The sequence below is a fragment of the Roseateles sp. FW305-36 genome (genome assembly GCF_058787015.1).
The window spans coordinates 1-57,671 of record NZ_JBYSZK010000023.1 but is presented as its reverse complement, the minus strand read 5'-3'; the positions used below and the strand labels follow the sequence as shown (position 1 = coordinate 57,671).

General features: G+C 67.7%; 43 protein-coding genes (1 of these 43 running past the window's edge). 24 read left to right on the top strand and 19 right to left on the bottom strand.

What is annotated here, in order from left to right; translation table 11 throughout:
* Positions 1 to 431: the 5' portion of an oxygen-dependent tRNA uridine(34) hydroxylase TrhO gene (trhO, locus tag AC3WOE_RS28890; RefSeq protein WP_492695668.1), read on the bottom strand. It extends 364 nt beyond the left edge of the window; 431 of the gene's 795 nt are visible here — the first part of the coding sequence; the start codon lies at positions 429 to 431; the stop codon falls past the left edge of the window.
* A gap of 32 nt (positions 432 to 463) precedes the next feature.
* On the opposite strand from trhO, the gene asd reads away from it, so the two are divergent.
* A complete protein-coding gene (asd, locus tag AC3WOE_RS28885) occupies positions 464 to 1,300 on the top strand; it encodes an archaetidylserine decarboxylase (protein ID WP_492695666.1) in 837 nt (278 codons plus the stop codon).
* Here asd and AC3WOE_RS28880 read toward each other — a convergent pair.
* The 10 genes from AC3WOE_RS28880 to AC3WOE_RS28835 form a co-directional block, all read right to left on the bottom strand.
* Positions 1,242 to 3,539 (bottom strand): putative bifunctional diguanylate cyclase/phosphodiesterase, encoded by a 2,298-nt coding sequence (locus tag AC3WOE_RS28880; protein WP_492695662.1) that lies wholly within the window; start codon positions 3,537 to 3,539, stop codon positions 1,242 to 1,244. The two genes, asd and AC3WOE_RS28880, sit on opposite strands and share 59 nt — an antisense overlap.
* Before the next feature lie 56 nt (positions 3,540 to 3,595).
* The gene (locus tag AC3WOE_RS28875) at positions 3,596 to 5,551 is read right to left on the bottom strand and encodes a sialate O-acetylesterase (RefSeq protein WP_492695659.1); all 1,956 of its coding nucleotides are present in this window, start codon (positions 5,549 to 5,551) and stop codon (positions 3,596 to 3,598) included.
* A 4-nt stretch (positions 5,552 to 5,555) separates the two neighbouring features.
* Positions 5,556 to 6,938 (bottom strand): glycoside hydrolase family 30 protein, encoded by a 1,383-nt coding sequence (locus AC3WOE_RS28870; RefSeq protein ID WP_492695657.1) that lies wholly within the window; start codon positions 6,936 to 6,938, stop codon positions 5,556 to 5,558.
* Positions 6,939 to 6,948: 10 nt separating this feature from the next.
* Positions 6,949 to 8,448 (bottom strand): tryptophan halogenase family protein, encoded by a 1,500-nt coding sequence (locus AC3WOE_RS28865; protein WP_492695655.1) that lies wholly within the window; start codon positions 8,446 to 8,448, stop codon positions 6,949 to 6,951.
* Positions 8,448 to 9,503, bottom strand: a complete 1,056-nt coding sequence (locus tag AC3WOE_RS28860) for an ABC transporter ATP-binding protein (RefSeq protein WP_492695653.1) — start codon at positions 9,501 to 9,503, stop codon at positions 8,448 to 8,450. The genes AC3WOE_RS28865 and AC3WOE_RS28860 overlap by 1 nt, the downstream gene beginning before the upstream one ends.
* Positions 9,500 to 10,366, bottom strand: a complete 867-nt coding sequence (locus AC3WOE_RS28855; RefSeq protein WP_492695650.1) for a carbohydrate ABC transporter permease — start codon at positions 10,364 to 10,366, stop codon at positions 9,500 to 9,502. Before AC3WOE_RS28855 ends, AC3WOE_RS28860 begins: the two co-directional genes overlap by 4 nt.
* 167 nt (positions 10,367 to 10,533) lie before the next feature.
* Entirely contained in the window at positions 10,534 to 11,409 is an 876-nt protein-coding gene (locus tag AC3WOE_RS28850) for a carbohydrate ABC transporter permease (protein WP_492695649.1), read from the bottom strand.
* Positions 11,409 to 12,641: an ABC transporter substrate-binding protein gene (locus tag AC3WOE_RS28845; protein WP_492695647.1), complete on the bottom strand. Its 1,233-nt coding sequence runs from the start codon at positions 12,639 to 12,641 to the stop codon at positions 11,409 to 11,411. The genes AC3WOE_RS28850 and AC3WOE_RS28845 overlap by 1 nt, the downstream gene beginning before the upstream one ends.
* Before the next feature lie 132 nt (positions 12,642 to 12,773).
* Positions 12,774 to 14,120, bottom strand: a complete 1,347-nt coding sequence (locus tag AC3WOE_RS28840) for a GH1 family beta-glucosidase (protein ID WP_492695645.1) — start codon at positions 14,118 to 14,120, stop codon at positions 12,774 to 12,776.
* Positions 14,121 to 14,180: 60 nt separating this feature from the next.
* Positions 14,181 to 16,916, bottom strand: coding sequence for a TonB-dependent receptor (locus tag AC3WOE_RS28835; RefSeq protein WP_492695643.1), 2,736 nt, complete (start codon positions 16,914 to 16,916; stop codon positions 14,181 to 14,183).
* Between the two features lie 214 nt (positions 16,917 to 17,130).
* Here AC3WOE_RS28835 and AC3WOE_RS28830 point away from each other — a divergent pair, with 214 nt between their 5' ends.
* From AC3WOE_RS28830 to AC3WOE_RS28795, 8 genes are all read left to right on the top strand, one after another.
* The gene (locus tag AC3WOE_RS28830) at positions 17,131 to 19,077 is read left to right on the top strand and encodes a glycoside hydrolase family 3 protein (protein WP_492695641.1); all 1,947 of its coding nucleotides are present in this window, start codon (positions 17,131 to 17,133) and stop codon (positions 19,075 to 19,077) included.
* 31 nt (positions 19,078 to 19,108) lie between these two features.
* The gene (locus tag AC3WOE_RS28825) at positions 19,109 to 20,131 is read left to right on the top strand and encodes a LacI family DNA-binding transcriptional regulator (RefSeq protein WP_492695639.1); all 1,023 of its coding nucleotides are present in this window, start codon (positions 19,109 to 19,111) and stop codon (positions 20,129 to 20,131) included.
* Between the two features lie 34 nt (positions 20,132 to 20,165).
* Positions 20,166 to 21,449, top strand: coding sequence for a tryptophan--tRNA ligase (locus AC3WOE_RS28820; protein WP_492695637.1), 1,284 nt, complete (start codon positions 20,166 to 20,168; stop codon positions 21,447 to 21,449).
* Between the two features lies 1 nt (position 21,450).
* Positions 21,451 to 22,035, top strand: a complete 585-nt coding sequence (locus AC3WOE_RS28815) for an ECF-type sigma factor (RefSeq protein WP_492695635.1) — start codon at positions 21,451 to 21,453, stop codon at positions 22,033 to 22,035.
* The gene (locus AC3WOE_RS28810) at positions 22,035 to 24,806 is read left to right on the top strand and encodes a serine/threonine-protein kinase (RefSeq protein WP_492695633.1); all 2,772 of its coding nucleotides are present in this window, start codon (positions 22,035 to 22,037) and stop codon (positions 24,804 to 24,806) included. The genes AC3WOE_RS28815 and AC3WOE_RS28810 overlap by 1 nt, the downstream gene beginning before the upstream one ends.
* 2 nt (positions 24,807 to 24,808) lie before the next feature.
* A complete protein-coding gene (locus AC3WOE_RS28805; protein ID WP_492695631.1) occupies positions 24,809 to 27,583 on the top strand; it encodes a serine/threonine-protein kinase in 2,775 nt (924 codons plus the stop codon).
* A gap of 122 nt (positions 27,584 to 27,705) precedes the next feature.
* The gene (locus AC3WOE_RS28800) at positions 27,706 to 29,406 is read left to right on the top strand and encodes an AMP-binding protein (protein WP_492695629.1); all 1,701 of its coding nucleotides are present in this window, start codon (positions 27,706 to 27,708) and stop codon (positions 29,404 to 29,406) included.
* An 18-nt stretch (positions 29,407 to 29,424) separates the two neighbouring features.
* Positions 29,425 to 29,913: a P-loop nucleotide/nucleoside kinase family protein gene (locus AC3WOE_RS28795; protein ID WP_492695627.1), complete on the top strand. Its 489-nt coding sequence runs from the start codon at positions 29,425 to 29,427 to the stop codon at positions 29,911 to 29,913.
* 2 nt (positions 29,914 to 29,915) lie between these two features.
* Here AC3WOE_RS28795 and AC3WOE_RS28790 read toward each other — a convergent pair whose 3' ends face one another.
* Both AC3WOE_RS28790 and AC3WOE_RS28785 read right to left on the bottom strand, forming a co-directional pair.
* Positions 29,916 to 31,529, bottom strand: a complete 1,614-nt coding sequence (locus tag AC3WOE_RS28790) for an outer membrane protein assembly factor BamB family protein (RefSeq protein WP_492695625.1) — start codon at positions 31,527 to 31,529, stop codon at positions 29,916 to 29,918.
* A 188-nt stretch (positions 31,530 to 31,717) separates the two neighbouring features.
* Positions 31,718 to 32,623, bottom strand: coding sequence for a LysR family transcriptional regulator (locus AC3WOE_RS28785; protein ID WP_492695623.1), 906 nt, complete (start codon positions 32,621 to 32,623; stop codon positions 31,718 to 31,720).
* Positions 32,624 to 32,781: 158 nt separating this feature from the next.
* Here AC3WOE_RS28785 and AC3WOE_RS28780 point away from each other — a divergent pair, with 158 nt between their 5' ends.
* The 6 genes from AC3WOE_RS28780 (at position 32,782) to AC3WOE_RS28755 (ending at position 44,406) form a co-directional block, all read left to right on the top strand.
* The gene (locus AC3WOE_RS28780) at positions 32,782 to 34,953 is read left to right on the top strand and encodes a malate synthase G (RefSeq protein WP_492695621.1); all 2,172 of its coding nucleotides are present in this window, start codon (positions 32,782 to 32,784) and stop codon (positions 34,951 to 34,953) included.
* 169 nt (positions 34,954 to 35,122) lie between these two features.
* Positions 35,123 to 38,125 (top strand): TonB-dependent receptor, encoded by a 3,003-nt coding sequence (locus AC3WOE_RS28775; protein WP_492695619.1) that lies wholly within the window; start codon positions 35,123 to 35,125, stop codon positions 38,123 to 38,125.
* Positions 38,126 to 38,473: 348 nt separating this feature from the next.
* Positions 38,474 to 41,155: a TonB-dependent receptor gene (locus tag AC3WOE_RS28770; protein WP_492695617.1), complete on the top strand. Its 2,682-nt coding sequence runs from the start codon at positions 38,474 to 38,476 to the stop codon at positions 41,153 to 41,155.
* Between the two features lie 368 nt (positions 41,156 to 41,523).
* The gene (locus tag AC3WOE_RS28765) at positions 41,524 to 42,264 is read left to right on the top strand and encodes a hypothetical protein (RefSeq protein ID WP_492695615.1); all 741 of its coding nucleotides are present in this window, start codon (positions 41,524 to 41,526) and stop codon (positions 42,262 to 42,264) included.
* A gap of 16 nt (positions 42,265 to 42,280) precedes the next feature.
* On the top strand, positions 42,281 to 43,159 hold the full coding sequence (locus AC3WOE_RS28760; protein ID WP_492695612.1) for a hypothetical protein: 879 nt from the start codon (positions 42,281 to 42,283) through the stop codon (positions 43,157 to 43,159).
* Positions 43,160 to 43,206: 47 nt separating this feature from the next.
* Complete coding sequence (locus AC3WOE_RS28755) at positions 43,207 to 44,406, top strand: NAD(P)/FAD-dependent oxidoreductase (RefSeq protein WP_492695610.1); 1,200 nt, start codon at positions 43,207 to 43,209, stop codon at positions 44,404 to 44,406.
* Positions 44,407 to 44,465: 59 nt separating this feature from the next.
* Here the strand turns inward: AC3WOE_RS28755 and pcaF are convergent, their stop codons facing one another.
* Genes pcaF through AC3WOE_RS28740 form a run of 3 tightly spaced genes read right to left on the bottom strand, consistent with a single transcriptional unit; the run spans position 44,466 to position 47,874 of the window.
* Positions 44,466 to 45,671, bottom strand: a complete 1,206-nt coding sequence (gene pcaF / locus AC3WOE_RS28750) for a 3-oxoadipyl-CoA thiolase (RefSeq protein ID WP_492695608.1) — start codon at positions 45,669 to 45,671, stop codon at positions 44,466 to 44,468.
* Entirely contained in the window at positions 45,668 to 47,080 is a 1,413-nt protein-coding gene (locus AC3WOE_RS28745; RefSeq protein WP_492695606.1) for a 3-hydroxyacyl-CoA dehydrogenase, read from the bottom strand. The genes pcaF and AC3WOE_RS28745 overlap by 4 nt, the downstream gene beginning before the upstream one ends.
* Positions 47,077 to 47,874 carry an enoyl-CoA hydratase-related protein gene (locus AC3WOE_RS28740; protein ID WP_492695604.1) on the bottom strand — a complete coding sequence of 266 codons (798 nt, stop codon included), beginning with the start codon at positions 47,872 to 47,874 and terminating at the stop codon, positions 47,077 to 47,079. Before AC3WOE_RS28740 ends, AC3WOE_RS28745 begins: the two co-directional genes overlap by 4 nt.
* A gap of 117 nt (positions 47,875 to 47,991) precedes the next feature.
* Here AC3WOE_RS28740 and AC3WOE_RS28735 point away from each other — a divergent pair, with 117 nt between their 5' ends.
* The 3 genes from AC3WOE_RS28735 (at position 47,992) to AC3WOE_RS28725 (ending at position 51,625) form a co-directional block, all read left to right on the top strand.
* Positions 47,992 to 49,053 (top strand): sensor histidine kinase, encoded by a 1,062-nt coding sequence (locus AC3WOE_RS28735; RefSeq protein ID WP_492695602.1) that lies wholly within the window; start codon positions 47,992 to 47,994, stop codon positions 49,051 to 49,053.
* Positions 49,050 to 49,808 carry a LytR/AlgR family response regulator transcription factor gene (locus AC3WOE_RS28730; protein WP_492695600.1) on the top strand — a complete coding sequence of 253 codons (759 nt, stop codon included), beginning with the start codon at positions 49,050 to 49,052 and terminating at the stop codon, positions 49,806 to 49,808. The genes AC3WOE_RS28735 and AC3WOE_RS28730 overlap by 4 nt, the downstream gene beginning before the upstream one ends.
* Positions 49,809 to 49,906: 98 nt before the next feature.
* Positions 49,907 to 51,625 (top strand): M14 family metallopeptidase, encoded by a 1,719-nt coding sequence (locus tag AC3WOE_RS28725; protein WP_492695598.1) that lies wholly within the window; start codon positions 49,907 to 49,909, stop codon positions 51,623 to 51,625.
* 322 nt (positions 51,626 to 51,947) lie between these two features.
* On the opposite strand, the gene AC3WOE_RS28720 is transcribed toward AC3WOE_RS28725, so the two are convergent.
* A complete protein-coding gene (locus AC3WOE_RS28720; RefSeq protein WP_492695596.1) occupies positions 51,948 to 52,127 on the bottom strand; it encodes a YjiS-like domain-containing protein in 180 nt (59 codons plus the stop codon).
* A 71-nt stretch (positions 52,128 to 52,198) separates the two neighbouring features.
* Between AC3WOE_RS28720 and AC3WOE_RS28715 the strand changes: the two genes are divergently transcribed.
* Positions 52,199 to 53,086, top strand: a complete 888-nt coding sequence (locus AC3WOE_RS28715; protein ID WP_492695594.1) for a LysR family transcriptional regulator — start codon at positions 52,199 to 52,201, stop codon at positions 53,084 to 53,086.
* Here AC3WOE_RS28715 and pdxR read toward each other — a convergent pair.
* Entirely contained in the window at positions 53,077 to 54,582 is a 1,506-nt protein-coding gene (pdxR, locus tag AC3WOE_RS28710; protein ID WP_492695592.1) for a MocR-like pyridoxine biosynthesis transcription factor PdxR, read from the bottom strand. The genes AC3WOE_RS28715 and pdxR overlap by 10 nt on opposite strands.
* A gap of 110 nt (positions 54,583 to 54,692) precedes the next feature.
* On the opposite strand from pdxR, the gene AC3WOE_RS28705 reads away from it, so the two are divergent.
* The 5 genes from AC3WOE_RS28705 (at position 54,693) to sugE (ending at position 57,364) form a co-directional block, all read left to right on the top strand.
* Positions 54,693 to 55,331 (top strand): FMN-binding negative transcriptional regulator, encoded by a 639-nt coding sequence (locus AC3WOE_RS28705; RefSeq protein WP_492695590.1) that lies wholly within the window; start codon positions 54,693 to 54,695, stop codon positions 55,329 to 55,331.
* Positions 55,328 to 55,948, top strand: coding sequence for a glutathione S-transferase family protein (locus tag AC3WOE_RS28700; RefSeq protein ID WP_492695588.1), 621 nt, complete (start codon positions 55,328 to 55,330; stop codon positions 55,946 to 55,948). Before AC3WOE_RS28705 ends, AC3WOE_RS28700 begins: the two co-directional genes overlap by 4 nt.
* Before the next feature lie 7 nt (positions 55,949 to 55,955).
* Complete coding sequence (locus AC3WOE_RS28695) at positions 55,956 to 56,303, top strand: antibiotic biosynthesis monooxygenase family protein (protein ID WP_492695586.1); 348 nt, start codon at positions 55,956 to 55,958, stop codon at positions 56,301 to 56,303.
* A gap of 10 nt (positions 56,304 to 56,313) precedes the next feature.
* On the top strand, positions 56,314 to 56,931 hold the full coding sequence (locus tag AC3WOE_RS28690) for a LysE family translocator (protein ID WP_492695584.1): 618 nt from the start codon (positions 56,314 to 56,316) through the stop codon (positions 56,929 to 56,931).
* 112 nt (positions 56,932 to 57,043) lie between these two features.
* Positions 57,044 to 57,364, top strand: a complete 321-nt coding sequence (gene sugE, locus AC3WOE_RS28685) for a quaternary ammonium compound efflux SMR transporter SugE (RefSeq protein ID WP_492695582.1) — start codon at positions 57,044 to 57,046, stop codon at positions 57,362 to 57,364.
* Positions 57,365 to 57,402: 38 nt separating this feature from the next.
* Here sugE and AC3WOE_RS28680 read toward each other — a convergent pair.
* Positions 57,403 to 57,671, bottom strand: a 269-nt coding sequence (locus AC3WOE_RS28680) for a hypothetical protein (RefSeq protein WP_492695580.1), incomplete at its 5' end; no start/stop codon positions are given.

Here is a 57,671-nt window from a genome sequence, read left to right as displayed (position 1 = left end):
GCGCCGCGAAAGCGCCCGAGCTTGAACTCGAAGCTGTTGCGGTTGTCCAGCACGACGGTGTCGGGCTCGGCCAGCAGCTCGCGCCAGCGCTGCGGGCTGACGTGGGTGTCGGTGGCATCGCCGCTGACGCCGGCCACGCCGAAGGCGACGATCTCGCGCTTGACCGACACCTTGAAGCGGCTGAAGGGTCGGCGCTCGCAGGCGTTGTGCTTGAAGTGCAGGCCGGCCAGGCCGGGCTGGGTCTGCAGTTCGGACTCGAAGGCCTGCACGGCCCGGGCCTCGCCGGCAATGGCCGCGCTGATGCCCTCTTCGGCCACCAGCACGACGCCGCCCAGGGCCAGTTCCGCGCCGCGCACGCGCAGGCTTTCGGCGAAGCCGCTGGGGTCCGGCATCGGGGTAAAACGGTAGAAGGAGCTGTGGACGACGGACATCGAGGCGAATTGTCGACTCTTACACTGAAGCCATGTCCGATCGCCTCAAAGTCCTGCCCCAATACCTGATGCCCAAGCTGGCCCTGACACGCCTGGCCGGGCATTACGCGTCCAAGCCCATGGGCAGCTTCACGACGTCCACCATCCGCCGCTTCGTCGCGCGCTATGGCGTCAACATGGCCGAGGCGGCCGACCCGGACATCACGGTCTACAAGACCTTCAACGACTTCTTCACCCGGGCGCTGAAGCCCGGCGCGCGCCCTCTCGCCCAGGCCCCGCTGATCTGCCCGGTGGACGGCGCCATCAGCCAGGTCGGCCGCATCCAGGGCGACCAGGTCTACCAGGCCAAGGGCCAGAACTTCTCGACGACGGCCCTGGTGGGGGGTGATGCCCAGCTGGCGGCGCGCTTCCAGGACGGCCTGTTCGCCAACCTCTATCTCAGCCCCAAGGACTACCACCGCATCCACATGCCGGCCGCCGGCCGCCTGGTGCGCATGGTGCATGTGCCGGGCGAGCTGTTCTCGGTGAACCCGACGACGGCGCGCGGCGTGCCGGGGCTGTTCGCGCGCAACGAGCGCGTCGTCTGCGTCTTCGACGACGACGCCCTGGGCCGCTGGGTGCTGGTGCTGGTCGGTGCCACCATCGTCGGCAGCATGGCCACCGTCTGGCAGGGCCAGATCAAGCGCGAAGGCCCGGTGCAGGAATGGGACTACGCCCCCGGCCAGGTCACCCTCGCCCAAGGCGACGAGATGGGCCGCTTCCTGCTCGGCTCCACCGTCGTCATGCTGTTCGAGAAGAGCGGCCTGCAGTTCAACCCGGCGTGGCAGCCGGGGGGCTCGATCCGCATGGGTGAGCTGATGGCGAGCTGAGCAAGGCGGCAGCTGCTTCGGCCGCCAGCGGCCTGGACAGCAGCCAGCCCTGCAGATGCGTGCAGCCCAGGCGCTCGACCTCCGCAGCCTGGGCCTCGGTCTCGACCCCTTCGGCGACGATGGCCAGGCCCAGGGCTTCGGCCACGACGCAGGCGGCCCGCACCACGGCACCGGCTGACGGTTCGGGCAGGGGATCGACCATGCTGCGGTCCAGTTTCAGCGTCGTGATGGGCAGGCGGCGCAGCAGGGTCAGCGAGCTCTGGCCGGTGCCGAAGTCGTCGAAGGCCACGCCGACGCCCGCCTCGCGCAGCCGGGCCAGTTGGGGCAGCACGCGGTCCATATGCGTCATGGCCGCCGTCTCGGTGATCTCGACCTCGATCAGCGCGGGGTCCACGCCATGGGCGCGCACCAGATCCAGCACCCAGTCGGCAAAGCCACTGTCCTCGAACTGCAGCGGCGAGACATTCACCGCGACGGGCATGGGCTTCAGGCCCTGCTGCTGCCAGGACCGCAGCTGCTGGGCAGCTTGGCGAAGGATCAGCGCGCCCAGGGGCACGATCTGGCCCGTGCGTTCGGCGGCCGGAATGAAGTCGGCCGGGCTGACACGCCCCCGGCCCGGCCGCTGCCAGCGCACCAGGGCCTCGAAGCCGGCCAGACGCCGAGTGCCGGCCTCGAACTTGGGCTGATAGTCGAGCTGGAATTCCTCGCGCTCGATGGCCGCGGCCAGGGCCTGTTCGATCTCCAGCAGACCGCCCGCGGCCGCCGCCATGCCGGGCCGGAAGGCGACGACGGCGGCGCCGGCCTGCTGCTTGGCCTGGTGCATGGCGACGTCGGCCGCGCGCAGCAGGGCCGCGCCGTTCTGGCCATGCGCCGGAAAGCGTGCGATGCCGACCGACAGATGCACATACAGCGCCCGGTGCGCGACGGCGAACGGCAGGTTCATCAGCGCCAGCAGGCGCTGGCCGACCAACTGGGCGGCGGCATCGTCTTCCACGCCCGGGTGGAGCAGCAGGAACTGGTCTTCCCCCAGGCGCGCGACCAGGGCCTCGGGCGGCAGGGCCTCACGCAGCCTGGCGGCGATGGCCTGCAGCAGCGCGTCGCCGGTCTCGTGCCCCAGGCTTTCGTTGACGAGCTGGAAGCGATCCAGGTCGGCCGACAGCAGGGCGAAACCCGGGCTGCCGGGCGCCGTCAGCTCGGCCAGGCGGGCCAGGGCGGCATGGCGGTTGGGCAGGTCGGTCAGCTCGTCGTGCAGGGCCTGGCGGCGCAGGGCCTCGGTGGCGCGCTGTCTTTCGGTGTCGTCCAGCATCAGCACCAGCAGGGCCGGGCCGCCCTCCCATTCGATGTAGCTGGAGCTGCCGCGCAGATAGATGGCGCTGCCGTCGCGGCGAAAGCGCTCGCCCTCCCAGGCGACCTGGCCCGAGCGCCGCTGGATCAGTTGCGCGTAGCGGGCGCGCGAGGCCTCGAGATCGCCCGGCGCGATCAGGAACTCGACCGGCAGCGTGCCTTCGATGCGATCGAAGCCGAACATGGCCAGCGCCGCGGGGTTGGCGAAGACCGCCCGGCCATCGCGCAGCACGACGAGCCCCTGCATAGACTGCTCGTAAAGCTGGCGCAGCCGCTCGCCCATCCGCTTGGCCTCGCCGTGGGCGCGCCGCACAGACAGCAGCACGAGCGCCATGGCCAAGGTGCCCTGCACATAGGTGCCGACGATGTGGGTCGCGGCAGACCGCGCCAGCGGGTCGAGCATGGGACCACTCAGGTGCACCAGGCCCAGGGCGACGAAACAGCCCGAAACGACCCGCTCGGCCGTCTCGCCACCACGCCACAGCCACCAGGCGGCGAGCCAGGCCCCACCGGTCAGCAGCAGGGCCGAAGCGACGATGGCCAGGCGCAACTGCACCAGCGCCAGGGCGAGCACGAAGCCCAGCATCGCGACGAACAGCGGCAGGGTGCGCCGCCAGTTCCAGGGCCGGCCCCGGTAGTGGCTGGCACCGGCCAGCTGCCAGGCCAGCGAAGCAATGATGCAGGCGGTGGCGAAGGGGGCCTGCAGCTTGTACTGCAGGGAGGTGGTGTCCGCCGGCACCAGGGCCACGCCCAGGGCGAGGCCGAAGGCGAGAAAGATATGACTCCAGCCCCAGTCACGGATATGGCGGTGGTCCGGCTCCAACCGGGACAGCACCATCATCGCCACGCCCACCATCAGCAGCAGGCTGGAGCTGATCAACAGCAGCCATGTCATCGGCCCATCCTAGCCATGAAGGCGCGGTGGGCGCGATCCATGCACGCCTGACGTCGTTAGAACTCAGGACGAATATCACGTGTGGCCAGCGGCCAACGGTCACTGCGCCAGGGCGTCGCGGGCAGCCCGGCACCGTCGACCAGATTGGCTTCGAGGGGCGTGTCGCCCCAGGCATAGCGCAGCGCCGCGGGTTTGGCGACGGCTTCGCTCCAGACGCGCACCCGATGGGGGCCGGTGATCTCGGCGCGGGCGGGCAAGAAGCGCTGGTCCGCGCCGGCCACGGCAAATCCCAGCAAGGCCCCCCCGCCCCGCGTGGCCAGGCCGCCGGCGACGTCGTTGAAGGTCAGCTCGAAACTGCCGTCGGGCCGGGCGCGGCTGGCGCGCAGCGTCGGACCCTTGAAGGGCATGGGCTCGCCATAGGTCTGGGCCAGCGCGATACGAGCCAGGCGCTCACCCACCGTCTGCTTGTCGCGCGGATGGATGTCGTTGGCGTCGCCGACGTCGATGCTGACGGCCATGCCGGTGGCAGGCAGCTTTTCCACCGTCTGGCGCTGGGCGTCGCGCAGCTCGGCGAAGGCGCTGCCCTCGGGCAGGGGCGGGCGGGGGCCGAAGGACGAGAGCTGCACGAAGTAGAAGGGCAGCGTGCCTTGCTGGCCCTGCTCGCGCCACTGTGCGCGCCAGTCGTTGATCAGACGCGGGAAGGCCTGGGCATAGCGGGCCGCGCGCGGTGCGTTGGTCTCGCCCTGGTACCAGATGACGCCACGCGCCGCGAAGGGCGTGAAGGCCTGGACCATGCCGTTGAAGAGCAGGCTGGGCAGGTCGTTGGGGCCGGGCTCGGTGACGGGCTGCAGGGCCTCGACACGGGCCTGCCAGCGGCCGGCGAGGCGTTGGGGGCCCGCGCTGGTTTCAAGGCGAAGCTGGGCCGCCTGGCCGTGAATGCCACCATCGCCGCCGGTGTCGGTCACGCGAACGGCGATGAGGTTGTCGCCCTCGTGCAGCAGGCCGGCCGGCACGGCGTAGGTGCGCGGCGTCTCCCAGCCGCAGGTCTTGCCGACCGGCTGGCCGTTGACGAAGGTCTCGTCGCAGTCGTCGACGGGGCCGAGGTGAAGCGTCGCGGCGCCCGTGGCTTCGGCCGTGGTCAAGGTGAAGTGGCGGCGCAGCCAGACCTGGCCGTCGAGGCCCGGCAGGCCTTGCGTCTCCCACACCTGGGGCGTGTTCAGCGTGGGCCAGGCCTGGTCGTCCAGGGCGGGGTCGGCGCCGGCGACGGCTTGCGGTGCCGTGCCCTGGAAATGCCTCACGCGCTCGAGCATCTGGTCCTGGCGGCCCTGCACAAAGGCGGCCGCATCAGTGGGCATGGCGCGCATCGTGGCGGCCAGGTCGGGATCGGTGGCCGCGGCCCGCGGGCTGGTCCAGGTCTCGACATGGGTGCCGCCCCAGCTCAGGTTGAGGATGCCGATGGGCACCTTCACATCGGCCTGCACGCGGCGCGCGAAATGCCAGGCCACGGCGCTGAACTCGCCGGCCGTGGCCGGGCTGGCGACGTCCCAGCGCAGCGGCGGCGCCTCCTTCAGCGGCTGCAGGCTGACGCGATGCGGCATCTTGGCGTGGCGGATCTGCGGGTGCTCGCCGGCCGCAGCGATCTCGGTCGCCGCGGTATTCGCATCGGCCAGGCGCCATTCCATATTCGACTGGCCGGCGGCGATCCAGACGTCGCCAATCAGCACATCGTCCAGGCGGCGTTGCTCGACTCCGGCGCTGACCCGCAGCTGATACGGCCCGCCGGCCTTCAACGGCGCGAGGCTGGCTCGCCAGCGGCCGTCTTGTCCCGCCACGACGTCGGCATGCCGATCAGCGAGCTGCACATGCACCTTCTGGCCCGGCTCAGCCTGGCCCCAGACGCGCAGCGGCGTCTCGCGCTGCAGCACCATGTGATCGGCAAAGACGCCGGCCAGCTCGAGGGCCTGGGCATTGGATGCGGCCAGCAAGGCCGCGAACAGGGCCATCAATCGCATGGCATCACCAGACAAAAGTCACGACACCGCTGGCCGGCAGCTCGTAGCTGAAGCGCTGGCCCGGCGCCTGCACCGTGAAGCGGCGCGCCTCGGCGGCGGAGTTGCTGACAATGAGGGCCGTGCTGCCGTCGGGGTTGGTGAAGGCGACATGGTCCAGGCCCTTGGCCCCGCCCTCCGAGTCGACACGCCGCGCGCCCTGCTTGACGAAGCGGCTGGCGTGGCCGAAGGCGTAGTACTCGATATTGCGCGTGACCTTGCCGGTCTTGGGGTCGATGGTGACGACACCGCGGCAGTCCCTGCAGCCGCCCAGATGCGGACCGTACTGCGGGTCCAGGGCCAGGTTCCACATCAGCACGCCGCGCGCGCCGTGGCGGGTGCTGCCGATGATGAGGTTGCGCGTGATCCAGGGCAGGGTCTCGGCCCATTGCGGCTTCCATTCGCCGCCGGAGCACTCGGTGAACCAGACGTCGAGCTCCGGGAAATGCTGGGCCACCTGGGACTGGGCCGACACGTCACCGGCATAGCAATGCCAGGCCACGCCCGACACGTATTGACGCGCCGTCTTGTCGGACAGCATGGACAGCGGGCTCCAGGGCTCGTCCCAGTTGTGGTCCCACTCCAGCAGCTGGGTCTTCATGCCCTTGGCCTTCAGCAGCGGGCCGAGGTGCTGGCCGACCACGGCGGCACGCGTGGCCGGCGGCATGCGCAAGCCGGGGTAGTCGCCGGGTTCGAAGTGGGGCTCGTTCTGCAGCGTCAGCGCAAAGATGGGCACGCCCTCGGCCTTCATCTCCTCGACATAACGCACCATGTACTTCGCAAAGGAACCGTAGTGTTCGGGCTTGAGCTGGCCCTGCACCAGGCTGTCGGTCGTCTTCATCCAGCCCGGCGCGCTCCAGGGCGAGGCCATGACCTGCAGCTTGGGGTTCAAGGCCAGGGCCTGCTTGACGGCGGGGATGACGTCTTCGCGCTCGGGCGCCAACGAGAAGTTCTGCAGCTCGGGGTCGGTCTGGCCCGGCGGCATGTCGTCCAGGCTGTAGTGGCGGCGCGAGAAGTCCGAGGCGCCGATGGTCAGCCGCGTGAACTCGAAGCCGAGGCCATTGCCTTCGCGGGTGAACAGCTCGCGCATCAGCGCGTCGCGCTGCGTATCGCTCATGCCATGGCGGATCAGCCAGGCCGAGCCCTCGGTGATGGCGGCGCCAAAGCCGGCGATGCGCTGGTGCTGGCGCTTGGGGTCGATGCGGATGACGTCGCCTGCCTTTGCAGCCTTTTCGACGACGCTCGGCGCGAGCAGCTGCTGCTGGTCGGCCGTGGTCAGGAAAGCCAGTACAGGCGCAGCGTTAGCTGCACCGGCGAGCGCGGCTGTCAGCGTCAAAAGCAGTGTCTTCATGTCTCTGTGGTTATGAGTGCCGCTGGTTCACGGCGTTGATGTCGGCGAGGAAATCGGCATGCGCGGGCATCACGTCCACGCAACGGCGCACAACGCGATGGACGTCGTCGATGAATTGCTGGACCTGCTCCGGCGGACGCGTGGCGGCGAGCGGGTGGTGGCTGCGCGGTATCAGCCCCTGGCCGATCAGCACCTGCAGCCAGCTCGGCTCGGAGAACAGCTCCTGACCGTGGCGGAACAGACGGCCATGGCTGGCAAAGAGGTCCATGCGGGCCTGCAGCGACTCGGGCACGGCCATGGCGCGGCAGTGGCGCCAGAAGGGCGAGTCGTCGCGGCGCGTCAGCTTGTAGTGCAGGATGATGAAGTCACGCACCGAAGCCATCTCGGCCGCGGTCTGGCGGTTGTACTCGGCGATGTCGGCCGCCTCCAGCCCTTCGCTCGGGAAGAGGTCAATCAGCCTCAGCACGGCGCTCTGGATCAGGTGCAGGCTGGTGGACTCCAGCGGCTCAAGGAAGCCGCTCGAGAGACCGATGGCGACGCAGTTGCCGACCCAGGCCCGCTGGCGGCGGCCGGTGCGGAACTTGATGAGGCGCGGCTCGGCGAGCGGCTCGGCATCGAGATTGCGCATCAGCGTGTCGCGCGCCGCGGCCTCGTCGGTGAAGGCGCTGGCAAAGACATGGCCGTTGCCGGTGCGGTGCTGCAGCGGGATGCGCCATTGCCAGCCGGCCTCATGCGCCGTCGCCCGCGTGTACGGCAGCAGCGGACCGTGGTTGGCCGTCGGCACGGCCCAGGCGCGGTCGCAGGGCAGCCAGTTGGACCAGTCCTCGAACGAGACGCCCAGGGTCTTGCCGATCAGCAGGGCATGCAGGCCGGAGCAGTCGAGGAAGAAGTCGCCTTCGACGACTGAGCCGTCCTGCAGATGCAGGCGGCGGATGTGCTCGCCCTCGCGCTCGACACGCGCGATGCGGCCTTCAATGCGCTGCACGCCCTTGCCTTGCGCATGCCGGCGCAGCAAGGCCGCGTAGCGCGAGGCATCGAAGTGGAAAGCGTAAGTGATCTCGGCCAGCGGCGAACCGGCCATGTCGGACCGTGGGCGCATGAAGCGGCCGGCCAGGGCCGCCTGGTTGTTGATCGAGAACTCGGCCAGCGGCGTCTGAGCGCCCAGGCGCAGCCAATGCTGATGAAAAGGCAGCTCGTCCAGTGGCCGGCCGACATCACCGAAGGCGTGCATGTATCGCTCGCCGACGACTCCCCAGTTGACGAACTCGATGCCGAGCTTGAAGGTCCCGCCGGTCTCGCGCAGGAACTCGTCCTCGTCCAGGCCGATGCGCGCATTGAAGCCGCGGATGGGCGGGATGGTGGCCTCGCCGACGCCGACGATGCCGATCTCATCGGACTCGACCAGGGTGATCTGCCAGGACCCCTGGCCCAGCTTAGCCGCCAGGGCCGCCGCACTCATCCAGCCGGCGCTGCCGCCGCCCACGATGACGATGCGGCGCAACGCGTCCATCAGGCCAGGCGTTGCTCGGTCGACGCGTCGAACAAGTTCAGCGCCGACTCGTCGATGTCGAAGGCCAGTTCCTCGCCGGCGGTGATACGGCGGCCGTCGTGCACCAGGGCCGAGAAGCCTTGCTCGCCGAGCTTCATCCAGACGACCTGGTGGTTGCCCATGGGCTCGACCAGCTCGACCCTGGCGCGCCAGCGGCCGTCGGACTGCAGGCGCATGTGCTCGGGGCGAACACCCAGCACGACGTTCTGGCCCGGCTTCACGCGGCCTTCCGCGAGCTGCAGGTTCAGCACGCCTTCCAGCGAGCGGCCATCGGCACCCACCTTGGCCGGCACGAGGTTGATGGCCGGCGCACCGAGGAAGCCGGCGACGAAGAGATTGGCCGGGCGCTCGTAGACCTCGCTGGGCGTGCCGATCTGCTGGATGACGCCGCTCTTCATGACGACGATGCGCGAGGCCAGGGTCATGGCTTCGACCTGGTCGTGCGTCACATAGATCATGGTGTTGCCCAGGGTCTGGTGCAGCAGCTTGAGTTCGCGGCGCAGCTCGGCGCGCAGCTTGGCGTCGAGGTTGGACAGGGGCTCGTCGAACAGGAAGACGCCGGCCTCGCGCACCAGGGCACGGCCGATGGCGACGCGCTGGCGTTGGCCGCCCGACAGCTGGGCCGGCTTGCGGTCCAGCAGCGGCGTCAGGTGCAGCATCTCGGCCGCGCGGTTGACGCGCTTCTCGATCTCGGCCTTGGGCACACCGGCCACGCGCGGGCCGAAGGACATGTTGCGCTCCACCGTCATGGTCGGGTAGAGCGCATAGCTCTGGAAGACCATGCCGATGCCGCGCTCGGAGGGCTCGGCGTCGGTCATGTCGGTGCCGGCTATGTGGATGCTGCCGCCGCTGACGTCGATGAGGCCGGCGATGCTGTGCAGCAGCGTCGACTTGCCGCAGCCCGAGGGGCCGAGCAGCACGAGGAATTCGCCCTCATGGACCTGCAGGTCCAGTCCCTTGATGACTTCGTTGTGGCCGAACTTGATGCTCAGGCCCTGGATGTTCACGCCACTCATTTGACGGCTCCTGCCGCAATGCCGCGGACGAACCAGCGGCCGGAAATCAGATAGACCAACAGGGGCACGGCAGACGTGAGGATCGTCGCGGCCATGTTGAGGTTGTAGAGACGCTCGCCGGTCGTCGTGTTGATGACGTTGTTCAGCTGCACCGTCATCGGCAGGTTGTCGCGGCCGGCGAAGGTCAGGCCCAGGATGTAGTCGTTCCACACGCCGGTGATCTGCATGATGGCCGCAACGATCAGCATGGGCGTGGACATCGGCAGCACCAGCTGGATGAAGATGCGCCAGAAGCCACCGCCGTCCACGCGCGCCGCCTTGAACAGCTCGGCCGGCAGGCCCGCGTAGTAGTTGCGGAACAGCAGCGTCATGATGGGCATGGCGAACACCAGGTGCACGACGACGATGCCGGGCAGGCTGCTGTAGATGCCGATGGCCGCTTCCAGCTTGACGAGCGGATAGATCATCACCTGGATGGGGATGAAGGCGCCCATCATCAGCACGCCGAACAGCCACTGGCTGCCCTTGGGCTTCCACCAGGAGAGGGCATAGCCGTTGATGGCACCCAGCAGGATGGGCAGCACGACCGACGGCACGGCGATGGTCACCGAGTTCCAGAAGCCGCCACGCACGCCTTCGCAGCTGACGCCGGTGCAGGCTTCGCTCCAGGCGGCGCGCCAGGCGTCGAAGGTGATGCTGGACGGCAGCGCGAAGATCTGGCCGAGGCGGATCTCGTCCATGCTCTTGAACGAGGTCGTCAGCATCACGTACAGCGGCAGCAGGAAGAAGGCCGCGGCGAAGATCAGGAAGGCGTAGACGCCGATGCGGGCCCAGACCGCGGTGGACTTTCGTTTCTTGGTCATGTCAGTCGTCCGTTCCGCATTCGGGCCGAGCGACGGGCCGCTCCCTAGCCGGCCCGCTCTGGCGATGTGCGTGCGGCTCGATGCCGCACGCATCGCCGTCCCCGCGGGGGACCGACCAGACTCGCTCGCGTTCAGCGATGCGAGGTTGGGCGAGGGGCATATTCATCTCAGTGGCCTCCCTTCGCGGCCTGGCGGCTGCGCACATAGGCGAGCGGCGCGACGAGGGCCAACACCGTCAGCAGCAGCATCACGGCGCCGGCCGAAGCCAGGGCCAGATTCGCGCGGCCAAACAGGTGGTCCATGATGAACTTGGCCGGGACATCGCTGGCCGTGCCGGGGCCGCCCTGGGTCATGGCGACGACGGTGTCGAAGACCTTGACGACGCCGGTGGCCAGCAACGTGAAGACCGTCGCCAGCGTCGGGCCCATCATGGGCAGCACGATGGACAGGTAGACACGCCAGGTCGGGATGCCGTCCAGCTTGGCGGCCTTCCAGATCTCCTCGTCGATGCCGCGCAGGCCGGCCAGCATCAGCGCCATGACGAGCCCTGCCCCTTGCCAGGTGCCGGCGATGACGACGGTGTAGATGACCATGTCCTGGTCGACGATCCAGTCGAAACTGAAGTCCTTCCAGCCCATCTGCTGCATGGCGTTCTGCAGGCCGCTGTCGGGGTTGAGCACCCATTGCCAGACCAGGCCCGTGGCGACGAAGGACATCGCATACGGGTACAGGAAAGCCGTGCGCAGCATGCCCTCGCCTCTGACCTTCTGGTCGATGAAGACGGCCAGCAGGAAGCCGATGGCCATGGCGGCGACGATGTAGAGCACGCCGTAGACCGCGAGGTTGTGGATGGCGTGCTGCCAGCGGTCGTTGTCGAGCAGGCGCTCGAACTGCTGCAAGCCGACGAAGTCGTTGCTCGGGAAGGTGCGGGAGCTGGAGACCGAAGTCCTCAGCGTCCACAGCACCGTGCCGATATAGCCGACACAGACGATCAGGCCAAGAGGCAGCAGCGCACCCCAGGCCGCGAGACCACGGCGCTTCATCAGTTCCTCAGCGCGGAGACGATGTCCTTCTGGACCTTCTCGACGGGGATGTTGCGGTTCCAGTAGGACGTCAGCACGTCCTGCAGGGCCCCGTTCTGGTCGGGCGTGATGTAGATCTCGCCATTGGCCAGGTGGCGCGACTTGTCCTTCATGGCCGCCACGCCCATCTGGGCGCACAGGTCCATCTTGCTGACGTCGACGTCGGTGCGGATGGGGATGCTGCCCTTCTTGATGCTGAAGGCGACCTGAGTGGCGGGCTGGGTGATGACGCTGGCCAGCAGCTGCTGGGCCTTGACCTGGTCGGGCTTGTCGGTCTTGGGGAAGACCATCACGTCGCCCTGGATGATGTAGGGCGCCTTGGGGCCGAAGCCGGGAGCGCAGCCGTAGTCCTTGCCGGCTTCCTGCTTGGCCTGGGCGAACTCGCCCTTGGCCCAGTCGCCCATGATCTGCACGCCGGCGCGACCGCTGATCAGCATGGCCGTCGCGTCGTTCCAGTTGCGGCCCGGCGAGCCCTTGTCGGTGTAGCTCTGCAGCTTCTTGAAGGCCAGCAGCACCTTCTTGAACTCCTCGCCCTGGATGGCCTTGGGGTCGCGGTCGCGGAAGATCTTCAGATAGAGGTCGCGGCCGCCGTAGTGGGCCAGCACGGCGGTGAAGACGATGCCGTCCTGCCAGGGCTGGCCGCCATGGGCCAGGGGCACGAGGCCGGCGACCTTGAGCTTGTCCAGGGCCGCGAACAGCTCGTCGAAGCTCTTGGGCTCTTCCGCGATGCCGGCCTTCTTGAAGGCGGCCTTGGAGAACCAGAACCACGTCATGTTGTGGATGTTGACCGGCGCGGCGTAGTAGTGGCCGTTGACGCGGATGGCGCTCAGCACGGTCTCGGGCAGGAACTTGTCCCAGCCGTCGCGCTGGGCCACGGCGTCGACGTTGTTCAGCAGGCCCTGGTCGACGATGTCGCGGAACTGCTGGGTGGTGTTGAACTGGGCGGCCGTCGGCGGGTTGCCGCCGGCGATGCGGTTGATGGCGACCGAGCGGGCCTGCTCGCCCAGGGCGACGGCGGTGTCCACCCAGATGCCGCCCTGGGCCTTGTAGGCCTCGGCCAGGGTCTTGGCGGCGGCGGATTCGCCACCCGAGGTCCACCAGTGGATGACCTCGGCCTTGAGGGGTTCGGCGGCGTTGGAAGCGGTTGCAACGAGCAGCGCAACAGCGGCCAGGGCGTGGCGGGGGAACTTCATCTTGTCTCCGGATCTTGTGGGGCAGCGAGCGCAGTTTGCCCCGGCGCGGCTGAACGCGCCTGAGTGTTGACCCTGTAATATTTCATTTAGAAACCGCCTGTACCCTTGAACAAACGGCCGCTTGCGCGTTAATTATTTGTTCAGAAACTGGCCGTACCAGAGGCCGCTGTCCTTCAGGATGCGCTTCTGGGAGGCGTAGTCCACATAGGCGATGCCGAAGCGGCGCAGATAGCCCTCGGCCCATTCGAAGTTGTCCAGCAGGCTCCAGGCGAAGTAGCCCTTGACCGGCACGCCGGCAGCGATGGCCTGCTTCAAGGCCGCCAGGTGGCGCTGCAGATAGGACAGGCGCTCCTTGTCGTGGACGCGGCCCTCGGGCGTCAGCACGTCCTCGAAAGTGGAACCGTTCTCGGTCAGCTGGATGACGGGCGGGTTGTAGTCGCGCTGGAGGCGGGTCAGCAGGTCCACCAGGCCTTGCGGCGAGACCTCCCAGCCGAAGCCGGTGCGCTCGACGCCTTCCTTCTCGACCAGGCTGGCGCGCATCGGGCCGCCTTGCGCGTCGTCCTTGACCATCTCGGGGAAGTAGTAGTTCACGCCGAGGAAGTCGGTCGCCGTCGCGATGGCCTGCAGGTCGCCTTCGACGACCTTGGGCGCGGCGTCGCCGACCAGCTCCAGCGTGTCGGCCGGGTAGCCGCGGCCGAACAGCGGGTCGAGGAACCAGCGGTTGCGCAGGCCGTCATGGCGCTTCAGCGCGGCGAGGTCTTCGGCGCTGTTGGAAGCCGCCGTGATGGGGTGCAGGCTCAGCGTGATGCCGACCTTGGCATCGGCCGCGTTCTTGCGGATGACGGAAATAGCCTGGCCATGCGACAGCAGCACATGGTGGTTGGCCTGCAGCGCATCGGCGAAGCTGCTGCCGCCGGGCGCGTGGATGTTTTCCCAGTAGCCCATCATGCAGGAGCACCAGGGTTCGTTGTGGGTGATCCAGTGCTTGACGCGATCGCCCAGGCGGCGGGTGACGATGTCGGTGTATTCGAGGAAGGCGGTGACGGTCTCGCGCGAGGTCCAGCCGCCCTGCTCCTGCAGGGCCTGGGGCAGGTCCCAGTGGTAGAGCGTGCACCAGGGGTCGAGGCCGCGCTCCAGCATGCCGTCCACCAGACGGTCGTAGAAGGCCAGGCCGGCTTCGTTCACGGCACCACGTCCCGTGGGGAGGATGCGCGGCCAGGCGATGGAGAAGCGGTAGGCGTTGACGCCCAGGCCCTTGGCCATGTCCAGGTCTTGCGGCCAGAGGTGGTAGTGGTCGCAGGCGACATTGCCGTTGCTGCCGTCACGGATGCGGCCGGGCTGCTGGCAGAAGCGATCCCAGATCGATTCGCCCTTGCCGTCCTCCTGGCCGGCGCCTTCGATCTGGAAGGAGGAAGTGGAAACGCCCCAACGGAAGTCGGCGGGGAAGTCTTTGCGGGTCGGGGCGTTGTTGGAGCTCATGCTTCGGAGTGAGGGCGCCGGCCACGGGGGCCGGCGCGGGGTCAGGGAACTAGAGATCGATCAGAACTTGTAGGTGCCGCCGAGCAGGAACTGGCGGCCGTAGGACGTGTAGCGCTCCGGCAGCGTGGCATTCGGGTCCTTGGCGCCCGTGGAGATGCCGACGCGAGTCCGGTAGGGTCGATCACGCAGATTGTTCACCTGAAGCGTCAGCGACAGGCCCTTGAAGGCGCCGGACTCGAAGGCGTAGCCGACCTGGGCATCCAGGATGGTCTCGGCCGCGATCATGCTGGGCACGTTCTCGCCGAAGGTGCCGCGCACCGTCGTCACGAAAGCCGAACGATGACGGCTGCCGATGCGGGCGGAGATGCCGTCGCGCTCGTAGTAGACGACGAAGTTGGTCGCCACGCCCGACAGGCCATCCAGCGGGTTGTTGAGGTTGTTGTCCTCATGCAGGGAACTGCGCGTTTTGGAGTAGCTCATCGTCACGCCGATGCCGTCCAGCGAGGGGCTCACCAGGCCCGCGTCCAGCGAGCCGCTCAGCTCCGTGCCCGCCACCATGCCGCCGTGGCCGTTGGCCTTGGTGCTCAGCAGGCCGATGTTGCTGATCGGCGTGTAGGTCGTCGGGTTGGGGAAGCCGGTGAAGTCGAAGGGGATGCTCTGCGAGTAGACGAAGTTCTTGATGTTCTTGTGGAAGGCCGCCGCCGCCACATAGCTGCGCTTGCTGAAGTAGTGCTCGACGGACAGGTCCGCCGCGTCGGCGCGCCAGGGTTCCAGGTTGGCGTTGCCGCCGCTGGCCGACCAGGTGCGGTCGGTGCTGCTGACGTTGATGCCCGAGAAGCCGGCGCGCATGTCTTCCATGTTCGGGCGTGCCAGCACCTTGGCCAGGCCGAAGCGCAGGATGGTGTTCTGGGTCAGCTCGGCCGACAGGTTGATGCTGGGCAGGGTGTCGGTGTAGCTGGTGCCGCCGCTCGTCGGGTCGCTGGCGCTGGTCTTGGGATTCCACAGCAGGCCGTTGCTGGACTGCTGTGCGTGCACGACGCGCAGGCCCAGGCTGCCGTGGATGGGCACGCCCCAGTCGAACTCCATGCCCAGCTTGCCGTAGGCCGCCGTCACCTTCTCGTGCACGGCCCAGACCCGGCCGGGCGCCTGGTCGGCCGAGGCCGGCACGGCGTCGTAGAGGCTGAGCACGCTGGGCAGGTCGAAATTGACCATGCGGATATTGCTGCCTGCAAAGCTCAGGTCGGTCGGCTCGCGCAGCAGGTTGGACGGGATCAGCACCGGCGTGCGGTTGTTCTTGAGGTTGTAGTAGACCTCGGTGCGGTTCATGGACTTGTCGCGCTGCGAGTAGTCCACCCCGGCCTCGACGCTGTTGAGCCAGCTGTCGAAGTTGCGGCCGGCGCTCAGCTTCAGGGCCTTGATCTCGTCGCGCACCTTGGGGAACTGGCTGCGGCCGTCACGCCCCCAGTTGGCCGGGTCGGTCAGGTAGACCTTGCTGGGGTCGGAGAAGTCGAAATCGGGCTGGAAGGTCGAACGGCCATCGCCCGTGACGATGTTGGCGTTGTTCAGCGTGACGCGGTTCTTGGAGCCGGCCTGCACTTCGCCGTTCTGCTCGTCGCGCTTGGCCTTGGACATGCTGAGGTCGCCCACCAGCTTCCAGTCTGCCAGCTTGAGCTCGTTGTTCCAGCCGATGGCGCGGATGTCGTCCTTGCGCTTGTTGTAGGTCGTCAGCGCCACCGGCGTCGTGTTGACGACGTTGCCGCTGGTGATGATCTTGTCGCCGTTGATGTCGCTGGTCTGCGCGTTGGTCCAGCCCGCGCCCGACCAGGTCGACATGTCCGACATCACCGTGCGGCGCGCCTCGGTCTGGTCGAACTTGGAGTAGTAGAGGTCCAGCGTGCTGTGGAAGCCGGCGTTGGGCTTGTACTCGAGCACGCCCATCAGGCCATCACGCTTCTGGCGCGACGAGGCGGCGCCGAGCTCGAAGCCCTGCAGGGCCACGGCATCCAGCGGTGCACCCGGCAGCGGTGAACCCCAGTTGTTGGTGTTGGCCCACCACCAGCTCTTGTAATGCTTTTCCTGGTTGGGCGAATCCAGGTGGGCGAAGCCGACGGCGGCGCCGAAGCTGCGGTCGGCCGACTGCGTCACCCAGGAGGCGCTGATGCGGTTGCCGGTGCCGGAGATCTCCGGATTCAGCGAGCCATTGGAATTGCGCTCCATGCGGGCGCCGACCACCATCTGCGACTTCGAGAAGTCCAGCGGGCGCAGCGTCTTCATGTTGATGGTGCCGGACAGGCCTTGCGCAGACAGGCTGGCGTCGGGCGTCTTGTAGACCGTGGCGGCATTGATCAGCTCGGACGGGAACTGGTCGTATTCCACCGAGCGGTTGTCGCCGGTGGAGACGATCTCGCGGCCGTTCAGCAGGGTCACGCCGTACGTCGGCGCCATGCCGCGGATGCTGATGACCGACGAGCGGCCCGCCACGCGCTGGGCCGTCAGGCCGGGCAGGCGCGAGATGGCGTCGGCGATGGACACATCGGGCAGCTTGCCGATGTCTTCCGCCGAGATGGCCTCGACGATGGCATCGGCATTGCGCTTGGTGCTGATGGAGGTCTCGAGGCTGGCGCGGAAGCCCGTGACGGTGACGGTCTCGAGCTTCTGGTCGCCGGCCGGCGCGGTCTGCGCCAGGCCGAGGGCCGGCGCGCCAAGCAGCCCGACGCACAGGGCGACGGGCGTCAGGCGGTAGGGTCGTTGTGGCGTGAGGGTGCGCACCTTGGCGCGCAGGCTTTGCTGGGTCATCTTCGGTCTCCTGGTTCGACTTGTTCGCTGCTCGGCCGGCCTTTTTGGAGTGACACCTCGCTGCTCTCCGGCAGTCTCGGCGTCAAAATTGGAACCGGTTCCAAACGCGACGCAAATCTAATGCGGCACAGTCGGGCCTGTCAATCTCGTCGGCCCGGGGGTTGACGTTTTTTTGCTTCACCCACTACCGTCGCGGCCCCAACCGACCGATGACATGCAGCGCAAACCCTCTTCCCTTCGCCCCGTTCTTCTCGCCTGCACCCTCCTGCTTGCCGGCACCGCGGGCGCCGCGAGTGATACCGATTCCATCGTGCAGGCCTGGCCGGCCCGCAAGCCCGTTCGCGATGCCGCCGTGGAAGCCAGGGTCGAGGCCGCGCTGAAGGGGCTGAATCTGCGCCAGAAGCTCGGCCAGATCGTGCAGCCCGAGATCCGCGCCATCACGCCGGACGAGGTGCGCGAGTACGCCATCGGCACCATCCTGAACGGCGGCGGCGCCTGGCCTGGCGAAGACCGTGCGGCCACGCCGGCGCAATGGCGGGCGCTGTCGGAGAAGTTCCAGGCCGCGGCCCTGCAGGCCACGCCGGGCATCCCGCTGATCTGGGGCACCGACGCCGTCCACGGCCACAACAATGTGCGCGGCGCCACCCTGTTCCCGCACAACATCGCCCTCGGCGCGACGCGCGACGCCGACCTGGTGCGCGACATCGGCCGCGCCACCGCCCGCGCCGTACGCGCCTCGGGCCTGCACTGGGTGTTCGCGCCGACCCTGGCTGTCGTGCAGGACGTGCGCTGGGGCCGAACCTATGAGAGCTTCAGCGTCGACCCGGCGCTGGTCAAGCGCCTGGGCCAGGCCTCGGTCGAGGGCCTGCAGGAAGGCCTGAAGGACGGCCGCGGCGTGCTGGCGACGGCCAAGCATTACATCGGTGACGGCGGCACGCGCCGCGGCATCGACCAAGGCGTCACGCAGGCCTCGCCCAGCGATCTCGCCAACGTCCACGGCGCCGGCTATCTCGGCGCGCTGGATGCCGGCGTGCTGACCGTCATGACGTCCTTCAGCAGCTGGACCGACAGCGCTGGCTACGTCGAGCACGGCAAGATGCATGGCAACGCCACGCTGATGACGAGCGTGCTCAAGGAAAGACTGGGCTTCGACGGTCTCATCGTCAGCGACTGGGACGGCGTCGGCCAGGTGGCCGGCTGCACGCCCGAGCATTGCCCCGCCGCCATCAATGCCGGCATCGACGTCGTCATGGTGCCCTTCAAGTGGAAGGCCTTCTACGCCAACACGCTGCGCGACGTCGAGCGGGGCGCCATCCCCATGGCCCGCATCGACGACGCGGTGCGCCGCATCCTGCGCGTGAAGTTCAGCATGTCGGTGCCGACGCAGGTGCCGGCCACGGTGGAGGCCATGCAGGCGCCGGAGCTGGCACGCCGCGCGGTGCGCGAGTCGCTGGTGCTGCTGAAGAACAAGCCCGGCCTGCTGCCGCTGAAGCCCAATGCCAAGGTCCTCGTCGTCGGCGCCGCCGCCGACAGCCTGGCCCACCAGGCCGGCGGCTGGAGCGTGACCTGGCAGGGTCGCGACACCACCAACGCCGACTACCCGCAGGGCACGACGCTGCTGGCGGCACTGCGCCAGCGCCTGGGCGTGGCCAACGTCAGCTTCGACGCCGACGGCAGCAAGAACGACCCGAAGAGCTTCGACGCCGTCATCGCCGTGCTGGCCGAGACGCCCTATGCCGAGGGCGAGGGCGATGTGCGCATCACCGAGAACCTGCGCCACAGCCGTCGCCATCCCAAGGACGCCGAAGTCCTGCAGCGCGTCGCCGGCCACGGCAAGCCGGTCATCACGCTGCTCTATTCGGGACGTCCGCTCTATGTGAACGACCTGGCCAACAAGAGCGACGCCTTCATCGCCGCCTGGCAGCCAGGCACCGAGGGCGCCGGCTTGACCGATGTGCTGGTCGCGTCGGCCGACGGCAAGGCCTGGGCAGGCTTCAGCGGCCGCCTGTCCTTCCCCTGGCCGGCCGGCCCCTGCCAGTTCAGCGCCCATGAGAAGCAGCCCTGGTGGCCGGTCGGCGGCGGCCTGAGCGGCAAGGAGACCCAGGTAAGTACCAAGCCTCTCCCGGAGCCGGCCGACCCTCAGCCCATCTGCCCCCTGTGATCCAATCGCCCGCGACAACAACAGGGCGTGAATGGCAACGATCAAGGATGTAGCGCGACTGGCCGGCGTGGGCGTGGGTACCGCGTCGCGCGTCATCAGCGGAAACGGTTCCGTCGCGCCGGCCACGGCCGAACGGGTGCGCAAGGTCATCGCCCAGCTGAAGTTCCGCCCGTCGCAGACGGCACGGTCACTCGGTGCCGGCACGTCCAAGCTGATCGGCGTCTACATCCCCTTCCTGCGCGGCACCTACTACACGCCCATCCTGCGCGTCATCGACACGGTGCTGCGCACCCAGGGCCTGCACATGGTGGTGGCCTTCGGCGAAGGCATCGAGGACGAGCGCGTCGAGACCAACGACGGCATGCGCTTCCTGCTGGACCGCGACTGCGACGGCCTCATCGTGCTGTCCAACGCCATGCAGGACGAGGACCTCAAGGCCCTGGGCCCGGCGGCGCGCCAGGTCGTCGTGCTGAACCGCCACTTCGACCGCATCAAGGACCAGTGCTTCACGGCCGACCATGTGCAGGGCGGTGTGCAGGCGGCGCGCGCCCTGCTGCAGCACAAGCACAAGGACATCGCCATCGTCTCGGGCCCGACGACTTCGCCCGACAACGTCGCGCGCCTGAACGGCTTCATGGGCGAGCTGGCGCTGCGCGGGCTGGACACGTCCAAGATCGTCACCGTGCCGGGCGACTTCTCCAACCAGGCCGGCTGGGATGCCGCCGAGGTGCTGCTGAAGCAAAAGCGCCTGCCCACCGCCGTCTTCTGCGCCAACGACGAGATGGCCATCGGCCTGCTCGCCCACTTCCAGGAGCGCGGCGTGTCCGTGCCCCACGAGGTTTCGGTGCTGGGCTATGACGACTCTCCCAGCGCCGAATTCGCCGCGCCCCGCCTCACCTCGGTGCACATTCCCAGCCACGAAGTGACGCTGGCCGGCCTGAACTGGCTGCTGAACCGCTGCTATGGCATGGCGCTGCCGGTGGCCCGCCAGTTCGACATCTCCGTCACCTGGCGCGCCTCGGTGGCGGCCCCACCTTCCCGCAAGCGCGGCTGAGGCCACAATCCGGGGTGAACTTTCACCTCGCCTCATGCCCCACCGCGTCCTGACCGGCATCACCACGACCGGCACCCTGCATCTCGGCAATTACGTCGGCGCCATCCGCCCGGCCGTTGAAGCCAGCCGCAAGCCCGGCGTGGAGAGCTTTTTCTTCATGGCCGACTTCCACGCGCTGATCAAGTGCGACGACCCCGACCGGGTCGCCCGCTCCAGCCGCGCCATCGCCGCCACCTGGGTCGCCGCCGGCCTGGACACCGACCGCGTGACGCTCTACCGCCAGAGCGACATCCCCGAGATCCCCGAGCTGACCTGGCTGCTGAACTGCGTGACGGCCAAGGGTCAGATGAATCGCGCCCATGCCTACAAGGCCGCGGTGGACGCGGCCGTGGCCGCCGGCGAGGAGCCCGACGCCAACGTGACCATGGGCCTGTTCAGCTACCCGGTGCTGATGGCGGCCGACATCCTGATGTTCAACGCCCACCAGGTGCCGGTGGGCAAGGACCAGGTCCAGCACATCGAGATGGCTCGCGACGTCGCCCAGCGCTTCAACCACCTGTTCGGCCAGGGCAAGGAGCTGTTCACCCTGCCCGAGGCCGTGACCGACGCCGAGATGGAACTGCTGCCCGGCCTGGACGGCCGCAAGATGAGCAAGAGCTATGACAACGTCATCCCGCTCTTCGAAGGCGGCAGCGCGGCGCTGAAGGACGCGGTCGCGCGCATCGTCACCGACTCCAAGCTGCCCGGCGAACCCAAGGACCCGCAGGGCCAGGCCCTGGTCACCATCTACGACGCTTTCGCGACGACCGAGCAGCGCGCCGCCTTCCGCGCCGCCCTGCGCGGCGGCCTGGGCTGGGGCGAGGCCAAGCAGCAGCTGGTCGCCCTCATCGAAGGCCAGATCGGCCCGATGCGCGAGCGCTATGCCCAGCTGATGGCCCAGCCCGAGCAGCTCGAAGCCATCCTGCAGGCCGGCGCCGCCAAGGCCCGCGCCATCGCCGTGCCCTTCCTGAAGCAGCTGCGCGCCGCCGTCGGCCTGCGCCCCTATACCGACACCGCGACGACGGCCGTCGCCAAGGCCGAGAAAGCCGCCCAGCCGGTCTTCAAGCAATACCGCGAAGCCGACGGCAAGTTCTATTTCAAGCTGCTGTCCGCCGGCGGCGATCTGCTGCTGCAGAGCAGCGCCTTCGAGCAGGGCCGCGACGCCGGCCAGTGGGTCGCCCGGCTGAAGCGCGAAGGCTGGGTGGCGGACGCGCCCGTGCAGCGCGAGGCCAGCGTCGACGACATCGCGGCCGCCCTGGCCGCTTTCCAGGAAGACTGACGTGGCCGACGTCACCGAACTGCTGATCGGCACCTCCAAGGGCGACCCCGCGGCGCTGCAGCAGCTCTACGCCCTGCTCTATCCCGAGATCAAGCGGGTGGCGCGCATCCGCCTGGCGCAGTGCGGCCCCAATGGCCGGGCCGCCGGCCTGGACACCACCGCCCTGGTGCACGAAGGATTCCTGCGCATGGCCGACCAGCAGGGCCTGCAGGGCGAGACGCGCGGCCAGTTCTTCGCCTACATCGGCCGCGTGCTGCGCTCCGTCGTCATCGACCACCTGCGCACCGAGGGCCGCGACAAGCGCGGTGGCGACGCGCTGATGGTCACGCTGTCGGCCGCCGGCGACGTGGCCGCCGTGCAGAGCCAGGCCGTCGACCTGATCGGCCTGGACCAGGCCCTGACGCGCATGCAGCAGCTCGACAAGGGCCTCTACGAACTCATCGAGATGATCGGCTTCGCCGGCCTGTCCATCGCCGAGGTGGCGACGCTGCGCAACCTGTCCACGCGCAGCATCAACCGCGAGCTGCTGAAGGCCCGGGCCCTGCTCCAGGAACTGCTCGGCGACAAACCCGACACGACTTACTGATGCACTCCGGGCTGCAGGCCGACGACTGGCAGCGCCTTTCCGCGTTGTTCGACGAACTGGCCGAGCTGCCCGCCGCGGAGCGCCTGAGCCGGCTGGCCGCGCTGGAGCCGCGCGAGCTGGCCGAGCGCCTCGCGCGCATGCTGGCCTCCCTGCCCGACGACGACGCGACGGTGCTGGTCGGCCAACCCGACTTCAACGCCCGCCTCGCCGAGGCCCTGGCCGAACCCGTCATGCTGCCGCCGCCCCAGGCCGGCGACCGCCTCGGCGCCTGGTGCCTGGCCGAGCTGCTGGGCGAAGGCGGCATGGGCCAGGTCTGGCGCGCCGAGCGGGCCGACGGCCTCTACCAGGGCGAGGCCGCCATCAAGCTGCTGCGCGACGACCTCGCCAGCCCCGGCCTGGCGGCGCGCTTCGCCCGCGAACGCGCCCTGCTCGGCCGCCTGACCCATCCCAATATCGCCCGGCTGCTGGACGCCGGCGAGCAGGACGGCCGCGCCTATCTGGTGCTGGAGTACGTGGCTGGCCGGACCCTGTCGCGGCATGTGCGCGAGCACGAACTGCCGCTGGCCGAGCGCGTCAAGCTGCTCGTCGAGGTGGCCCGCGCCGTCGAGCATGCCCACGCCCAGCTCATCGTGCATCGCGACCTCAAGCCCAGCAATGTGATGCTGGACGAGAGTGGGTGTACGAAGCTTCTGGACTTCGGCATCGCCGGCCTGCTCGACGACTCCGGCCAGCAGGCCGACCACCAGCTGACGCAGATCACCGGCCGGCGGCTCACGCCCGCCTATGCCGCGCCGGAGCAGATCACCGGCGAAACGGTTGGCGTCGCGAGCGATATCTATTCCCTCGGCGTCATGCTCTACGAGCTGGCCAGCGGCGAACTGCCCTTCGGCCGGCGCGGCCTCAGCCGCACGGCGCTGGAGCACGCAGTGCTGCACGGCCAGGCGCCACGGCGCATTGCGCGCACGACGACGTCAACAAGCACCGGTGGCGGTGGCAGCGGCGAGCACGAGTCCGGCCCCGGCCGACCCGACGATGCCGAGCGCGCGGCGGGCGACCTCGAGGCCGTGGCCGCCAAGGCCATGCGGCGCAACCCGGCCGAACGCTATGCCAGCGTCGGCAGCTTCATCGACGATCTGGAGCACTGGCTGGCCCAGCGCCCCGTCAGCGTGCGCGCCGAGGACTGGCGTCACCGCGCCCACCTGTGGATGCGCCGCAATGCGGCCCTGGCCGTCGGCGCCACGCTGGTGTTCGCGGCCCTGAGCGCCGGCCTGGCCGTCAGCCTGTGGCAGCGCCGCGAGGCCCAGGCCGCGGCGCGCCAGAGCGAGGCCGTGACCCGCTTCCTGACCGAACTGCTCGGCAGCGCCAACCCCGACAAGCACGGCGGCCATATTCCCAATGTGCTGGAGCTGCTGGAGAAGAGCCGGGCCGAGCTGCCCAAGCGCTTCGCCGACGACCCGGTCACCCATGCCCGCGTGCTCGAGGTCATGGGCGACACCTATGCGGACATGAACCGCTTCGACATCGCCATCCCCCTTGCCGACGAGCTGGTGGCACTGACGCAGGGGCTGTGGGGCGAAGACGACCCCGCCAGCCTGCGCGCGCTGCGCCTGCGGCTGCGGCTGGACACGTCGCTGAGCTCGCCGCTGGGCGTCATCGCGCGCGGCGAGCCGCTGCTGGCCGCGATGGAACGCCAGGGCGCTGACACCGACGACCGCCTGGAGCTGCTCTACCAGCTCATCGTCGCCTATGCCCAGGCCGGCCGCACCGACGACGCCGAGCGCGTGCGCGCCGAAGCCTGGCCGCTGGTGCTGCAGCGCTTCAAGCCGACCGATTTCGACGCCCAATACTTCAACACCTATGTCTTCCACCTGCGCCTGGCCCAGGGCCGGCTGCGCGACGCCGAGCAGCTGATGCTGGACGTCGGCGACGCCATCGCCCATCCGCCGGCGCACCGGGTGCGCTTCGCGCTGCAGTTGCGCCGCCACCTGTGGACCGCCCAGGCGCGGCTGGGCCGGCCCGAGGCCAGCATCGAGGCGGCCGAGCAGCTGGTCGCCGACTGCGACAGCCTGCTCGGCCCGAGCAATGTCAGCGCCCAGCGCGTGCGCAGCGAGCTGGCCCGCCAGCTCGGCGAGCGCGGCCAGTGGATCGAGGCCTTGCCCGTGCACGCCGCCCTGGCCGCCAGCGTGCGCGCGGCCGACCACCCGACGCTGCGTCTGCCGCTGGACGCCGCCGCCCTGCTCGCCCGCGTGCTGGCCGGCCAGACCCAGGGTGGCGTCGCCGAGGTGCAGCGCCTGACCGAAGCCCTCAAGCCCTCGCCGGTGCTGACCGGGCCCAACTGGGTGGAGGCCAGCGGCCAGGTCGTGCGCGCGGCCCTGGCCCTGCGCCGCCCCGACCTGGCGGCCCTGGCCCTGCAGCCGCTGCAGGACCGCCAGGCCCAAGCCTGGCTGGAGCAGCACGCGGCGCTGCGCACCCGCATCGCCCAGTGGCAGGCCGAGCTGGACCGCGCCCGCGGCGCCCTGCCCGCCAGCATCGCCGCCCTGCGCCAGCGCGTCGAGTATCTGGACGGCCAGCCCCAGCCCGAGCCGCTGCCGCACTGGACGGCCCAGCTCGACCTCGCCCTCAGCCTGGCCCGCGCCGGCCAGCCCGTCGCCGAGGCCCTGGCCCGCGCCGACGCGCTGCGTCCGGCCTGGCTGGCCAGCCATCCCCTGGACACCCTGCGCCGCGAGCTGGAAGCCGGCAAGACAAGCGGCCATTGGGAGGGCCAGTTCTGACCATGGACGCCACCGACTGGCCCCGCGTCTCGGCCCTCTTCGACGAGCTGGCCGACCTGCCCGCCGCCGCACGCCAGGCGCGCCTGGCCGAGCTGCAGCCGCCCGAGCTGGCCCAGCGCCTGGCGCGCATGCTGGCCTCGCTGCCGGACGATCCCGACGCGACCGTGCTCGTCGGCGGCACCGCCTTCAACGCCCAGCTGGCCGAGGCCCTCGTCGACCGCCCCGGCAACAAGCGGCCCGAGCCCGGCGACCGCCTGGGCTCCTGGTGCCTGGCCGAGCTGCTGGGCGAGGGCGGCATGGGCCAGGTCTGGCGCGCCGAGCGGGCCGACGGTCTCTACCAGGGCGAGGCCGCCATCAAGCTGCTGCGCGACGACCTCGCCAGCCCCGGCCTGGCGGCGCGCTTCGCCCGCGAACGCGCCGTGCTGGGCCGCCTCACCCACCCCGGCATCGCCCGCCTGCTGGACGCCGGCGAGCAGGACGGCCGCGCCTTCCTGGTGCTGGAGTACGTGTCCGGGCAGACGCTCAGCGCCCATGCGCGCGACCACGCCCTGCCGCTGGCCGCGCGCGTGAAGCTGCTCGTCGAGGTGGCCCGCGCCGTCGAGCACGCCCATGCCCAGCTCATCGTCCACCGCGACCTCAAGCCCAGCAACGTCATGCTCGACGAGAGCGGCCGCGCCAAGCTGCTGGACTTCGGCATCGCCGGCCTGCTGAACGACTCGGGCATGCAGGCCGACAGCCAGCTGACGCTGATCTCGGGCCGGCGGCTCACGCCCGCCTATGCCGCGCCCGAGCAGATCTCCGGCGCCGCCGTCGGTGTCGCTGCCGACATCTATTCGCTGGGCGTCATGCTCTACGAGCTGGCCAGTGGCCAGCTGCCCTTTGGCGGCAAGGGCCGCAGCCGCACGCAACTCGAACACGCCGTGCTGCATGCCGAGCCGGTGCGCCTGGCCCGCACCACGGGCAGCGCTGCCGAGGAACGCGAGCAGGGCCCCGGCCGCCCGCCCGACGCCGAGCGCGCCCGCGGCGACCTCGAAGCCGTGGCCGCCAAGGCCCTGCGCAAGGAGCCGTCCGAGCGCTATGCCAGCGTCGGCGCCTTCGCCGACGACCTGCAGCGCTGGCTGGAACAGCGCCCGGTCAGCGTGCGCGCCGAGGAATGGCGCCACCGCGTCCACCTCTGGGCGCGCCGCAACGCCGCCGTCGCCATCGGCGGCACCGTGGTCATCGCGACCCTCGTCCTCGGACTGGCCGTCAGCCTCTGGCAGCGCCGCGAGGCACAGTTCTCGGCCCACGAATCCGACCAGGTGACCGGTTATTTCACCGAGATGCTGAGCGCCGCCAGCCCCGACCAGAACGGCGGCCGCCAGCCCACCGTCGTCGAGCTGCTGGACCGCAAGCGCGAGGAGCTGGCGACCCGCTTCAAGGACCAGCCCGAGGTCAAGGACCGCGTCTTCGCGGCGCTGGTGAAGACCTATTTCGCGCTGCAGCGCTTCGACGTCGCCGCGCCGCTGGCCGAGCAACGCCTGGCCCATGCGCGCCAGGCCTTCGGCGAGGACGACCCGCGCACCGAGGACGCTGCCGTCGCGCTGGCCGGCATCCACACGGCCGTGGCCGGCGGCCAGCCCGTCATCGACCTGCTGGAACCGCTGCTGCCGCGCTGGGACAAGCGCTACGGACCACTGAGCGAGAAATCCCACGGCCTGCGCCTGCACCTGCTGACGGCCTATGGCCGCCTGGGTCGCTTTGCCGACGCCGAACGTGAGCTGGCCCTGGCCAGGCGCTCCAACGAAGCGATCTACGCCAACAACGCCTTCGAGCACGCACGCTTCGCCACCTACGAGAACGTGCTCTATGTCTACGAGGGCCGGCTGCTCGACGCCGAGCGTTCGCTGGAGGCGGCCAGGCCGTTCTGGAATCCCAAGGAAGCCGAGCGCATCCGGCCGGCCCTGGTGCTGGAGCGCAACCTGGCCTTCGTGCGCTGGCGGCTGGCACGCGAGAGCGAGGCCGAGGCCACGGCGCGCAGCGACGACCTGATCCGCCGCTGGGACGCCATCGCCCGCCCCGGCAACCACGCCAGCACGCTGATGCGCCAATTGCTGGCCGTCTATCTGCAGCAGCTGGGGCGTTTCGGCCCCGCCCTGGCCCAGCTCGACAAGGCCCAGGCCGAGACCGAGGCGGCCGGCGCCGATGACGCCGTGACCGGGCTGCTGCGCCGCACCCTGGTGCTGGAAGCCCGCGTGCTGGCCGCCGGCCAGGCCGATGCGGCCACCGTCGAGCGGGCCGTCCAGGCCCTGGCCGCGCTGGACGACGCGCCACTGATCGGCGACGTGCGCCGCGCCGAGGGCCTGCTGACCCTCGCCCATGTCGCGCTCGCGCCCGGCGCCGGCGAGGCCGGCCGCGTGCTGGCGCGCAATATCGAGCACCGCCTGGACACGCTGCGCCCGCTGCTGGCCCAGTCGCGCAACCTGGCCACGCGCATCGACCTCTTCAAGGGCCGCACGGCCGGCACGCCGTCGGCCTGGCTGGCCGCGACGCGCGTGCGCGTGGCCTATTTCGATGGCCTGCCGGAACCGCAGGGCCTGCCCGAGTGGGCCGCCCGCTTGCAGCTGGCCTGCGCGCTGCGCGCCGTCGGCGAGCCCTGGCAGCAAGCCCTGACCCGGGCCGAAGCCGCGCGCCCGGCCAACCTGGCCCAGCTGACGCCCGAGCCGCATCCGCTGACCGAGGTCGCCGCCCGACTGGCCGACGGCACCGCGGCGCCCGATTGCGACTGGCGTTTCTAGAGCTTTGCGTCTAGGCCCTCTGGGCAGGCTGTCACACCGCAAGGTGTTTACCCGGGGTGGGGCACCCTTTACGCGCGGTTAACTTTGCGGATCCCGAAAAGAATGTCCGAGGAGACGCACCCATGGCCACCATCGCCGCCGACACGCTCGCCCTGCAACGCCTGTATCACTGGGAGCGCACGACTGCCTCGACCGTGGCCCTGACCCAGCCCATGGGCGGCACCGAGGTCAAGGACTTCACCTGGGCCCAGGTCGGCGACCAGGTGCGCCGCATGGCGGCCTTCCTGAAGGCCCGCGGCCAGGCCGAGGGCTGGCCGGCCGACGCCAAGGTGGCCCTGTTGTCCAAGAACTGCGCCTGGTGGCTGATGACCGACCTCGCCATCTGGATGGCCGGTTATGTCTCCGTGCCGCTGTACCCGACGCTGGCGGCCGAGACCATCACCCAGATCCTCACCCACAGCGAGGCCAGATTCATCTTCGTCGGCAAGCTCGACGGCTGGGAAGGCATGAAGCCGGGCGTGCCGCCCAGCCTGGCCGGCGCGAGCTATGCGCTGTCGCCCGACGACGCCAAGAAGACCTACGAGAGCTGGGACGCCATCTGTGCGCGCACCGAGCCCATGAAGGGCGAGGTCGTGCGCGGCGCCGACGAGCTCTGCACGCTGATCTACACCTCGGGCACGACGGGCAACCCCAAGGGCGTCATGCACAACTTCGGCGGTTTCGCCTGGGCCGTGGCCGAAGGCCTGGCGCGCTTCCCGATGACGGCGCAGGATCGCATGCTGTCCTATCTGCCGCTGGCCCATGTGGCCGAGCGCGTGCTCGTCGAGCATGGCTGGCTGAAGACCGGCATGCGGCTGTGGTTCGCCGAGTCGCTGGACACCTTCGCGGCCGACCTGCAGCGCGCCCGCCCGACCATCTTCTTCAGCGTGCCGCGGCTGTGGGTCAAGTTCCAGCAGGGCGTGCAGGCCAAGATGCCGCCGCAGAAGATGAACAAGCTGCTGCGCCTGCCCATCATCGGCAGCCTGGTGCGCAAGAAGGTGCTCAAGGCCCTGGGCCTGGACCAGTGCCGCATCGCCGTCGGCGGTGCAGCGCCCATGCCCATCGCGCTGCTGGAGTGGTACGACAAGCTGGGCCTGCCCGTCAACGAAGGCTACGGCATGACGGAGAACCTGGCGCTGTCGCACATGACGCTGCCGGGCAAGAACCAGCGCGGTACCGTCGGCCCCGCCTATGCCGGCGTGCAGACCCGCATCGACCCCGCCAACGGCGAGCTGCAAATGCGCAGCCCGGCCCTGATGCTGGGCTACTACAAGGAACCCGGCCTGACGGCCGACGCATTGACCGCCGATGGCTGGCTGCACACCGGCGACAAGGTGACCCAGGACGCCGACGGCTGCGTGCGCATCACCGGCCGCGTCAAGGACCTGTTCAAGACCAGCAAGGGCAAATACGTCGCCCCCGCGCCGATCGAAGACAAGCTGGGCATGAACCCCAACATCGAGGCCTGCTGCGTGGCCGGCGCCAACATGGGCCAACCCCTGGGCATCGCCATGCTGTCGCCGCAGGGCATCCAGCGCGCCAGCTCCGAGGCCGAGCGCGCCGCGCTGATGGCCGAGCTGAGCAAGCACCTGGACGACGTCAACGCCCGCCTGGACCCTCACGAGCAGCTCGACACCCTGGTGCTGATCAAGACGCCCTGGACGGTGGACAACGGCTTCATCACGCCGACCTTCAAGGTCAAGCGCAATCGCATCGAGGAGGCGTATGCGGCCAAGTTCGATGCGTGGGCGGGCAAGCGGGCCAAAGTCCAACTCGGCGATTGAGGCGGCTGACGTAGCGCCATGGGCGCTCGGCTGATCTTCTTCTGCGGCAAGATGGCCGCCGGCAAGTCCACGCTGTCGCGCGAGCTGGCGGCGCGCCATGACGCCGTGCTGCTGGTGCAGGACGACTGGCTGGAAAGCCTCTATCCGGGCGAGATCCGGAGCATTGCCGACTTCGTGCGCTGCTCGACGCGGTTGCGCGATGCGCTCGGACCCCATGTCGTTGCGCTGCTGAGGCGCGGCACCTCGGTCGTGCTCGACTTCCCCGGCAACACGCGCACGCAGCGGGCTTGGTTCCGCGAGCTGTTCGAGCAGGCCGGCGTCGCACACGAACTGCATTTCATCGATGCCCCCGACGAGCTCTGCAAACGCCAGCTGCGCCAGCGCAGCCAGGGCCTGCCCGAGGGCGCGCCCTGGACCAGCGACGCCGAGTTCGACGCCATCACGGCCTATTTCCAGGCACCGGACGACGACGAAGGCTTCGTCGTCGTCCGGCATTCACGGGCCTGAGCTCAGTCGGGCAGGGAGAAGGCGTAGAGCTTGCTGTTCGGCGTGCCGAAGCCGAAGTTGCTGTAGCCCGAGCCCCAGTACAGCGTGCCGTCCGCGATGGCAGCGCCCGACAGGCAGGAGCCGCCGCTTGCATAGCTCCACAGAATGGCGCCGTTCGCACCGTTGAAGGCGTACATGCGGCCGCTGGCGTCCAGCGAGCAGCCGAAGACGACGCCGTTGGCCGTCGTCACCGGGCCCGAGGGGCCGCCGCCGACGCCGGCCGGCGCCAGCGGATCGACCGTCTGCCACAGCATGGCGCCGGTCGCCGCGTCCAGGCCGAACCAGGCGCCGCGCGTCGTCGGCGTGCTGGCACCCATGGGCATCCACGGGACCTGGTTGCTGTTGGCATTGGCCGTGTAGACGCGCGTGCCGTCCACCGCTGAGCCCCATTGCAGGCCGCCCGCCGTGCCACCCGGGCCGGCCTGGGTGACCCAGGCGACGGCGCCGGTGTCGGGGTTCAGCGCCCAGTACTGGCCGCTCTTCTGCCCGAGGCCCAGCAGTTCCATGGGCTTGCCCTTGCCACCCGCCTTGGTCTTGAACAGCGCCGGCGCCTGGCCGAAGTCGTAGTCGGGGCCCGCAGGCGACGGGCAGTTGCTGCCGTCGCCGAAGAAGGGGATGCAGTCCACCGTCCAGGCGTCGTAGGGAATGGCGCGGGTCGCCCAGCGCACCGCGCCTGTCTTCATGTCGAGGGCGAGGACGCTGTCGAAGTGATCGTCCGCCGGCAGGCAGGCCGCCTTGGCCACGGGGTCGCTGCCGGCCGCCGCCACGCAGGCCAGCACCGCCGGCGGCACCGAGTAGTTGTTGCCGGTGGCGATATAGACGGCACCGCGCGAGGTGTCGACGGCGGGGGAACTGCCCCAGACCGCGTTGCCGGTGTAGCCGGCCGGCGCGAGCATGGTCTTCCAGCGGATGGCGCCGGTGTTCAGGTCCAGGGACAGCATGCTGCCGCGGAAGGACAGCTGGTAGCCCGGCACGAAGGCGGCCAGGGCCTCTTCCTGCGAGGCCACGCCGACAAAGACCTGGTTGCCGTGGATGGTGGCCGACTGCGTGATGATGGCCGCGACATGCGGATCGGCCTGCGTGCTCCAGGCGAGGGCGCCGGTGTCCTTGTCGAAGGCCAGCACCCGGGCGCCCGGGCCGCCACCGGCCAGGATGGAGCCCTGGGTGCCGATGACGACCTTGCCGCCACCGATGGCCGGCGTCGCGCGCGCCTTGTCCATCGGGATGCCGGTCACCGCGGGCAGGTGGACGGCCCAGCGGACGCTGCCGTTGCTGCGGTTGATGGCATAGAGCCAGCCGGCCCAGTCGGGCACATAGACGGTGTCGCCATCGACAGCCGGCGTGGCGGACACGTCGCCCGCCGTCGTCAGCGCCCATTTGACGCCCAGCTGATTGACATTGCCGACGCCGAGCCGATGCTCGGACGGCTGGCTGCGTGTGTTCTCGCGGTCGCCCCCCGCATTGCTCCATTCACTGCCCTGCGCCGCTGCCGCCATCAGCGGCAGGGCCATGGCCACTGCCGCCAGCATGGTGCGCCGCGGCGCGGTCCGCTCTCGAAAACCGAACGTCTTCTTCATGGAAATTCTCCGTTCCTTGCTGCGACGCCCGATGCACAGGCCGTGGACGGGTGGGCATCGCGCAACCCACCACGGCGGGCGCTTGGTACCGCACGGGCAACAAAGCACCGGGTCATCAGAGGACTCGGCAAGGACGCCGGCATCGGGGCATACCCGTCGCCGTCCCCAGGGTTGAGGACGGCCTCCGGCTAGCTGCGCCAGTAGTCGGCCCGCCCGTAGTGGGCGCGCAGATGCTCGACCCACAGCCGCGTGCGCAGCGGCAGATGGCGCGACTGCGGAAAGATGGCGTAGATGCCATTGGGCGGCGCCGCGAACTCGTCCAGCACGCTCACCAGGCGGCCGGCGGCCAGGTCGGCCTCGACCTCCCAGGTGCTGCGCCAGGCGATGCCCAGCCCCTCCACGCACCAGTCGTGCAGCACCTGGCCGTCGCTGCAGTCCAGCCGCCCCGCGGGTCTCAGATGCTGGACCGCACCGTCGATCTGGAAGGCCCAGCCGCGGGTCTGGCTGGCTTCGGAGCTGAGCGTCAGGCAGGCGTGACGGCCGAGATCGTCGGGATGCCTGGGCGTGCCGGCCCGCTTCAGATAGGCCGGCGCTGCGACGCACAGCCGCCGGTTGTCGGCCAGGCGGGTGCTGACCAGGCTGGAATCCGGCAAATCGCCGACGCGCACCGCGCAGTCGAAGCCCTCGTGGACGATGTCGACGACGCGGTCGCTGAGATTCAGCGACAGGCTCAAGTCGGCATGCTCGGCCAGGAAGCCCGGCACCAGGGGCGCGACATGGCGGCGGCCGAAGCCCGCGGGCGCCGTCACCCTCAGATGGCCGCTGGCTTTCAAGCCGCCCGCGCTCACCGCGGCCTCGGCGTCGGCCAGTGCGGCAATGAGGCGCTGGCAGTCTTCCAAAAAAGCCTGGCCCTCGGACGTCAGTGTCAGCCGCCGCGTCGTGCGCAGCATCAGCTTGACGCCCAGACGGGCCTCCAGCGCATCCAGCCGCCGGCCCATGACGGCCGGCGCGACGCCCTCGGCCTGGGCGGCGGCGGTGAGGCTGCCCTTGGCAGCGACGAGGACGAAGGACTCGATCTGCTTGAGCTTGTCCATGTCCTGATTGTGCTTGCGCGGCAGCACAAAGACAGCGATTTCAGGAAGTATCTTTGCGTTTTAGTCACAGATGAATGGCACCACCCGCAGCGAATCCCGACACGCGCTGCGGCTAGATTGGCGACATCCGTTGTTGCCTCTCGCAGGAGTTGTTCGCCATGCCCCGCACCACCCTCCACCGCCTGCAGGTCGATGCCGACCTGGCCCGTTTCATCGACACCGAGGTGCTGCCCGGCACCGGCGTCGCGGCCGAGGCCTTCTGGGCCGGCTTCAGCCAGCTGGCCCATGAGCTCGCCCCCATGAACCGCGCGCTGCTGGCCGAGCGCGACCGCCTGCAGTCCGAACTGGACGCCTGGCACGAGGCCCATCCGGGCCCCATCGGCGACATGCCCGCCTACCGGACCTTTCTGCAGCGCATCGGCTACCTCGTCGAGCCGCCGGCCCAGGTGCAGGCCACCACGGCCAACGTCGATGCCGAGCTGGCCCTGCAGGCCGGCCCCCAGCTGGTCGTGCCCATCCTGAATGCCCGCTATGCGCTGAACGCCGCCAATGCGCGCTGGGGCTCGCTCTACGACGCCCTCTATGGCACCGACGCCATCCCCGAGACCGACGGCGCCACCCGTGACGGCGCCTACAACCCGGTGCGCGGCGCCAAGGTCATCGCCTTCGCCCGTCAGGTGCTGGACCAGGCCGCGCCGCTGGTCAGCGGCTCGCACGCCCAGGCCACCGGTTACCGCGTCGAAGGCGGCCAGCTCGTCGTCGCCCTCGCCTCGGGCGCCACCACCGGCCTGCAAAACCCCGCCGCCTTCGCCGGCTACCAGGGCGATGCAGCCACGCCCAGCAGCGTGCTGCTGGTCCACCACGGTCTGCACCTGGACATCCGCATCGACCGCAGCACGGCCATCGGCAAGAGCGACGCGGCCGGCGTGGCCGACGTCGTCGTCGAGTCGGCACTGTCGACCATCCTCGACCTGGAAGACTCGGTCGCGGCGGTGGACGCCGAGGACAAGCTGCTGGCCTATCGCAACTGGCTGGGCATCCAGCAGGGCACGCTGACCGAGGAGGTCGCCAAGGGGGGCAAGAGCTTCACGCGCCGCCTCAATGCCGACCGCGTCTACACGGCCCCCGCCGGTGGCACGGTGACGCTGCATGGCCGCTCGCTGATGTTCGTGCGCAATGTCGGCCATCTGATGACCAACCCGGCCGTCCTGCTGGACGACGGCAGCGAGATCCCGGAAGGCATCATGGACGCCGTCGTTACGACGACCATCGCCATGCATGATCTGAAGCGCCGCGGCAACAGCCGCACCGGCTCGGTCTACATCGTCAAGCCCAAGATGCACGGCCCGGCCGAGGTGGCCTTCGCCGCCGAGCTGTTCACCCGCGTCGAGCAACTGCTGGGCCTGCCCGACAGCACGGTCAAGCTGGGCATCATGGACGAGGAGCGCCGCACCTCGGTCAACCTGAAGGCCTGCATCGCCGCGGCCGCCAGCCGCGTCGCCTTCATCAACACCGGCTTCCTGGACCGCACCGGCGACGAGATGCACACCGCCATGCGCGCCGGTCCCATGCTGCGCAAGGGCGACATGAAGACCTCGAGCTGGATCCAGGCCTATGAGCGCAGCAATGTGCTGACCGGCCTGGCCTGCGGCCTGCGCGGCCGCGCCCAGATCGGCAAGGGCATGTGGGCCATGCCCGACCTGATGGCCGCCATGCTGGAGCAGAAGATCGGCCATCCCAAGGCCGGCGCCAACACCGCCTGGGTGCCCTCGCCCACCGCCGCCACCCTGCATGCCCTGCACTACCACCAGGTCAGCGTGGCCGCCGTGCAGCAGGAACTGGAGAAGGTGGACCTGGCCGCCGAGCGCGAAGCCATCCTGAACGCGCTGCTGACCATCCCCGTCGCGCCCCAGGCCGACTGGACGCCCGAGCAGCGCCAGCAGGAGCTGGACAACAACGTGCAGGGCATCCTGGGCTATGTGGTGCGCTGGATCGACCAGGGCGTGGGCTGCTCCAAGGTGCCCGACATCAACGGCGTCGGCCTGATGGAAGACCGCGCCACGCTGCGCATCTCCAGCCAGCACATCGCCAACTGGCTGCGCCACGGCGTCGTCAGCGCCGAACAGGTGCGCGAGACCTTCGCCCGCATGGCCAAGGTCGTCGACGGCCAGAACGCCGGCGACCCGGCCTACCAGTCGCTGGTCGCCCACCCGCAGGGCGCGGCCATGCAAGCGGCGCTGGACCTGGTCTTCAAGGGCGAGGCCCAGCCCAGCGGCTATACCGAACCGCTGCTGCACGCCTGGCGCCTGAGGGTGAAGGCAGCCGAGTGAAAGCCTGATCAGGGCTGTCAAGCAGCGGAAGCCCGGTGTTGTCGCCCCCGCACAGCAGAGGGACAACACGGGCACTGGCTTCTTAGGGGGCAAATCAAGATTCCGGCCTTCGCCCTGACTTTCGGCATATGCCACAGGTCAGGTTCCTGGTTACCACCGGAGGGCCATCTTGCTTACCCCGCACCACCCCCGTTTCCTGCGCCACAGCGCAATCGCCCTGGCAATCAGCCTGGGTTTCGCCGGCGCCGCCCAGGCGCAAAGCTCCGAAGGCTCGCTCTTCGGCCGCACGACTGCCGGCGCCACCGTCAGCATCGTCAACCTCGACACCGGCCTGCAGCGCCAGGCCACGGCCGAGGCGGGCGGCGGCTTCAGCTTCTCCAAGCTGCCGCCGGGCCGCTACAAGGTCACGTCGGGCGGCATCACCCGTGAGGTCGTCGTCGCCATCGGCTCAGGTACCGAGGTCAAGCTGACCGCCGAGGAGCTGGAGCGCATCGAGATCTCCGGCCGCTCGCGCTCGCTGATCGACGTCAGCAGTGTCGAGAGCAACACGGTGTTCACGGCCGAGCAGATGCGCACCATCCCGGTGGCCCGCAACGTCGACGCCGTGGCCCTGCTGGCCCCTGGCGCCGTCAAGGGCGACCCGGGCCTGGGCAATGGCGGCCTGGCCTCCTTCGGCGGTGCGTCGGTGGGTGAGAACGGCTACTACATCAACGGCTTCGACGTCACCAACATCCGCAACTTCCTGTCCTACGCCAATCTGCCCTTCGACGCGGTCGAGCAGCAGCAGATCAAGAACGGTGGCTATGGCGCGGAATACGGCCGCTCCCTGGGCGGCGTTGTGTCGGTGCTGACCAAGAGCGGCGGCAACGAATGGAAGGCCGGTGCGGCCCTGTACTACAAGCCCGACGCACTGCGCAGCAAGGAGCCCAACGTCGTCGACAAGGACCCCGACCACCCCAACAGCTACACGGTGTTCCGCAACGCCTGGAAGCAGTCGGACCTGAGCTACACCGTCTACGCCGGCGGCCCCATCATCAAGGACAAGCTCTTCGTCTTCGGCCTCATCGAAGGCCGCCACGACACCGAGGACCGCTTCCGCCAGGGCACCAGCACCCACTACCTCGAGAACAAGCCCAAGGGCCTGCTGAAGCTCGACTGGTCCATCACCGACAACCACTCGCTGTCGTACACCGGCATCAGCAACAAGAAGAAGACGGCGCTGACCGACTACGACAACGCCGCGTCCTACTCGACCAGCCATGACGGCACCGGCAAGGGCAGCACCCAGACGGAAGGTGCCGACGTCAACATCCTGAAGTACACCGGCGCCCTGACCCAGGACCTGACGGTCTCGGCCATGGTCGGCCGCGTGCGCAGCCAGGCGGTCTATGTCACCGGCGCCCGCAAGGACGGCCTGGACTGCCCGGTGGTGCTGGACACCAACCTGGACGAAATCGGCTGCTGGTCCAAGCCTTTCCCCGGCCCGTCCATCCGTGATCCCAAGGCCCCGCCCTTCGACACCGACGTGCGCAAGGCCGGCCGCTTCGACCTCGAATGGCAGCTCGGCAGCCACCAGCTGCGCGGCGGCTATGACGCCCAGCGCTTCAACTCGGTGGCCGGCGGCGGCTCGGACTATTCCGGCGGCTACTACTACCGCTACTTCGTCTCGGCCAGCGGCACCGTCAACGGCGTCGCCAATGCGGTGCCCAAGGGCGGCCAGTACGTTCGTCGCCGCGAGTCCACGCAGACCAGCGGCGCCTACCAGGTCAACAACACGGCCCTCTACGTCGAGGACAGCTGGCAGCTCAATCGCAACTGGCTGCTGTACGGCGGCCTGCGCAGCGAGTCCTTCGACAACAAGAACGGCGACGGCGTCAGCTTCGTCAAGGCCGACAACCTGCTCGCGCCGCGGCTTGGCTTCTCCTGGAACGTGAACGGCGACTCGTCGCTGAAGGTCTACGGCAATCTGGGCCGCTACTACATCCCGGTGGCGTCCAACACCAACATCCGCGCCACCCGCGGCGAGACCTTCATCCAGAGCTTCTACACCTTCACCGGCCGCGACCCGCGCACCCAGGGCCCGCTGGGCATGAGCTCACAGATCGGCACGCCGCAGGTGGTGTCCGACGGCAAGCTGCCCGATCCGGGCACGATTGCCGACACCCACCTGAAGCCGATGAACCAGGATGAAATGATCCTGGGCTTCCAGAAGGCCATCACGCGCGGCCTGAACGGCGGCGTCAAGGCCATCCGTCGCAAGATCAACGACGGCATGGACGACTTCTGCGGCGCCTACCCGTTCCGCAACTGGGCCGACCAGAACAACCATCCGGACTTCGACGCCGGCAGCGTCGCCCAGTGCTTCCTGATGAACCCCGGCCGCGACGCCCACATCAAGCTGGACCTGGCCGGCGACGGCAACCTGACCGAGGTGACCATCCCGTCCAAGTACTTCGGCCTGGCCAAGTACGAGCGCACCTACAACGCCCTCGAACTCAGCCTGGACAAGCCCTTCGACGGCCGCTGGGGCTTCAACGCCACCTACACCTGGTCCAAGAGCCGCGGCACGGCCGAAGGCTATGTGCAGTCCACGCTGCAGCAGGAAGACGCCGGCCTGACCCAGGACTTCGACTTCGGCTCGCTGACCGACGGCGCCAAGGGCTATCTGCCCAATGACCGCCGCCACGTCATCAAGGCCTACGGCACCTACAAGGTGGCAGACGACTGGCGCGTCGGCGCCAACATGATCATCGCCTCGGGTCGTCCGATCAGCTGCATCGGCTTCGTGCCGACGACGGTGCCGGACTACAACTCGGTCGATGGCCACAGCGGCTCGGGTGCCTACACCTCCGCGTCCAGCTACTACTGCGTCAACCCGACGACCGGCAAGTCCGAGCTGGTGCCGCGTGGCAGCCGTGGCCGCACGCCCTGGACCGGCCAGATCGACGGGCAGGTCGCCTGGATGCCCAAGATCGGCAATGGCCGCCTGACGGTTCAGGTCGACGTGTTCAACATCTTCAATACCCAGAAGGTGGTGCGCGTCAGCGAAGTGGCCGACTACAGCCGCGCGACGACGTCGGCGGTCGAAGGCAAGGTCGCCCCGAACTATCTGAGCCCGACCGACTACCAGGAAGGTCGCTCGGTGCTGTTCACCGGCCGCTACGAGTTCTGATCGCGCGTCGACGCAACCAAAGCCGCCCGGGTCCGCCCGTGGCGGCTTTTTTCATGCCACGCCCCCCGCCTGAGTGCCTCGCCCAGCCAGGCCATGGGTGCAAATGTCGGCTCCGAACAACATCTGACATGCACGCGCTCTCCTCATCCACCCGGGGACGTACGTGAGGTTTGGGGTGGTCCTGACGTCACCGTAGCCCGGGGTGGGCGACTCAATTGGGGGGAACCCGAGCACCCCGCCAGATACCTTCCTTCACACTTCGCCCTTCTTTTTGTCGTGCCCGCCACGGCCTTGGCCACAAGCCGAACCAACCCCCGCCCCGGGGAGTCATCTCGTCAGGAGTCTTGAATGTTTAAACGCCATGCCATCAGTGCAGCAGCGCTGACTTGCCTCAGCGTCAGCGCGCTGCCGGCCCTCGCCCAGCAAACCCTGGACCGCGTGGAAATCACCGGCTCGGCCATCCGTCGTTCGATCAACGACGAAGGCGCTCTGCCCATCACCGTCGTCAAGGTTGAAGATCTGCGCCAATCCGGCGTGAACAGCGTCGAAGGCATCATCGAACTGCTGTCGGCCAGCCAGTCGAGCGCCCCGACGAGCAACTCGATCGGCTCCGGCACCGGCGGCGCCACCTACGCAAACCTGCGCGCGCTCGGTGCCAACAAGACCCTGGTGCTGCTGAATGGCCGCCGCATGACGGCATTTGCCTTCGGCGCCAACGCGGTGGACCTGAACAGCATCCCGTTCGCCGCGATCGAGCGCGTTGAAGTGCTGCGCGACGGCGCATCGGCCGTGTACGGCACCGACGCCATCGGCGGCGTCATCAACTTCATCACCAAGTCCAACTACCGTGGCGGCCAGATCGTGGCCGAGATCACCAAGCCCCGCGGCGACGGCGGCAAGAAGGAAGGTGGCTCGGTCACTTTCGGCTTCGGCGACCTGGAGAAGGACAGCTTCAACTTCTGGGGTTCGTTCGACAGCCGCCGCACTCAGCGCATCCGCGCTCTGGACCGCGAGTTCTCCAAGACGGGCATCATCGCGTCCCGCGGCGTGAACGGCAACTCGGGCACCACCTTCCCGGGCAACTTCGCGCAGAACAGCACCATCGGCACGGCCAACATCACCGCTCCGAACTGCGTGCCGCCCCTGTCCCTGCCCAATCCGTCGAACAACAAGGCCTGCGTGTTCGACTTCAGCTCCACGATCGACATCGTGCCTGACGTCCGGCAGAACACCGTCACCGGCCGTGCGTCCCTCAAGATCGCTCAGGACCATATCCTCACGTTCGAAGGCCTGGCCACCGAAAACAAGAACACCTCTCGCGTTGCACCGGATCCGGTCACCGGCATCACCATGCAACCGAGCAACCCGTTCTACCCCAAGACCTACCCGGGCCTGAACATCACCCAGCCCATCAGCGTCGGCTGGCGCATGGTGCCGGCGGGCAACCGGACCAATGAGTCGAACACGGCCGCCAAGCGCGCCGTCATCGATCTCAGCGGCGTCGTTGCCGATTGGGACTACCGCATCGGCGCGATCTACTCGCGCAGCACGGCCAATGACGGTGCCGTCGACGGCTACGTCAACGCGCCCTTCATCCGCACGCAAGTCGGCCTGGGCAACCTGAACCCCTTCGCAGACGCCACGCCTGCCCAGCTGGACATCATCCAGCAGGCCAAGCGCAAGGGCATCTTTGCCTACGCCGTCGGCGAAACCAAGGGTGTCGACTTCCGCCTCTCGCGCGAGCTGTTCAGCCTGCCCGGCGGTGCGGCAGCCATTGCGGTGGCCGGTGAGGCCCGCAAGGAAACCTATCGCAACGACACCAATGACGACGTCGTCCTCGCGATTCCTTCCGCCGGCCGCTCGCCCAACCACGTGGGTGGCGATCGCACGGTCAAGGCCCTCGGCGTCGAAATGCTGCTGCCCGTGATCAAGTCGGTCGAAGTGCAACTCGCCCTGCGCACCGACGACTACTCCGACGCTGGCCGCACGACCAACCCCAAGATCGGCATCCGCTTCCAGCCCATCCGCGAAGTGCTGCTGCGCGGCTCCTACAACAAGGGCTTCCACGCCCCGGGCCTGGACGACCTCTACGCTCCGCAGACCGTCACCTTCACCTCCGGCGCCAAGAACGACCCGCTGCTCTGCGATGCCAACGGCAAGGCCATCGCGGCCCTCGGCGGCGTCCAGGGTCGCGACTGCGGCCTGCAGCCTCAAGTGCAGAACGGCGGCAGCCCGACGCTCAAGCCCGAGAAGTCCAAGACCTGGACCGTTGGCGGCGCCTTCGAGCCGATCAAGGACCTGACGTTCGGCATCGACTACTGGCAAGTCAAGATGAACGACCAGATCGGCACGCTGCCGATCGACACCCTCATCGGCAACTACGAGCGCTACAAGGCCAACTTCGTTCGCTGCAACACGCTGCCGGTGGCCACTCAGGACAACCTGAGCCGCTGCCAGGGCCTGGACCGCAACAGCAACGCGATCGGCTACATCATCACGACGAACGACAACATCGGCGCCGTGAACATCAAGGGCTTCGACCTGAACGCCGGCTTCAACACCAAGCTCGGCTCGTTCGGCCAGCTCGCGCTGAGCTACGACGGCACCTACATCAAGAGCTACAAGTACCAGACCAACCCGTCCGACCCCTTCAAGGAGAACGTGGGCGTCTACATCGATGGTTCGCCGGTCTTCAAGTGGAAGCACAACTTCAGCGCTGGCTGGACCATGGACGCCTACAGCGCCCGCCTGAGCCTGCGCAACCAGAGCGGCTACGTCGACCAGAACGACCCGACCACCGTCGTGGGCGGCCCGTCGTACTACGGCAATGTCAGCTCGTACACGCTGGTCGACCTGTCGGGCACCTACAAGTTCACCAAGGCCACCACCCTGACCCTGGGCGTGAAGAACCTGTTCGACAAGGATCCGCCGTTCTCCAACCAGTCCAGCCGCTCGCAGCGTGGCTATGACCCGCGCTACACCGACCCGACGGGTCGCGCCCTGTTCGTGCGCGCCGCCTACGGCTTCTAAGCCCTCGGCGTCTCGAACCCAAGGCCCGCTTCGGCGGGCTTTTTGATGGGCGGTTTCAAACCTGGGTTGCAACACAAGACTGAGTTGGCGAGCCAATGAGGTACGACCCGGCGCCGTTACGCCAAGGCCAAACTCGCTCTTCAACTGCAAACTACTGAAATCTCCTGCCAGTTATGATTCCTTACGCGAAAAAATATCGCAATCAGGATTTATTCGGCAATCTATACAGAGGCGGCCGGGAAATTTTTACGTAGACATTGGGGATAGATAGTATTCTTCAAAAGAATACGATTTGGCGCCTGCAGATTGATTGCATTGGTAATTAATTTGATGCAGGAAGGCCATTTGATTTCATAAAAAAATTACTATTGTCAATTTTTGGCACTGCGGCACTTTTTGGCTATATGAGTGCGGCAGTGGCCAGTTGTGACCCCAATGATTTAAATTCAACCACACCGAGTCAGAACATAACGACAAAATATGTCGGCGGATTGATGCAATCCGTAGTCGTTGGGGAGCAGTCTTATACCGTAGTGCGAGATAGCGAGGGAAAAATTTCGGGGGTTGTCACTCCTTCCGGATCAATTCTTGCCATCGACCAGCTTGCGACTGTCGCGCCAGTCAAGTCGAAAAAGCCGGGTGGTGCCAAGTTGGGCGCCGAAAATCCTGATTTCATTCCTTGTGGACAGGGTGGCGGAGATTCCTTCATCATGAGTTTTGGAATTGAAAAACTTCCCGATGTCGAAATTACAGGTGAAAGTGTCAAGCGGGTTGATTACTGGGTAAATATTCTTGCCCCGATCCACAGCGACTTGGAACTGAGCGGGACGATTGACAATTCGCAAACTGACAAAAATAAACGTTGCGAAGGTCAAAAAAATGCATGCTATACAGCTGTCGACAATGATTGGAAATCGGGCGCTGGCTGGGTTCCTTTTATATGTCAGGAAGGCGGAAGGCGCGCCGGAAAATATCTCAATAAAAGTAAGTACGGCGAGGGCATAGGTATTGTGGCTGCAATCGCTTGCGGCGCAGCACAAGAGATCTGGACTCGCTACAAGAAAAAGCAGTGCGATGATCAGTTCGCGTCATGTCTGGTCGGCCCTTGAGGCATAGGCAATACTCGTGAAGGTCAAACTTACAGCGCTGATCTTGGTAGCATTAGGCTTAGTCGCATGGCTTGGGCAAAGGTTTGATCTTCCATCCGCTTCTAAAAATTCAACCGATATAAAACTTGCCGAAAGTCCTGTGCGCATTGCGCCAGAACTTGCCAATGCAGAAGCTAAACATTTTTCTGACGGCAGCTCTCAACCGCGAGATAAAATTAAATATAATACCGACAATTCAATAAAGGCGACATACTTTGGTAAAGATGTCGACTCGCGAGGATATGCACCTTTCGTTGAAGTTGCGCTTACCACGGGATCTGGCAAAGATGCAATGGATGCTGCCAACATCGTTAGGGACTGCCGCCAAGTGCATTCAAATATAGATAGGGTCAGGGAAAATCGGGCAACGCAAGTCGACAAAAATATTTATAATGGCTATGGGAAGGTAATAGACTATTTTGAATATCAAGAACGTCTTTGCCAAACTTTAAGCCCTGCCATTTTAAATAGTCGCCCTCAATTGCTTTTAAAGGCTGCTCGAGAGGGTGTAGAAGGCGGTGCGTATTTATTTATTTCCGACTCTTTGGAAATTTTCAAGAAGCTATCTGAAGCTGATTCAGTTTTAGTAAAACAGCGACTCATTGAAGACGCCGAAAATGGACATGAATCGTCTGTTGCCATGCTTGCCACAGTGGGCGAAGACATTGGTTTTACCAGTCAGCAAACAGAAGACTTCAAGGTGGCATTTTCAATTTTCTTAAAAAGCGAAGAAATTAAAGACTTTTCAAAAGAAATAATACAAAGGATTTTGCAAACAATTGATGCTTCGCCGCAAAATCAGCCAAATGAAAGATCATTAAAAATACTTCGTGCAATGAAGGCGCGCAAACAATAATTTGCCTGTTTTTGTTACTATTTCTGCGAATGGCTGACGTTTAAATTGTGTCGTGCCTTGACGTTCTAATCATCGGCGCCGGCCCTGCCGGCAGTGCCTGCGCACGCACCCTGGCGCGTGCCGGCGTGTCGGTGCTGCTGGTCGACCAGCACCCGCCCGGCCGCGACAAGATCTGCGGTGACGGCCTGATCCCGGACGCCCACCAGGCGCTGGCCCGGCTGGGCCTGCTCGACGAGGTCATGCGGCGTGCCCAGCCGGTCGCGCATGTCGGCTGCATCGGCCCCCGCGGCGGGCGCATCGACGTCCCCGGCTCGCTCGCCGTGCTGCCACGCAAGGAACTGGACGCGCTGCTGCTGCGGGCGGCCCAGGACGCAGGCGCCCGCTTCGAGCAGGCGCGCTTCGAGGCGCCGCTCGAAGTCGACGGCAGGGTGGTCGGGGCCCGGCTCAAGCGCGGCGACGAGATCGTGGAGGTGCAGGCGCGCTGGGTCGTGCTGGCCACCGGTGCCGTGCCCAGGGCGCTGACGGCCGCCGGCATGTGCGAGCGCCACACGCCCAGCGGCGTGGCACTGCGCGGTTATGTGAAGGCGCCGCAGATGGTCGGCAGGATCAAGGCGCTGGAAGTCGTCTGGGACAAGTCGGTGCGCCCGGGCTATGGCTGGATCTTCCCGGCGCCGGATGGCCACTTCAACATCGGCGTCGGCGTGACCGACTCGCACAAGGACCTCGGCGGCGGCAAGGGCGTCAAGAAGGACGTCAACCTGCGCGCCATCTTCGACGCCTTCGTCGCCAAGTACGCACCGGCGGCGGAGTTGATGCGCGTCGGCGAACTGGTGGGCGAACTGAAGGGCGCGCCGCTGCGCTGCACGCTGACCGGCGCCAGGTGGACGCGGCCCGGCCTGCTCGTCACCGGCGAGGCCGCGGGCAGCACCTATTCCTTCACCGGCGAAGGCATTGGCAAGGCCATGGAGACCGGCATGCTGGCCGCCGAAGCGCTGCTCAAGCATCGTGACGATGATGCGGCGGCCCGCGCCACCTACGAGGCCGGGCTGACGGCGCTGAAGCCCAAGTTCGACCTCTACGAACGCGCCAACCGCGTGAACGCCCACCCCTGGCTGGCCGACCTGCTGATCTGGCGGGCGAAGAAGAGCCCACGCCTGCTGGCGCGCATGAGCGGCGTGCTCAACGAGACCAGCAATCCGGGGAACCTCGTCAGCCTGAAGGGCATCTCCAGGCTGTTCTTCGAATAGCCCTGATCAGTTGGGGACAGAGCATGGCGCTGCGCGCCAAGGTCTGTCCCGCAAGGTCATCAGACTCGTTCGATGACCAACGCGATCCCCTGGCCGACGCCAATGCACATCGTGCACAGGGCATAGCGGCCGCCCGTCACTTCCAGCTGGTTGATGGCCGTCGTCACCAGGCGCGCGCCGCTGGCGCCCAGCGGGTGGCCCAGCGCAATCGCGCCGCCGTTGGGATTCACGCGCGCATCGTCGTCGGCCAGACCGAGGTCGCGCAGCACGGCCAGGCCTTGCGCAGCAAAGGCCTCGTTCAGTTCGATGACGTCCATCTGCGCCAGCGTCAGGCCGGTCAGCGCCAGCACCTTGCGCGTGGCCGGCGCCGGGCCGATGCCCATGATGCGCGGCGCGACGCCGGCCGTGGCCATGCCGACGACGCGGGCACGCGGCTTCAGCCCATGGCGCGCGGCCTGCGCCTCGCTGGCCAGCAGCAGGGCGCAGGCGCCGTCATTGACGCCGCTGGCATTGCCGGCCGTCACGCTGCCCTCGGGCTTGACCACGCCCTTGAGCTTGGCCAGGGCCTCGAGGCTGGTCTCGCGCGGGTGCTCGTCCAGCAACACGCGCACCGGGTCCCCCTTCTTCTGCGCCACCTCGACGGGCACGATCTCGCGCTCGAAGAAGCCGCGCTTCTGGGCTGCGATGGCCTTCATCTGCGAGGCCAGGGCCATGCGGTCCTGGGCTTCGCGCTCGATGCCGAAATCCCCGGCCACGTTCTCGGCCGTCTCGGGCATGGAGTCGACGCCGTACTGCGCCTTCATCAGCTTGTTGACAAAGCGCCAGCCGATGGTGGTGTCGTAGACCGCATTCGTGCGGCTGAAGGCTGACTCGGCCTTGGGGCTAACGAAGGGGGCGCGGCTCATGCTCTCGACGCCGCCGGCGATCATCAGACCGGCCTCGCCGGCACGGATGGCGCGCGCCGCCGTGCCGACGGCATCCAGGCCCGAACCGCAGAGGCGGTTGATGGTGCTGCCCGGCACCTCCACCGGCAGGCCGGCCAGCAGGGAAGCCATGCGGGCGACGTTGCGGTTGTCCTCGCCGGCCTGGTTGGCGCAGCCGTAGAGGACGTCGGCCACCTGGGCCCAGTCGACATTCGGGTTGCGCGCCATCAGTGCCTTGAGGGGCAGGGCGCCGAGGTCGTCGGTGCGGATGGAGGACAGCGCGCCGCCGTAGCGGCCGAAGGGCGTGCGAATCGCGTCGCAGATGAAGGCTTGTGTGCTCATCGGAGATAGGGACTGACGCGGTAACGCTCGCCCCGGTAGTGTTGATCGAGTCGGTCCAGCAGCGCGCCGACGGGCGCGGCGCCCCAGAAGGCCAGCCATTCGAAGGGACCGGCCGGATAGTTGACGCCCAGCTTCATGGCCGCATCGGCGCCGGCCTCATCGCAGACGCCCTGGGCGACGGCATCGGCCGCCTCGTTGATCAGCATCGCGATGGTGCGCGCGACGACGAGGCCCGGCATGTCGGCCACCGCGCGCGGCACCAGGCCCAGACGGGTCAGCCATTCGGCGGTGTGGGCATCACCGGCAAAGGCGATGTCGCCGCTGGGCGCCAGCGGCAGGTCGAAGACGGCGGTGCCGGCGCCGAAATCGCGGGCGCGGCGGCCATCGGTCAGGCGCAACTGGCGGCCATCGATTTCCAGGCCCACCCAGTCGCTGTCCAGTTCGCGCATGGCCTCGGGCACGTTGGAGACAAAGCGCTCGGCCAGCGCGCCGCGGCCATGCACGACGACGCGGGGTGCATGCGGCATTGCGATGCTGACGGCCGGCAAGGCCGGTGCACCTTCGGGATACCGGTAGAAGCCGCGCCCGCTCTTGCGGCCGAAGAAGCCGGCGTCCACCAGCTCCTGCTGCACCAGCGACGGCGTGAAGCGGCGGTCGAAGAAGTTGGCGGCAAAGACCGAGTTGGTGACGGCGAAATTGGTGTCGTGGCCGATCAGGTCCATCAGCTCACAGGGGCCCATGCGGAAGCCCGCGGCTCGCAGGCAGGCGTCGATGAGCTCGGGCGCCGCGGCGCGATCCTGCAGCAGCATCAGCGTCTCGGCGTAATAGGGCCGGGCGATGCGGTTGACGATGAAGCCCGGCGTGGAGCGGGTGTGCACCGCCGTCTTGCCCCAGCGGCCGGCCAGCTCGAAGACGGCCTGCGCGATGGCCGGGTCGGTGCCCAGCCCCGATACCACCTCCACAAGCTTCATCAGCGGCACGGGGTTGAAGAAGTGCATGCCGACGAGGCGTTCGGGTTGCTTCATGCCGCGCGCCAGCGCCGTCACCGAGATGGACGAGGTATTGGTGGCGATGACGGCATCGGCCGGCAACAGGGCCTCGAGTTCGGCGAACAGCGCGCGCTTGATGTCGAGGTTCTCGACGATGGCCTCGATGACCAGATCGGCCGTTGCCAGCGCCTCCACCGGCGTGATGCGCGCCAGCGTCGCCTGGGCAGCCTCGGCCGTCAGCTTGCCCTTGGTGACGAGACCGTCGAGCGTGGACGCCAGCTTGCTCTTGGCCGCCTCGGCCGCGCCGGCGCGGGCATCGAAGAGGGCCACCTCATGGCCGGCCTGGGCGGCCACCTGCGCAATGCCCGCGCCCATCAGGCCGGCACCGACGACGAGGATGCGGGAGTCGTTCAGATTCATGCGTTCGAGGTCCAGTTGGGCTTGCGCTTGCCGAGGAAGGCCGCGAAGCCTTCACGGGCCTCGGGCGTGGTGCGCACGCGGGAGATGGTCTGGGCGGTCAGCTCGCGCACCTCGGCCGTGACGGGGCCGGGCGCGAGGCGGGCGTAGAGCTGCTTGATCTCGGCCTGCGCCTGCGGGCCACAAGCCAGCAGGTCGGCGACGAAGGTGTCGACGGCGGCGTCCAGGCCTTCGGCCGGCACGACGCGCTGCACCAGGCCGACGCGCTGGGCTTCGGCGGCGTCGATGCGGCTGGCCGTCAGCGCCAGGCGGCGCGCCTCGCGCAGGCCGACGGCGTTGACCAGATGCGGGCCGATGACGGCCGGCAGGATGCCCATGCGCGCCTCGCTGACCGAGAAGCTCGCCGCCTCGGAGGCGACCGCCATGTCGCAGGCGCAGACCAGGCCGACCCCGCCCCCGAGGGCAGCGCCCTGCACGCGGGCGAGCGTCGGCTTCGGGCATTCGGCAATGCGCGCCAGCATGGCGGAGAAACGGCGGGCATCGGCGAGGTTGTCGTCCTGCGAAGCCGCGGCGGCTCGCTGCATCCACTGCAGGTCAGCCCCGGCGCTGAAATGCTTGCCGGCCCCGGCAAGCACGATGGCACGCACCGAAGCGTCGCCACCCAGTTCGGCAAAGGCCGCGTCCAGCTCGGCGATCAGGGTCTCGTCGAAGGCGTTGAACACGGCCGGGCGGTTCATGGTCAGCACGGCCACGCCGTCGTCGCGGCGCTGCAGGTCGAGGGAGGTCCAGGCAGGCATCCGGGCATTCTGCACTTTTCCCGACCGATCGGTCGACTCAACCATCCATACGCGCCAGCCTGCCGTTCGCCGCAAGCCGGCGCGCCGCATCCCGCCCCCCGCCTAGACTCGCCCGCCATGTCTTCCCTGTTCAACGCCCTGCACTGCCGCCAGTGGTTCTACCCGGGCCCGATGCGCGTCTTCACGCCCGAGGAAATGGCCAGGGCCGGCATGCAGCCCTGGCCGGTGGCCGTGGACAGCTACGTGGCCATGAACCTGCTGGCCCTGTTGCCGGCCATGCTGTTCACGCGCCAGGGCACGGGCTGGCACACGCAAGTGCTCTGGTGGGGGCTGTGGTGCGCGCTGGCCGCCGGCACGCTGGCCCTCGCCCGCTCGCTGTGGCGCCACCCGACGCGGGCAAGGCTCAACATCTACTGCTATGGCACGGCCCTGGTCGTCGTCGTCACCGCCGTGACGCTGATGAAGAACGGCGAGGCCGACTGGGTCAAGCGCGAGAACGTCACCTTCATCGCCGCCATGACCGGCGTGCTCAGCGCCTGGTGGATGCTGACGCTGTTCCGCGTGCAGCAGATCGAGGCCAGGCTGCGCGAGCTGCAGAACCAGGAGGCCGAGCTGCGCTTGTCCACGCGCCTGGCCGCCGCTCAGATCCAGCCGCATTTCCTGTTCAACACCCTGGCCTCGCTGCAGCATTGGGTGGACACAGGCGATGCCCGCGCCGCACCGCTGCTGCGCGACTTCACGGCCTATCTGCGCGCCACCCTGCCGATGTTCGAACGCGAGCTGCAGCCGCTGGCCGACGAGATCGAGATGGTGAGGCGCTATCTGGCCATCATGCAGGCGCGGCTGGGCACGCGGCTGGCCTTTTCCATCGCCGTGCCGGCCGGCCTCGAAGCCGACCTGCCACCGGGCATCGTGCTGACCCTGGTGGAGAACGCCATCGCCCACGGCATCGAGCCCCAGCTGCGCGGCGGCCATCTCGACATCGCCGCGCGACGGGAGGCCGGCCGCCTGGTGCTGACCATCAGCGACGACGGCCCCGGCCTCGCGCCGGGCTGGGCCGACGGCGTGGGCCTGTCCAACACGCGCCGCCGCTTGGCGGCCGCCTTCCCCCAGGCCACGCTGACCCTGGCCGACGCTCATCCCGGCTGCACCACCACGCTGAGGATTCCGACCTCATGAATCCCATCACCGCCCTGATCGCCGACGACGAGGAAGCCCCGCGCGAGCAGTTGCGCGCGGCGCTGGCCCGCCTGTGGCCCGAGCTGGACATCGTCGCCGCCAGCAGCAACGGCGTCGAAGCCTGGGACGACTGCCTGGCCCTTGAGCCGGCCATTGCCTTCCTCGACATCCGCATGCCGGGCCTCACGGGTCTGGAGGTCGGCCGCCGCCTGTCGGCCCTGGCCGCGCCGCCGCTGATCGTCTTCGTGACGGCCTACGACGACCATGCCCTGGCCGCCTTCGACGCCGGCGCCGTCGACTATGTGCTCAAGCCCGTCGACGACGAGCGCCTGGCCCAGGCCCTGACCCGCCTGCGCGCGCGGCTGACGCAACCCGCCCCCGACACCACGGCCCTGCAGCGCCTGCTCGCCAGCCTGCCCCAGGTCCGGCCGGCCATGCGCCCCATCCAGGCCAGCGTGGGCCGCGAGGTGCATCTGATCCCGCCCGAGGAAATCATCTATTTCGAGGCCGACCAGCGCTACACCCGCGTCGTCCACCAGGGCGGCGACGCGCTGATCCGCACGCCGCTGCGCGAGCTGCTGAGCCAGCTCGACCCCGACCAGTTCTGGCAGATCCACCGCAGCGTCCTCGTCAACAGCCGCTGCATCGCGCGCGCCGTGCGCGTGGACGAAGGCACCATGGTCGTGACCCTGCGCGGCCGCGACGAAAAGCTGCCGGTGTCGCGGCAATTCCAGGCCCTGTTCAAGGGGCAATGAAGGGCAAACCCTTGGGCAGTCGCCTGGGCGGGCTTCAGACAATCCGCGGCATTCCACAGGTCCCCGGTTCGGGGCCTCACAAGAGACACGACGCCGCCATGCCCACCGCCCTGCCCTCACCCCGCTTCGACCACTTCTACCGCTACGACGAACTCACCGCGCTGCTGTTCGCCTATGCCGAGGCCCGCCCCAACCTGGTGTCGGTGCGCTCCATCGGCAAGAGCTACGAGGGCCGCGACATCTGGGTCATCGTCATCACCAATCTCGCCAGCGGCATGGACATCGACAAGCCGGCGATGTGGATCGACGGGAACATCCACGCGGCCGAGCTGACCGCCTCCACCACCTGCCTCTACTACGTGCACCACCTGCTGAAGGAGCACGGCGGCACCTCGGCCGAAGCCCAGCAGATCAACCGCCTGCTGGACTCGCGCACCCTCTACATCGTGCCGCGCCTGAACCCCGATGGCGCCGAGCTGGCCCTGGCCGACCGGCCGCGCCACATCCGCAGCTCGACCCGGCCCTATCCCTACACGGAAGAGCCCGTCGACGGCCTGACCATGGAGGACGTGGACGGCGACGGCCGCATCCTGACCATGCGCGTGCCCGACCCGCATGGCGGCTACAAGAAGCACCCCGCCGACCCGCGCCTGATGGTGGCGCGCGAACCCGGCGAGCAGGGCGGCGAGTACTACCGCCTCATCCCCGAGGGCTTCATCAAGAACCACGACGGCCTGACCGTGAAGGTCAATTCAGACCGCGAAGGCCTGGATCTGAACCGCAACTTCCCCGGCGAATGGCGCCAGGAATTCGAGCAGCTGGGCGCCGGCCCCTACCCGACCAGCGAGCCCGAGGTCAGGGCCATGGTGGACTTCATCACCCAGCATCCCAACATCGGTGCGGCCATCAGCTATCACACCCACAGCGGCGTCATCCTGCGCCCCTGCGGCACGCGCAGCGACAAGGACATGACGCCCGAGGACCTGTGGCTGTTCCAGAACTTCTCCAAACTGGGCGAGAAGCACACCGGCTATCCGGCCGTCAGCATCTACGAGGACTTCCGCTACCACCCCAAGGACGTCATCACCGGCACCCAGGACTGGGTCTACGAGCATCTGGGCGCGCTGTTCTGGGTCGTGGAGCTGTGGTCGCCGAGCAAGGAGGCGGGGCTGGAGGTCGAGAAATTCATCGACTGGTACCGCGAGCACCCGGTCGAGGATGACCTCAAGCTCTTGAAGTGGAGCGACGAGAAGTGCGGCGGCCAGGCCCACGTCGACTGGGTGCCCTTCCAGCACCCGCAGCTGGGCGCCGTTGAGATCGGTGGCTGGGACAAGATGAACTACTGGCGCAACCCGCCGCCTCTACTTCGCGAGCGTGAAGCCGCCCGCTTCCCGGCCTGGATGACGCAGATCGCCATGAGCCTGCCCAAGCTGGAGCTGATCCGCACCGAAGTCCGGGCCCTCGGCCCCGACATGTGGCGGGTGCGCATGGCCGTGGCCAATGCGGGCTATCTGCCGGCCTATGTCACCCAGCGCGCGCTGGAGCGCAAGACCGTGCGCGGCGTCATGTTCGAGATCCACATGCCCAGCGGCGACCCAGCGATCAGCCTCGTCAACGGCAAGGAACGCATGGAAGGCCCGCAGCTCGAGGGCCACGCCCCCAAGCAGAGTCAATTGGCTTTCCTGTTCAACAAGCAGCCGACGGGCGACCGCGCCGTGGCGGAGTGGGTGGTGCGCGCGTCGGTGGGCACGCGCATCGCGCTGTCGGCCAGCGCGGAGCGCGCGGGGTTGATCCGGACCGAGGTGGTGCTGGACTGATTGGGTGGTGCTGCGCGCCTGTTGCGCGCCATCCGAACGCCCGTGTCCCCTCGAGCGACAGGGAGTGGGCCGTGGTGCGGTCGTCGGCTTCAGGCTGATCTGAGTCATTCGTTGCTCAGCGCCTGAGCGACAGACTCAGCCAACACCGTTCACTGAGAGCCGCTCGCTTGAACGGCAGCTTCAGGCCCGGAACCGACCGCCCGCTTACCCCGCCAGCTCCGTTCAGGCGTGAGCGACGGCCTCGGCGCAAATGGACAAGCATCACGAGAGTGCAAGGGAATCACCTTGCCAACAGCACTGGTGGCGTACCCAGGGCGGTCATTCATCGCTTGTGCGCCAGCAAAAATGGCACTTCACCTCGGCCGATTCCGATGTCGAGCAACTCGCGCTCACCCATCTCCAATAGCTCCTTGCGGCCACTGTCGGCCTTTGGCCGCGTGGGAAGAATGCGAAGAAGATCGCCGACTCTCTTACCGGCTTGTCGTAGGGACGCTGTATTCATGGGCTCCATCGTTGCACCTGCCGATCTATCATGGAAGACAAGTCTTCTGATGACGAATATCAGGAAAGCTGATGCGATCACTCAATCTCGACCAGCTTCGGACGCTCGTTTCTGCAGTGGACCTCGGCACCTTCTCTGCGGCTGCCGCGGCATTGCACCTTTCACAGCCCACCGTGAGCCTGCATATCGCTGAGCTTGAGGAAAGGCTGGGCGTTCGCCTGCTCTTGCGCGGCAGCGGAGGTGTCAAACCGACGGGCGCAGGCGACCTCCTTGTCCAGCGCGCCAGAGCGCTGCTTCGTGACGCCGGGGAAGCCGTGGAGGCGGTTCGCCGCTATGCGGCGGGGACTGTCGGCCATGTCAGGCTCGGGTCAACCACCAGCATCGTCACCTTCCTCCTGCCCGACGTTCTACGGTCGATGGAGGCAACGCATCCGAACATTGCTGTCGACATCCGCATCGTCGGGACCTTCGATGCCCTGGCGGATGTGTCCCGTGGCGACCTTGACGTAGCCCTGGTGGGTTCGCAGGAAGTGCCTGAGGACCTCGTCGTTCGACGGTGGCGGCGCGACCCCATGATGGCGTTCTTGCCCGAGTCCTGGGCGCCCCCAAAGCGAGTGACCCCGAAGTGGCTGGCCGACAAGCCCCTCATCGCAAACGACGCGACCACGCTGCTGCACAGGCAGACCGCTGAGTGGTTTGCGTCGGGCGGCGTGGTTCCGCAGCCGCGAATCGAGATGAACTACACCGAGGCCATGAAGAGCCTGGTGGCCGCTGGCTACGGCGCCGCGATCCTTCCTGTCGAGGGCCCCTCTGCTGCCGCAGCAGTGGCCGGCATGCGAGCGGTGCCACTGAGCCCGGCGTTGTGGCGGGAGACCTGGATCGTCCACCGCGCACTGCCCATGGTGGACGGTGCCACGCTCAAGCTGCTGGACACGCTCAAGCAGCTCGCTCAGTGGTGATGCGAGCTTGCCTTCCGCCTGAGGTGCAGAAGCGCCTTTGACAGACGGCGAACGCCATCTTCGATGGTGTCCACGTCCAGCAGCGCATAGCCCATGACCAGGCCGGCTGAGCGTGTCGATGTCAGCGCGGCCGTGCTCGGATGGAACAACGGGCTGATGGGATGCACGCGCACGCCTTGATGCCTTGCCGCCTCGATCAGGGCGCTCTCTGCCGCCGCCGGCACCGCTCGGAACCACGCCACGACGTGCAAGCCACTGGCGGCCCCTTGCACCTCAACCTCATCGCCCAGATGACGGCCCAGCGCGTCCACCAACGCGCGCTGTCTTGCCTGCTGCAGGCGGCGGATTCGGCGGACATGCCGGTCATAGCTGCCGTCCTCCAGCAGCCGGGCCAAGGCTCGCTGCACAGCAGTCGCCGCATGTCGGTCGGTCACCCGCTTGGCGTCGGCAAAGGGCTGCACCAATGCAGGAGGCAGCACCATGTAGCCCATCCGCATCTGTGGCGACAAGGTCTTGGAGAACGTGCCCACGTGGATGACGCAGCCACGGGTGTCGAGCGACTGCAGCGTCGCCTCTGGCCGCACTGCGTAGCGGTACTCGCTGTCGTAGTCGTCCTCGATGATCCATGCCCGCTGCTCGGCAGCCCAGTCCAACAGTTGCCGCCTCCGCGCGATGGGCAGGAAGGAGCCCAGCGGGAACTGATGCGTCGGCGTGACGTAGGCCAGTTTTGCCGGGCCCAGCTTCCCCAGTTGCTCGGTGACCAGGCCGTGCGCGTCAACGTCGGCGCAGAGCAACTGTGCACCGTAGGCTTCAAAGGCATGGTGCGCCATCCGATAGCCGGGGTTCTCCACGACCACGCCGCCACCCGGATCGACGAGCAAGCGGGCGCAAAGGTCGAGCGCCTGCTGCGAGCCATTGACGATCATGAGCTGCTCGACCGAACAGGCGAGACCGCGAGCCTGGCTGAGGTGCGCCTGTAGAGCCCGGCGAAGCTCCATATTGCCTCGCGGGTCCTCGTACTCAAGGCGCCGACTCCGCTGACTTTCAACGGCGCGCATCGCCTTCACCCAGGTCAGCGTCGGAAAGTCGCTGCCGGACAGCGGCCCGTAGACGAAGTCAATCTCGCCAAGCGCCGTCGGCCTCGGGTCGCTCAGCTTGAGCGCAGCGATATGTTGGCCAATGGCAGACAGTGAGCCGGCGAGCGGGTCTGGTGCGGTTGGCTTCGTTCGCTCACGCTTGGCTCGGCCTGCGTGCATCCCCTGTGCGGCTCCAACGGCGACGCGGCTGGCTGCGCCGGCTCTGCTTTCGATGAAGCCGTCGGCTGCAAGCTGCTCGTACACCAGAGAGACGGTGGCGCGTGACAGACCGCGTTCCAGAGCCAGAGCGCGCGTCGAAGGCAGCGGTGCGCCGGCAGCGTAGGTGCCATCCGCGATGCGTGCGCGGAATTCTTCGTAGAGCGTCCGGCTCAGGCCGGTCCGGCGTTCGTCAGTCGACATGGAAACTGGTCTGGTGAACTGATGCAGAACTGGCTATTTTCTACAGGCCAGCATCGGCGCAAAGTGACGCCTTCGCCGGAGTTCCGGCTACATCGACAGCCGGCACGCCCATGTACCTGCCCAAGCAATTTGCCGAACCTCGGATTGAAGAGCTCCATCGCATCGTCCGCGAGAACTCGCTGGGGATGCTGGTGACGAACACTGCCGGTGGGCTGGAGGCCAACCACCTGCCGTTCCTGCTTGATGGCGATGCGGCGGGTGCTGGCACCTTGACCGCGCACGTTGCACGGGCGAATTCTGTCTGGAAGGACGTGCGCGATGGCGACGAAGTGCTCGTTGTGTTCCGTGGCGTGAACGGCTACATCTCCCCGAGTTGGTATCCCGGCAAGAAGGAGACGCATCGACGTGTGCCGACCTGGAACTACGAGGTGGTTCATGCGCACGGCGCCATCCATATCCGTGACGACGAAAAGTTCATTCGAGGCGTCGTGGCCCGGCTAACACGTCAACACGAGGCTGACCAGGCCGAGCCCTGGAAGATGGGCGACGCGCCGCCCGACTACATCACCGAGGAGCTGAAGCACATCGTTGGCATTGAAGTCCGGCTGAGTCGCCTGGAAGGCAAGCGCAAGCTGAACCAGCACCATCAGCCTCAGGACCGCGAGGGCGCCATCCGTGGCCTGGAAGCTCGCGGGAACCAGGGCCTCGCGCTGGCCATGAAGGACACCGCGCCGAAGGCTTCGTCATGACGCCATACAGGCTGCACTGCTTCAAGGAATCGGGCAACTCGTACAAGGTGGCGTTGGCTCTATCCATCGCCGGCCTGCCGTGGGACAAGGTCGTCGTTGATTACTTTGGCGGCGAGACTCGCCAGCCGGCCTGGCGGGCTGAGGTGAACGAGCTTGGCGAAGTGCCCGTGCTGGAGGTCGATGGCCGGAAGCTGTCCCAGTCGGGCGTGATCCTGCTGCATCTGGCTGAACACGCCAATGCATTGCGCCTGTCTGAAGAGGAACGCCCTGAGGTTCTCCGCTGGGTGCTGTTCGACAACCACAAGTTCACCGCCAACCTGGCCACCTACCGTTGGCTGCGGACTTTCGCGACGCCGGCCCCACACGAGGCGGTGCTGGCCTTCATGCGCCAGCGCACCGCGGGCGCCTTCGACATCGTCGAGAAGCACCTTGGCATGCAGCGATTCATCGTCGGGGATCGACTGACCATCGCCGACCTGTCCTTGGCGGGCTATGTGTTCTATCCCAAGGAAGAGCTGGGCTTCGACATTCAGACCGAGTACCCGAACATGGCTGCATGGATGGGGCGCATCGCGCAGATTCCGGGCTGGCAGGCCCCCTACGACTTGCTGGGCTGAGGGGCGGATGTACAGCGCCACCTTCACCTTCGCCAAGGGCGAGTACGACGACGAGTTCCACCATCTCGACAAAGTCATTGCCGACGTAGCCAAGGGCATCCCAGGCTACCTGGGTGAGGAAGCCTGGGAGAACCCGACTGCGGGGCTCATCTCGACGGTCTACTACTGGGAGACGCTGGAAGCGCTGCAGCAGCTGGTCGAGCATCCAGCTCACATCGCCGCCAAGCGGAAGCAGGCTCAGTGGATCAACGGCTATCACATCGTCGTCGCCCAGGTCATCCGCTCCTACGGTGACGGCGGTATCGGTCATCCGCTCTCGGCTGCTACCGGCACGCCTCCATCACACCAACCCTGAGCATCCAGCCATGTCGCTTCTCGCCTTCATCTTCGCTGCTGTGGTCCTGGCCATCACCCCAGGCCCCGGCATCGCCTACGTGGTGGCCCGTACCGTGGCCGGTGGCCGCACCGAAGGGTTGGCCTCCTGTCTCGGCACCGGGATCGGTGGCCTGGTCCACGTGCTGGCTGCCGCCTTCGGCCTGTCACTGCTCATCGCGCAGTCGGCGTGGGCGTTCAACTTGGTCAAGTACGTCGGTGCCGCCTACCTCGTCTACCTGGGCGTACGCATGCTGCTGTGCCGCACCCCTGACGACGCCGCGAGAACGGTCAGTGCTCAAGGAGCACGGCGCGCGTTCACGGAAGGCATCGTGGTCGAAGCCTTGAACGTCAAGACGGCCTTGTTCTTTCTGGCCTTCCTGCCGCAGTTCACGGCGCCTGATTCGCCACTGGCACCGCAACTGGTGGTGCTGGGATGCATCTGCGTCGCGCTGAACACCCTCGTGGACGTTCTCGCTGTGCTCGGCGCCGACCGGATGCTGAAATCCAGCAAGGCCCGGGCAGCTCGGGCGAAGGTCTTGAGCCGCGTCTCGGGCGGCACGATGGTCGTGCTGGGCGTTTTCCTGGCCACTGCGCGGCGCGGCACCTGAAGCCGCTTGGCTAAACTGGATTTCCCACGGGCCGCGCGGCCCTGGGCGGAAGCAGGGACGACTCTGCTTCTCGTGCATCGTCGGGGACGGCCCCATCTTCATGGGGAACCTGATGAACTGGATCGTTCTATTCGTTGCCGGCGTTCTTGAGGTCGTCTGGGCTGTCGGCCTCAAGTACACCGAAGGCTTCACGCGGCTTTGGCCGTCCGTAGGGACGGGAGCCGCCTTACTGCTCAGCATCGGTCTGCTCAGCTGGGCTATGCGCGACCTCCCGGTCGGTACGGCCTATGCCGTCTGGGTGGGCATTGGTGCCGTGGGCACGGCTGTCATTGGGATGGCTTTTTTGGGTGAGCCTGCGACGTCAGCCAGATTAGGGAGCCTGGCGCTGGTGGCTGCAGGCATCGTGGGCCTCAAGCTGAGCTCCAGCGCCTAGGCTCCTTCCTGAAGATTCAAGGCAGCTGGGCAATGCGTTTATTCAACGCGGTTGCTGAGCAGTAAGCGATTGCTGTGGCCCGACGAGGCGTGTGTCAGCCCGCCGACGCGGACGTCTACTTGTCCGCTGGCAGCGGTCATCAACGACCGCTCGGCGCACGGCGAGCGGATGTCGGCTTTGTGTCCGAAACCAGGAAGCCAACCAACTGCTACGGATGACAGCAACCGCTGGAGGCTGTGTGAGAACGCATCGGATGTGTTGTTCACAACCGGATGACGCTCTTGATCCTGAGCGCTTGCTTCTATCC

Excerpts from the sequence above, each read along its gene's own strand:
- AC3WOE_RS28875 (WP_492695659.1), bottom strand. The coding sequence starts at position 5,551 with ATGCGATTGATGGCCCTGTTCGCGGCCTTGCTGGCCGCATCCAATGCC.
- AC3WOE_RS28790 (WP_492695625.1), bottom strand. The coding sequence starts at position 31,529 with ATGAAGAAGACGTTCGGTTTTCGAGAGCGGACCGCGCCGCGGCGCACC.
- sugE (WP_492695582.1), top strand. The coding sequence starts at position 57,044 with ATGAACTGGATCGTTCTATTCGTTGCCGGCGTTCTTGAGGTCGTCTGG.
- AC3WOE_RS28840 (WP_492695645.1), bottom strand. The coding sequence starts at position 14,120 with ATGAGCTCCAACAACGCCCCGACCCGCAAAGACTTCCCCGCCGACTTC.
- AC3WOE_RS28825 (WP_492695639.1), top strand. The coding sequence starts at position 19,109 with ATGGCAACGATCAAGGATGTAGCGCGACTGGCCGGCGTGGGCGTGGGT.
- AC3WOE_RS28795 (WP_492695627.1), top strand. The coding sequence starts at position 29,425 with ATGGGCGCTCGGCTGATCTTCTTCTGCGGCAAGATGGCCGCCGGCAAG.
- AC3WOE_RS28880 (WP_492695662.1), bottom strand. The coding sequence starts at position 3,539 with ATGACATGGCTGCTGTTGATCAGCTCCAGCCTGCTGCTGATGGTGGGC.
- AC3WOE_RS28810 (WP_492695633.1), top strand. The coding sequence starts at position 22,035 with ATGCACTCCGGGCTGCAGGCCGACGACTGGCAGCGCCTTTCCGCGTTG.
- asd (WP_492695666.1), top strand. The coding sequence starts at position 464 with ATGTCCGATCGCCTCAAAGTCCTGCCCCAATACCTGATGCCCAAGCTG.
- AC3WOE_RS28730 (WP_492695600.1), top strand. The coding sequence starts at position 49,050 with ATGAATCCCATCACCGCCCTGATCGCCGACGACGAGGAAGCCCCGCGC.
- AC3WOE_RS28850 (WP_492695649.1), bottom strand. The coding sequence starts at position 11,409 with ATGAAGCGCCGTGGTCTCGCGGCCTGGGGTGCGCTGCTGCCTCTTGGC.
- AC3WOE_RS28865 (WP_492695655.1), bottom strand. The coding sequence starts at position 8,448 with ATGGACGCGTTGCGCCGCATCGTCATCGTGGGCGGCGGCAGCGCCGGC.
- AC3WOE_RS28845 (WP_492695647.1), bottom strand. The coding sequence starts at position 12,641 with ATGAAGTTCCCCCGCCACGCCCTGGCCGCTGTTGCGCTGCTCGTTGCA.
- AC3WOE_RS28770 (WP_492695617.1), top strand. The coding sequence starts at position 38,474 with ATGTTTAAACGCCATGCCATCAGTGCAGCAGCGCTGACTTGCCTCAGC.
- AC3WOE_RS28695 (WP_492695586.1), top strand. The coding sequence starts at position 55,956 with ATGTACAGCGCCACCTTCACCTTCGCCAAGGGCGAGTACGACGACGAG.
- AC3WOE_RS28870 (WP_492695657.1), bottom strand. The coding sequence starts at position 6,938 with ATGAAGACACTGCTTTTGACGCTGACAGCCGCGCTCGCCGGTGCAGCT.
- AC3WOE_RS28785 (WP_492695623.1), bottom strand. The coding sequence starts at position 32,623 with ATGGACAAGCTCAAGCAGATCGAGTCCTTCGTCCTCGTCGCTGCCAAG.
- AC3WOE_RS28725 (WP_492695598.1), top strand. The coding sequence starts at position 49,907 with ATGCCCACCGCCCTGCCCTCACCCCGCTTCGACCACTTCTACCGCTAC.
- AC3WOE_RS28735 (WP_492695602.1), top strand. The coding sequence starts at position 47,992 with ATGTCTTCCCTGTTCAACGCCCTGCACTGCCGCCAGTGGTTCTACCCG.
- AC3WOE_RS28705 (WP_492695590.1), top strand. The coding sequence starts at position 54,693 with ATGTACCTGCCCAAGCAATTTGCCGAACCTCGGATTGAAGAGCTCCAT.
- AC3WOE_RS28700 (WP_492695588.1), top strand. The coding sequence starts at position 55,328 with ATGACGCCATACAGGCTGCACTGCTTCAAGGAATCGGGCAACTCGTAC.
- AC3WOE_RS28780 (WP_492695621.1), top strand. The coding sequence starts at position 32,782 with ATGCCCCGCACCACCCTCCACCGCCTGCAGGTCGATGCCGACCTGGCC.
- AC3WOE_RS28820 (WP_492695637.1), top strand. The coding sequence starts at position 20,166 with ATGCCCCACCGCGTCCTGACCGGCATCACCACGACCGGCACCCTGCAT.
- AC3WOE_RS28805 (WP_492695631.1), top strand. The coding sequence starts at position 24,809 with ATGGACGCCACCGACTGGCCCCGCGTCTCGGCCCTCTTCGACGAGCTG.
- pdxR (WP_492695592.1), bottom strand. The coding sequence starts at position 54,582 with ATGTCGACTGACGAACGCCGGACCGGCCTGAGCCGGACGCTCTACGAA.
- AC3WOE_RS28800 (WP_492695629.1), top strand. The coding sequence starts at position 27,706 with ATGGCCACCATCGCCGCCGACACGCTCGCCCTGCAACGCCTGTATCAC.
- AC3WOE_RS28690 (WP_492695584.1), top strand. The coding sequence starts at position 56,314 with ATGTCGCTTCTCGCCTTCATCTTCGCTGCTGTGGTCCTGGCCATCACC.
- AC3WOE_RS28835 (WP_492695643.1), bottom strand. The coding sequence starts at position 16,916 with ATGACCCAGCAAAGCCTGCGCGCCAAGGTGCGCACCCTCACGCCACAA.
- AC3WOE_RS28745 (WP_492695606.1), bottom strand. The coding sequence starts at position 47,080 with ATGAATCTGAACGACTCCCGCATCCTCGTCGTCGGTGCCGGCCTGATG.
- AC3WOE_RS28740 (WP_492695604.1), bottom strand. The coding sequence starts at position 47,874 with ATGCCTGCCTGGACCTCCCTCGACCTGCAGCGCCGCGACGACGGCGTG.
- AC3WOE_RS28720 (WP_492695596.1), bottom strand. The coding sequence starts at position 52,127 with ATGAATACAGCGTCCCTACGACAAGCCGGTAAGAGAGTCGGCGATCTT.
- AC3WOE_RS28715 (WP_492695594.1), top strand. The coding sequence starts at position 52,199 with ATGCGATCACTCAATCTCGACCAGCTTCGGACGCTCGTTTCTGCAGTG.
- AC3WOE_RS28855 (WP_492695650.1), bottom strand. The coding sequence starts at position 10,366 with ATGACCAAGAAACGAAAGTCCACCGCGGTCTGGGCCCGCATCGGCGTC.
- AC3WOE_RS28830 (WP_492695641.1), top strand. The coding sequence starts at position 17,131 with ATGCAGCGCAAACCCTCTTCCCTTCGCCCCGTTCTTCTCGCCTGCACC.
- pcaF (WP_492695608.1), bottom strand. The coding sequence starts at position 45,671 with ATGAGCACACAAGCCTTCATCTGCGACGCGATTCGCACGCCCTTCGGC.
- AC3WOE_RS28860 (WP_492695653.1), bottom strand. The coding sequence starts at position 9,503 with ATGAGTGGCGTGAACATCCAGGGCCTGAGCATCAAGTTCGGCCACAAC.